Source organism: Kitasatospora sp. NPDC028055 (assembly GCF_040637885.1).
Taxonomy (GTDB): domain Bacteria; phylum Actinomycetota; class Actinomycetes; order Streptomycetales; family Streptomycetaceae; genus Kitasatospora.
This window is the reverse complement of record NZ_JBEZXE010000021.1, coordinates 57,672-115,342: the sequence shown is the minus strand read 5'-3', so window position 1 is coordinate 115,342 and position 57,671 is coordinate 57,672. Positions and strand designations below refer to the sequence as shown.

The following is a 57,671-nucleotide window of genomic DNA, read 5'->3' as shown; positions in this document are numbered from 1 at the left end:
ACCGAGGTCGTCCTGGCCTGGCAGCGCAAGCACACCGTCCGGGTCGGTTCCTGACCCACCCCCACCCCCTCACCGAAGATCGGAACACCCCGCCATGCGCATCCCCCTGATCGCCCGCGCCGCGGCCGCCGCCACCGCCGCCGTCCTGCTCGCCGCAGGGTGCGGCAGCAGCAGTGGCGGCACGGGCACCGCGAACGGCTCGCACGGGCTGAACCCGCCGAAGCTGCCGATGCTCCAGTCCCTGGGCGCCGGGGAGGGCCAGGTGAACCTGGTCGCCTGGGCCGGCTACGCCGAGGACGGCTCGGACGACAAGAGCGTCGACTGGGTCCACCCCTTCGAGCAGCAGACCGGCTGCAAGGTCAACACGAAGATCGCCGGGACCTCCGACGAGATGGTCTCGCTGATGAAGACCGGCCAGTACGACGCCGTCTCGGCCTCCGGCGACGCGACCCTGCGGCTGATCGCGGCCGGCGACGTCGCCCCCGTCAACACCGCCCTGGTGCAGAACTACGCGGACGTCTTCGACGGCCTCAAGAACCAGCCCTGGAACTCGGTCAACGGCCAGATGTACGGCATCCCGCACGGCCGCGGCGCCAACCTGCTGATGTACCGCACCGACAAGGTCACCCCGGCCCCCGACTCCTGGAGCGTGGTCTTCGACGGCGCCGCGCCCTACACCGGCCACGTCACCGCCTACGACTCCCCGATCTACATCGCCGACGCCGCGCTCTACCTGATGAAGACCAGGCCGGAGCTCGGCATCACCAACCCGTACGCCCTGGACGCCGCCCAGCTCAAGGCGGCCGCCGACCTGTTGAAGACCCAGCACAAGGCGATCGGCGAGTACTGGAGCGACTTCCAGAAGTCGGAGAACTCCTTCAAGACCGGGGACACCGTGGTCGGCACCAGCTGGCAGGTGATCGCCAACCTGGCCCAGGCCGACAAGGCGCCGGTCAAGGCCGTTCTGCCGAAGGAGGGCGCCACCGGCTGGTCCGACACCTGGATGGTGTCCGCCAAGGCCGCCCACCCCAACTGCGCCTACCAGTGGATGAACTGGATCGTCTCGCCGACCGCCAACGCCCAGGTCGCCCAGTGGTTCGGCGAGGCGCCGGCCAACTCCAAGGCCTGCGACCTCAACACCGACAAGGGCTTCTGCGCCACCTTCCACGCCGCCGACGAGGCCTACTGGAAGGACGTGTACTACTGGACCACCCCGGTCAGGAGCTGCCTGGACGGCCGCACGGTGGCCTGCACCGACTACGCCGCCTGGACGTCCGCCTGGACCGAGATCAAGGGCTGATGACCGCGACCGGCACGACCGACCCGACCGGCACGACCGGAACGGCCGCCGCGACCGCCCCGGTACGGCAGCCGCGGCGGGGCGGCGTGCGGCGGGCCGCCGCCGTGCTGCACCGGCACGCCGGGCTGCGGCTGGCACTGCTGCTGTCCGCCCCGATGGCCTGGCTGCTGCTCGCCTACCTGGGCTCGCTGGCCGTCCTGCTGCTGTCGGCCTTCTGGGCGGTCGACGACTTCACCTACGACCTCGTCCGGGTCTGGAACACCGCCAACTTCCACACCGTCCTCACCGAGCCGGTCTACCGGACGGTCGCCCTGCGCACGCTCGGCATCGCCGCCGCCGTCACCGTGATCGACGCCGTGGTGGCCTTCCCGATGGCCTTCTACATGGCCCGGATCGCCCGGCCGCGCACCCGCAAGCTGCTGGTGGTGGCCGTCCTGACGCCGCTGTGGGCCAGCTACCTGGTGAAGGCCTACGCCTGGCGGGTCATCCTCAGCCAGGGCGGCGTGCTGGACCGGCTCGGCGCCCCGTTCGGGCTGTCCAGCCCGGGGTACGGCACCACGGCGGTGGTCCTGGTCCTCGCCTACCTGTGGCTGCCGTACATGATCCTGCCGGTCTTCGCCGGGCTGGAGAACCTGCCCGGAAACCTGCTCGACGCCTCCGCCGACCTGGGCGCCTCCGCCTGGCGGACCTTCCGCTCGGTCGTCCTCCCGCTGGTCCTGCCCTCGGTGTTCGCCGGGTCGGTGTTCACCTTCTCGCTCAGCCTGGGCGACTACATCACCGTACGGATCGTCGGCGGCAAGACCCAGGTGCTGGGCACCGCGATCGCCGACAACGTGACGCTCAACCTGCCGCTGGCCGCCGCGCTGTCCTGCGTCCCGGTGGTGATGATTGTCGGCTACCTGCTCGCCGTGCGCCGCACCGGCGCCCTGGACTCCTTCTAGGGCGTGTCTGACAATTCCCGCCGGGCGCGCGACGCCGGGGCACGCACCTCGCCGCGTTGTCGTCAGTCGCCGATGCTCCGCATGGACTCCCTCCTCCGCCTTGCGATGCACGCACCCCAACGCCGCACGCTGATCCGACGCGAATTGTCAGACACGCCCTAGGACACCCCCCTCGGAGGCGTACCCCCGTGATCCTCTCCCGCCGCACCCGGATCGCGCTGCGCGCGGCCACCTTCCTCGGCCTCGCCGTCGTCTACCTGCCGCTGCTGCTGGTGCTGGTCAACTCGCTGAACCGGGACCGCTCCTTCGCCTGGCCGCCGACCGGGCTCACCACCGAGTGGTGGGTCCGGGCCTGGCAGTCCGAGGGCGCCCGCAGCGCCCTGGTCTCCTCGCTCCAGGCCGGGGCGGGGGCCACCCTGGTGGCGCTGGTGCTGGGCACCATGACGGCCTTCGCCGTCCAGCGGTACCGGTTCTTCGGCCGCCAGGCGGTGTCCTTCCTGGTGATCCTGCCGATCGCGCTGCCCGGCATCGTCACCGGCATCGCGCTCAACGCCGCCTTTCGCACCGTGCTGGGCCCGGCCGGCATCGGCTTCGGCCTGCTCACCGTGGTGATCGGGCACGCCACCTTCTGCGTGGTGGTGGTGTTCAACAACGTCCTCGCCCGGCTGCGCCGGCTGGCCCCCTCCGCCGAGGAGGCCTCGGCGGACCTCGGCGCCCACACCTTCCAGACCTTCCGGTACGTCACCTTCCCGGCCGTGCGGTCGGCCCTGCTCGCGGGCGGCCTGCTGGCCTTCGCGCTGTCCTTCGACGAGATCGTGGTGACCACCTTCACGGCCGGCCCGGCCGTCCAGACCCTGCCGGTCTGGATCTACGCCAACCTGGCGCGCCCCAACCAGGCCCCGGTGGTGAACGTGGTGGCGGCGGTGCTGGTGCTGCTCTCGGTCGTCCCGGTGTACCTGGCCCAGCGGTTGTCTGCGGACAGCGCCGGCGGGCGGCTGTGACAGGGGCCGTGAGGGACGGCCTTGAGGGGCGGTCCCGAGGGGTGCTCGTGACGGTGGTCGTGACTGCTGGTCCGGAAAAGCTGCAATGTTGAAACGGCGACGTTTCACCGAATGTCGAAACAGTCTTCCGAGCGATATTCAGTGAATGTCGCAGGCCTCGAATTGACTTCCCGACAGGCTCTTCACCTGCCCGAACACCGTTCTTAATGTTTCCTTACCCGCAGCCGTTGACCACCGTTCATCAACTCTGCTTTCCTTCATGCCCAAGCAGCTGGCCCCACCGAGAGACCGTCAATTCCGGCTGTCCGGAAGATAGAACCGGATTCGGCGCCCGGTGGATTCCGCCTGTTGCTCCTTCCCCACAAAGGGATCGTTCGCGGCCCCCAGCCGCAATGGGCGATCGGCAAGCAGAGAGGCACCCTCACCCCATGGGTCACTCCCCCAGAATGCGGCGCGCGAAGAACGCGGCGCTCACCGGCCTGGCGTCCATAGCGCTCGCCGCCGCCGGTCTCGCCGGCGCGGCCGGACCGGCCGCCGCCCAGGACATCTCCAGCTCCTCGGGCAGCGTCAACAACGAGTTCAACCCCTGGAGCCCTCAGAACGGCCACCCGTACCGCCACGGCGCGGTGATGGGCAAGCAGCAGCAGAAGAAGTACAAGGAGTGGATGGCCGCCCACGCCCAGGCCGCGGCCACCGGCCAGGAGACGCTCTCCTACGGCGGCGGTGTCGACGGCATCGGCGTGCAGAGCGGTCACTCCAAGGTCTACCTGGTCTTCTACGGCAGCCAGTGGGGCACCCAGACCACCGACGCCAACGGCAACGCCAAGTTCTCCGGCGACTCGGCCGGCGCGGCAGGTGCCACCCAGCAGATGTTCAAGGGCATCGGCACCAACGGCGAGACCTGGTCGGCCGACCTGACCCAGTGGTGCGACGGCCCCAACGTCGCCACCGGTGCGGTCAGCTGCCCGTCGAACGCCAACTTCATCCCGTACCAGAGCGGCGGCGTGCTCTCCGGTGTCTGGTACGACAACGCGGCCCCCTCGCCCGCCTCGGCCACCGGCAACCAGCTGGCGCAGGAGTCCGTCAAGGCCGCCGGCCACTTCGGCAACACCACGGCCGCCTCCAACCGTGACGCGTACTACATCATCCTGTCGCCGCACGGCACCAACCCGGACGACTACCAGAACCCCACCACCGGGTACTGCGCCTGGCACGACTGGAACGGTGACACCACCCTCACCGGCGGTGCGGCCAGCTCGCCCTACGGCGACATCGCCTTCTCCAACCAGCCGTACAACATCGACCAGGGCGCCAGCTGCGGCGTCGGCTTCGTCAACTCGCCCGGCACGCTGGACGGCTTCACGATGACCCTCGGCCACGAGTGGCACGAGATGATGTCCGACCAGAACCCGGCCGGCGGCTGGACCAACCACGTCTCCGGCAGCTCGTACAACGGCCAGGAGAACTCGGACGAGTGCGCCTGGATCCAGCCCGGCTCCACCGGCGGCGCCGCCAACGTCTCCTTCGGCTCCTACGGCACCTTCGCCGAGCAGGCCAGCTGGTCGAACGACACCAACTCCTGCGCCATCACGCACGCCATCCTGAACCACGGCAACACCAACACGGTCACCGTCACCAACCCGGGCAACCAGTCCGGCACCGTCGGCACCGCGGCCAGCCTGCAGATCAGCGCGAGCGACTCCGCCTCCGGTCAGACCCTGACCTACTCGGCCACCGGCCTGCCCGCCGGCCTGTCGATCAACTCCTCGACCGGCCTGATCTCCGGCACCCCGACCGCCGCCGGCACCTCCAGCGTGACGGTCACCGCGACCGACACCACCGGCGCCGCGGGCAGCACCACGTTCAGCTGGACCGAGTCCGGCGGCTCCGGCGGCGGCAACGCCGTCACCAACGGCGGCTTCGAGACCGGCAGCCTGAGCGGCTGGACCGCCGCCGGCTCCACCTCCGCCACCACGGGCGCGGCGCACAGCGGCAGCTACGGCGCGATGGTCGGCTCCACCAACCCGACCGGGGACTCCTCCGTCACCCAGACCTTCACCGCGCCGACCGGCTCCAGCAAGCTGTCCTTCTGGTACAGCAACACCTGCGACGACACGGTGACCTACGACTGGGCCACCGCCACGTTGAAGGACAACACCACCGGCACGACCACCACGGTCCTCGCCAAGACCTGCACCACCACCGGCAGCTGGACCAACAAGACGGCCACCGTCACCCCGGGCCACTCGTACACGCTCACCCTGAGCAACCACGACGACAACTACCCGGGTGACCCGACCTACACCTACTACGACGACGTGACCGTCTCCTGACGATCGCCTCGGCTCGACGCACCGGGGTGGGCCTCGCGCCCGCCCCGGTGCGGTATTTCCGCATTCGGGGGGGATCCGATCCGGCGTCCCGTGCGTCCAACCGGTACCGCTGCCAACCCCGTCCCGAAGGAACCCCCGTGAAGCTCAACAGACCCGCCGTCCTCGTCCTCGGCTGCGCCGCCGCCCTGCTGGCCCTGACGGGCTGCGGCTCCACCGGCCCCTCCACGGCGGCCTCCGCCCCGGCACCGACGGTCACGGCCGTGACCACACCGGCCGCCGTGACCGTGACCGCCGACGAGAAGGCCAACCACACCACGGTGAAGGTGTCCGTCGGGGCCACCGTCTCGGTCGAACTCCAGGGGACGTACTGGTCCGGCGCCACCAGCTCCGCCCCCGCGGTGGTCGCCCCGACCGGTTCCCCGACCACCGCGCCGTCCCCCTCCTGCCGCCCCGGCGGCGGCTGCGGCACCGTCACCACCTCCTTCACCGCCCGTACGGCGGGGACGGCCCACCTGACCGCCTTCCGCACCGTCTGCGGCGAGGCCCTCAACTGCACACCGAACCAGCGCAGTTACGACGTGACCGTGGAGGTCGCCGGCTGAGCCGCCGGCTGAGTCCGCGGCGCGGCGCGCGGCGCCGCTGTGAGCCGGGTCACGCTTGAGGCCGCCCCTGGGGCAGGGTGGAGATTCGTCGCAGCAGCCGGACAACGGTCCGGGCACGACGAACACCGGGGAGCACCCATGACCACCGTCCAGTCCCACCACACCGACCGATCCGCCGACTCCGGCCAGGGCCAGGACCGACCGGAGCTGCGGCGGGCGATCGAGGAACTGGCCGGCTCCGGCTTCCTCGGCGTCCAGCTGCGGGTGAGCGACGAACAGGGCAGCTGGGCCGGCAGCGCCGGAGCCCGCGAACTGGACAGCGCCGCCGCGCCGCTGACCGACGGGCACTTCCGGATCGGCAGCAGCACCAAGAGCTTCGTCGCCACCACGGTGCTGCTGCTGGTCGCCGAGGGCCGGATCGGCCTGGACACCCCCGCCGACCACTACCTGCCCGAGTTCGGGCTGGACCAGCGGATCACCGTACGGATGCTGCTCCAGCACACCAGCGGCGTGTTCAGCCACACCGGCGAGCTGCTGGCGGACGGCACGGTCGAGCCCGGCGTCCCCTGGCGCGGCAAGGAGTGGGTGGACCTGCGCTTCCACAGCTACCGCCCCGAGGAGCTGGTCCGGCTGGCGCTGTCCCGGGCGCCGCGGTTCGCGCCGGGGGAGGGCTGGAGCTACTCCAACACCAACTACGTGCTGGCCCGGCTGGTGATCGAGCGGGCCACCGGCCGGACGTTCGCCGAGGAGCTGCGGCGGCTGGTCCTGGCCCCGCTGGGGCTGACCGGCACCGTGGCACCGGGCAGCTCGCCCGAGCTCCCCGAGCCGCACCACCACGGCTACTACCGCTACCAGGACGGCGGGCAGGAGCGGACGCTCGACGTCACCCGGCACGACCCCAGCTGGGTCGCGGCGGGCGGCGACATGATCTCGACCACCCAGGACCTCCACACCTACTTCGCCGCCCTGATGAGCGGGCGACTGCTGCCCGCCGGGCTGCTGGCCGAGATGCGCACCCCGGAGGAGCGGGTCGGCTACGGCCTCGGGCTGTTCGCCCAGGACCTCGGCCCGGCCGGCGGCACGATCTACCACCACAACGGCGCCACCATCGGCTCGGCGGCGCTGATGTACGGCTCCGCCGACGGCCGCCGGATCCTGACCGCCGGTCTGAACTACGTGGACGACCCGGAGATGTCCGTCGCGGCGGCCTTCCAGCAGGCCCAGCAGCGGCTGGTCGCCGCGGTGTTCTCCGGCTGACCGAGATCCCTGAGCGGGGCACCGGCCGGGGGCGCCCGGCCGGGGGCGCCTCGCCGACGGAGCCGATCACAGGAGAAGCTTGGCGGATGATGAGCGGAGTCACGATCGGTCAGGCGGCGGCCTTCCTGGGCGTCTCGGTGAAGACGGTGCGGCACTACCACGAGCACGGGCTGGTGGCGGAGCCGCCGCGGGACGGCTCCGGCTACCGGCGGTACGGCTCGGACCAGCTGCTGCGCCTGGTGCAGGTCCGCACGCTGGCCACCGCCGGGGTCCCGCTGGCCGAGATCGGGCCGCTGCTCGACGCCGGGGCGGAGGAGTTCGCCGCCGCCCTGGCCGACGTCGAACGACGGTTGGCCGAGCGGATCGCCGAACTGGAGCAGCGCCGCGCCACACTGCACCGACTGGCCGAGGGCGACCGGGCCCTGCTGCCCGACCGCGCCTGCGCCGTCCTGGACCGGATGGCCGGACTCGGCTTCGGCCCGGACTACGTGGCCGGGCAGCGCGAGGCGCTGGTGCTCGCCCGGGTGCTGGTGCCCGGCGGCTTCGACGCCTTCCTCGCCCAGCTCGAACGGCAGCTGGACGACCCCGGGTTCGTCGACCTGGCCCAGCAGGCCTGGGAGGCCGAGGGCTGGGAACCGGACGATCCTCGGCTGGAGGAACTCGCCGACGCCATGGCCGAGCGCTACCTCGCCAATCCCGCGCTGCTGGCGGACCAGGCCGGTCTGGAGGCCTGGAGCAGGGCCGCCACCCAGTACCGGCTGATCGACCGGCACCGCGAGGGCGAGCTGCGGAACTCGGCCCGGCTGACGGCGCTGACCGAGGCCAGGTTGCGCGCCGCCGGGGCGCCGGTGCCCCGACTGCCCCGGCGGTGAGGCCCCGGCTGCCCCAGCGGTGAGTCCTCGGCGGTGAGACTCCGGCGGTGAGGCCCCGGCGCGACGCGATGCTCGCCAGGGCGAGGGCCGACGGCCCCGCCACGGCGCCGACCCGCTGTTCCCCCGGAGTTCAACCGCGTGCTCCTGACGCCGCCCCGCCAACCCCCTACCTTCCCTGGGGGACTGCGAGAAGGAGCCATGGAAGACACGCAACCTGCTGTACGGGCACGGGGATTGACGAAGTGCTTCGGTGACGTCGTGGCGCTCGACGGGGTCGGTCTTGAGCTGCTCCCCGGGCGGATCCACGGGCTCGCCGGGCCGAACGGAGCGGGGAAGACCACCCTGCTCGGGCTGCTGCTCGGGCTGGCCGTCGCCGACGGCGGCGAGCTGGAGGTGCTGGGCAGACCGGTCGGCCGGGCGCTCGCGGCACCCGACGGCGTGGCCGGGTTCGTCGACGGCCCCGGCCTCTACCCCTCGCTGACCGCGCGGCGCAACCTCGCCGCGCTGGCGGCCCTGCGCGGGGAGGACGCCGGCGCCGGGCGGATCGACGAGGTGCTGTTCGAGGTCGGGCTGCGGGACGTCGCCGACGACCGGGTGCGCGGCTTCTCCCTGGGCATGCGCCAACGGCTCGGCCTGGCGGCCGCGCTGCTCACCCGGCCGCGGCTGCTGGTGCTCGACGAGCCCTCCAACGGCCTGGACCCGGCGGGCAAGCAGCACGTCCACGGGGCGCTGCGCCGGCTCGCCGAGGACGGCGTCACCGTCGTGCTGTCCAGCCACCGGATGGACGACCTGGAGTCGCTCTGCTCCGAGGTGACGATCCTCGCCACCGGGCGGGTCCGGTTCTCCGGCCCGCTGGGCGAGTTGGCCGCCGAGACCCGCGCGCTGGAGCACCGGCTGCTCACCTCCGACCTGCGCGCCGCGCGGCGGGTGGCCGTCGGGACGGCCGGGGTGGCGGTGCTGGACGGGGCCGGGGCGTGGCGCGGTACGGAGGCGCTGGTGGTGCGTGCCAGCGGCCCGGCCGTCGAGCGGCTGGTGGACGGGCTGGTGCAGGAGGGCGTACGGGTGCGCGAGGTCGCGCCCGTGGTGTCGCCGCTGGAGGCCGCGTACCTCGCCCTGACCGAGGAGCAGCAGGAGGACGGGCGATGAGCACGGTCACGGCGGGGAAGGCGGCGGCCGGTGCGGCCGCAGGCGCCGGAGCGCGCCGGGTGCCGGTGGGCCGGGTGTACCGCTTCGAGCTGGTGAAGCTGGTCTCGCAGTGGCGGATCCGCCTGCTGGTGCTGGCCTGTTGGGCGCTGCCCGGGCTGTTCGTGGCCGCCGTCGCCCAGCAGGGCACGCTGCCCTCCGACACCCTGTTCGGCCGCTGGATGCACGCCACGGGCTGGGCCGGCCCGCTGGTGCTGCTGGGCTTCGCGGGCTCCTGGGCGCTGCCGCTGCTGACCTCGGTGGTCGCGGGCGACGTGTTCGCCGCCGAGGACCGGCTCGGCACCTGGCGGCACCTGCTGGTGGCGGTCCGTTCGCCGCACCGGATCTTCCTCGCCAAGACCCTGGCGAGCTCCACCGTGATCGTTCTGCTGGTGGCCGGACTGGTGGCCTCCAGCACGGTGGGCGGGCTCGCGGCGGTCGGCGACCGGCCGCTGGTCGGCGTCGACGGGCACCTGCTGGCACCGTCCGACGCGGCCGTGGGCGTCCTGCTGGCCTGGACCGCCGCGCTGGCGCCGACGATGGCGCTGGCCTCGCTCGGCCTGCTCGGCTCGGTCGTGCTGGGCCGCTCCCCGATGGGCCTGCTCGTCCCCGCCCTGTCCGCGGTCGCGATGCAGCTCGCCCAGACGCTGCCGCTGCCGGCGCCGCTGCGACTGGCCCTGCCCGGGTACGCCTTCGTCTCCTGGAACGGGCTGTTCGCCGAGCCGAACCGGCTGCCGGAGCTGCTGATCGCGGTCGCGGTCAGCCTGGTCTGGGCCGTGGTGGCGACGGCCGCGGCCCACCGGCTGCTCGTCCGGCGGGACTTCACCAACGGCAGCGAGGACGGCGAGAAGCGCCGCGCGCTCACCCACGGGGTGCTGCCGCTGGCCGCGCTGCTCGCGCTGACCACCGGGGCGGTCGCGGTGGCCGCGCCCTCGACCGGCTCGGGGATCAGCCGGGCGAAGGTGCAGCGGACGGTCTCCACCGTGTTCGCCCACCTGTACCGGCTGCAGACCGAGCAGCTGCACCGCCCCGCCGTCACCGAGGCCGACCTGCGGGTGGCCGCGGACTGCAACCGGGGCGACGGCCAGGTCGAGCCGGAGGGCCCCGGCAACGACTGGCGCTGCGTGGTCACCTGGCACCTGCCCGGCACCGAGGCCCCCGGCACCGCGATCTACCAGCTGGACGTCGCCTCGGACGGCCGGGTGATGGCCGACGGTGACGGGCCGAAGGAGGTCAACGGCTACTTCCTGGTCCACACCGGCACCGGGGACGCGCCGAACCCGCTGTGGCAGTTCGACGGCCAGATCGACCTGCTCGACTCCTCGACGGACTGAGCGCCCCGCCCGTACCGCCCCGCCCCGCCCGTACCACCCCGCAGCACCCGCAGCACCCCGCAGCGAAGACACCGGAATCAACGCAGCGCACTCACACGAAGGGCTGACGCCATGCAGGTAACGCGTCGTCGACGAGTCCAGCGGGAGCACCCCGTGCTCCTCGGCCGCCGGGCAGCACGCCGGACAGGCCGCCGGGCCACCCTGGCCACGGCGTGCATCACGGCGGTGGCCGTGGCCACCGGCACCGCTTTCGCGACCACCCACCAGTTCGGCACCGACCAGGTCGGCCAGGTCACCGCCGACGGCCAGGTGATATCCAGCGACCAGTACATCGCCCCGTACGGCGACCGCCTGGTCATCAACAACGGCAAGCTGATGGGCTCCCGGGTCAGCCCGGACGGCACCCACCTGGCCGCCTCGCTGGCCGACGGCGACGCCTCGCTGGTCGTGGTCGACCTCAGGACCGGCAAGGTGCAGCAGCGCGCCGGCAAGGCCAAGACCGCCGACCCGCACATGGCCGACGGCTCGGTCGGCCAGGAGGCCCCGGTCTACTCACCGGACGGCAAGCAGCTGTGGCTCGGCCAGCTGGACGGCTACACCAGGTTCACCGTGCAGGCCGACGGCTCGCTGGCCGACCCGGTGCGGATCGCCATCCCGGCCGACGGCAGCAGGCACGCGCTGGCCTCCGGCGCGGTGTTCTCGGCCGACGCCTCGACGGTGTACGCGGCCGTCAACGGCCAGAACCGGGTGGTCGAGATCAACGCGGCCACCGGCGCGCTCGGGCAGAGCTGGACGACCGGCAATGCACCGCGCGGCATCGTGCAGGTCGGGCGGAAGCTGTATGTCAGCAACGAGGGCGGCCGGGCCGCCACCGCCGACGACGACACGCTGAACTCCTACGGCACCCAGGTGCCGGCTGACCCGGACACCGGCGCCACCACCACGGGCACCGTCAGCGTGATCGACCTGGCGAACCGCTCCGCCGCCGTCGGGTCCATCGAGGTCGGCCTGCACCCGACGGCCGTGTACGCCAAGGGCGGGACGGTCTTCGTCGCGGACACCTCCTCCGACCAGGTGTCCGTGATCGACACGGCGCGGGGCAAGGTGGTGCAGCGCATCTCCACCAAACCCTGGCCGGAGGCCTCGGTGGGCTACGAGCCCACCGCGATCACGCTCACCGACGACGGGCGCCTGCTGGTCACCCTCGGCCGGGCCAACGCGGTGGCCGTCTACCGCTTCACCAGTGCCCAGGAGCCGGTGAGCTACGTCGGCCTGCTGCCCACCGACTACTTCCCGGCGGAGATCACCACCGTCGGCGCCAAGGTGGTCGTCTCCAACACCCGCGGCATCGACGCGCGCCGCCCCAACTCCACCGGCGCCCACAACACCCACGACACCACCTCCAGCCTGACGCAGTTCACCCTGCCGTCCGACCAGGAGATCCGCTCCCGGACGGACCAGGTCTTCCGGCAGAACGGCTGGACCAAGGGCGCCGTCCGGACGGCGGACGGGCACAAGGCGAAGCCCGTCGCCGTGCCGGCCCGGATCGGCGACCCGTCGACGATCAAGCACGTCTTCCTGATCGTCAAGGAGAACCGGACCTACGACCAGGTCTTCGGCGACATCGGCAAGGGCAACGGCGACCCGAAGCTGGCCCAGTTCGGGGCCAACGTCACGCCCAACCAGCAGGCGCTGGCCAAGCAGTTCGGGCTCTACGACAACACCTACGACATCGGCACCAACTCCGCCGAGGGCCACAACTGGCTGATGCAGGCGGACAATCCGGAGTACACCGAGTCCTCGGCCGGGGAGTACGAGCGCAGTTACGACACCGAGGACGACGCCCTCGGCCACCAGCGCACGGGCTTCCTGTGGACCGGCGCCCAGGCGGCCGGCCAGGACGTGCGCGACTTCGGCGAGTTCCACCAGTTCCTCACCAAGCCCGACGGCGCGACCTGGCAGAACCTGTACTGCGACGCCAAGAACATGGACGCGACGGGTGACGACACCGCCTACCCGCTCAACTCCTCCTCGCCGATCCCCTCGCTCAACGACGTGTCGGTGCCCGGCTTCCCGAAGTTCGACACCGACGTCCCGGACGTCTACCGCTACCAGATCTGGAAGCAGGACTTCGAGCAGAACGGCCCGGCGGCCCTCAACATGCTGTGGCTGTCCAGCGACCACACCGGCGGTCCGGCCGCACCGGCCGCCCAGGTCGCCGACAACGACCTCGCGGTCGGGAAGATCGTCCAGGAGATCTCGCACAGCGAGTACTGGAAGGACACCGCGATCTTCGTGGTCGAGGACGACTCCCAGGCCGGCCTCGACCACGTCGACGGCCACCGCGCCCCGATCCAGATCATCAGCCCCTGGGCGCAGCACGGCGCCGTCGACAGCCGCTACTACTCGCAGATCACCATGGTCCGCACCATCGAGCAGATCCTCGGGATCCACCCGATGAACCAGAAGGACAGCGCGGCCAGCCCGATGACCACCGCGTTCACCGACAAGCCGGACCTCACCCCGTTCGACGCGGTGCCCAACCGCACCTCGCTGACCGACGGCCTCAAGACCCCGCCGTCCTGCGGCCTCGACGTGCCCGGTGCCCCGGACGCGAACGCGGCGGCGGCGCCGGTGACCACCGCCCCGCCGGCGGCCGAGCGGCAGGTCGCGGCCCAGTGGGAGGACTGGAAGTCCAAGCAGCAGCTGACCGGCCCGAACGCGGCGCCGGACCGGGCCAACCCGGCCCAGATGAACCACCTGACCTGGTACCAGACGCACAACTGGCGGACCCCGTACCCGGGCGAGGACACGATCCACGCCCCGAACGACGTCCCCGGCGCCTACCTCCCCTCCGCGGAGAACGACGGCTGACACCCCCGGCCGACACCCCCGGCCACGCCCCCGAGCGGCCCCCGGCCCGGCCCCACCGCCGGCCCGGGGCCCGCGCCGGTGGCCTCGGCGTCGAGGACCGCCGCGAGGGAGAACCTGACCTTGGGGCGGCCCACGGCGCCTGCCCGGTGGTAGAAGCGGATGGCGTCGGTGTTCCAGTCGGGCGTCTGCCACTGCAGCTGCGCTGCGCCCAGTTCTGCCGCCGCCTCCCGTACGGCGTCGAGCAGGGCGCGGCCCCACCCTTCGCCCCGGTGTGCCTCGGCGACGAACAGGCAGTCCAGGTGGACGTACTCGGCGGCCTGCCAGGTGGAGAACTCCCTGGAGTAGCTCGCGTAGCCGGTCAACTCGCCGCCGTGGTCGACCACCAGGCAGCACGCCCGCGGCTGCGCGGTGAACAGTGCGGGCTCCAGCCGGGCGGCGAGGTCCGCGGGCACCGGCTCGGCGCGCTCGTAGGCGGCGTGCTCGGCGCACAGGCGGGCGAGCGCGGGCAGGTCGGCCGGGGTGGCCGGGCGGATGGTGCCGCCCGGCCGTGCGGTGGCGCTCAGCATGCGCAGGAGATGCCCGAGCGCGGGGCGGTCAGGTCGTCGACGGGGCGGCTCTCGGGGCCGGTGGCGGTGTCGTACCCGAAGCCCTCGCGGACCCAGTACTCGAAGCCGCCGAGCATCTCCTTGACGGGGTAGCCGAGGCGGGCGAAGGCCAGCGCGGCCCGGGTGGCGCCGTTGCAGCCGGGGCCCCAGCAGTAGGTGACCACGGTCTGGGTGGCCGGGTCGATCAACCGCGGTGCGAGCTCGGCGATCCGCGCGGTGGGGATGTGCACGGCGCCGGGTATGCGGCCCTGGTTCCAGGCGACCTCGCTGCGGGTGTCGACCACCACCACGCCGGACACTCCGGAGGCCAGGTCGGCGTGGACGTCGGAGACGTCCGCCTCGAAGGCGAGCCGGGCGGCGTAGTGGGCGGCGGCCTCGGCCGGGGTGGCGGCGGGGACGTTCAGGACGGCGCTGGCGGACATGGGAGGACCTCGGTCTCTGCTGGTCGGGCGGGGTTCGGTGGGCCGTTCCGGGCTTCCCCGGTCGGCGTTGGCTCCATCCTCCGGTCCCGGGGCCCATCCCCACGAGTGGCGTGAACGCCGTAGGTCGTCAAGATCCCGCCAGCGGCCGTCGGCCCGCCACGAGAGGATGGCGGCGTGACGATCACACCCGAGCTGGTGGCCAGCTACCCGATCCCGGACCCGGCCGGTACCCGGACCCTCCTCGACCCCAGCGGCCCCGTCCCCCGGCTGCACGTCCGCAGCACCGAGGCGCTGCGCCTCTACGAACTCGGCGAACGGGCCGAACTCGCGGCCGAGTTCCCGGCCCCGTCCCCCGAGCTGTGGTCGCGGACCTGGCCGGCCCCCGACCTCTCCTTCGCCGTCTTCGGCACCCCGGCCGGGTACGTCGCGGTCGCCCGGGACGGCCGGACGCTCTGGCGGCAGCCGTACGGCACCTGGGAGGTGGACCGCTGGGGGTACGTCGCGTTCACGCCGGCCGGGCCCGGCCGGGAACCCCGCACCTGGCTGCGGCTGCCCTCCGGCCTGCCCGACAGCACCCTGCTGCTCACCCTGGACACCGAGGGGGCGGTGCTGGCCCGGAGCATGCTCCGGTGCGGCGGCTACGAGCGGTTCGTCAGCCTGCTGCTGGACGAGTGCGGCGAGGTCACCGGGGTGAAGGTGTCCGGCGGAGGCGAGGCGGACACCCGCTACCGGGCGGGCTGGGAGTCCGGCGCCGTCGTCCTGGGCGGGCGGATGCCGCAGGACGCGGAGGCCGGCCACCTCCCGGCCGAGCGCGAGTACCTGGGCGCGTCCCCGCGGCAGACCCGCTGCATGAGCGTCGACCGGAGGGGACGGGACGTCAGCTGGCACGAGCTGCCCTCCTACCGGGTCATCGCCTCGCTGCGGCTGAGCGACTTCCCGGCCCCCGGAACCGGCGACTGCTCGGTGCACAACGACCCGTCCATCTCCTCCTGGAGCGGGTTCGTGGACGAGGACACGGCGATGGTGACGCTCCACAACACCTACGACGAGGCTGCGGTGTACGTCTTCGGTGAGGAGCGCTGGCGCGAGCACAGCCACTGGCTCGCCGACCCCGCCACCGGCACCCTGCACGGCCGCGTCGAGTACCCGATGCCCGAGGTCGACGAGGTGGTCCCGCTCGGTGACGGCACCTGGATCACCAGGGACTGGAACACCTACCACCGCTGGCGCCGCTGAGCGCCCCTGCCACGGCCCGGGTTACAGGTCGGGCAGGACGGCCAGCAGCCGGTCGATCTCCTCGGGGGAGTTGTAGGCGTGCAGGCTGACCCGGACCGAGGTGTCGCTCTCGCCGGCGCGGCCCTGGCAGTGGCCGTCGGCGCGGACCATCAGGCCGTGGCTGGCGAGGACGAAGCCGAGGTCGTTGGAGGGGATCGCGCGGTGCCGGAAGGTGACGATGGCCTCGCGGCGCTGCACCGGGGAGTCGGCGGCCAGGCTCTGTTCGCAGCCGAGGACCCGGTAGGCGTCGGAGCCGCGCAGGCCGTCGGTGAGGCGGCTTGCCAGGGCGGTGGTCCAGCGCTGGATGCGGTCGGTGCCGGCGGCGTCGAGCCAGTCCAGGGCGGCCTCCAGGCCGGCGATCCCGCAGGTGTTGGGGGTGCCGCTCCAGCCGCCGGGGCGGAACTCCGGACCGCGGGTGTTGCGGGCCCAGATCGCGCCGGTGCCGGGCAGGGCGAGCGCCTTGTGGCCGGAGAAGACCACGAAGTCGACGTCGAGCCGGCCGACGTCCACCGGCAGGTGGCCGACGCTCTGCGCCGCGTCCAGGCAGATCGGTACGTCGGGGCCGACGGCGGCCCGGATCCGGTGGACGTTCATGTCGGCGCCGTACACGTGGTGGACGTGGGTGGCGGCGACGAACGCCGTCCGCTCGGTGACGAGTCCGGGCAGCGCCCGGTGGTCGTAGTCGTGCGAGGCCGGGTCGTACGGGAGTTCACGGACCCGGACGCGCACGCCGCGTTCGGCGAGCAGCTGCTGCGCCTCCAGCCAGGGCAGGGCGTTGGCCTGGTGGTCGGCGAACGGCACGATGATCTCGTCGCCGTCCCGCAGGTGCCGGGGGAGCCAGTCCCGGGCCACCGTGCGCAGGCCCTCGGTGGTGCCGCTGACGAAGTGCACGCCGGAGGGCTGCCCGGGCGCCGGGTCGCCGAGGAAGGTGGCGACCCGGGTGCGGGTGCGTTCGACCAGCGCGGTGGTGGCGTTGGCCCAGGTGTAGGTGCCGCGCCCGGCGTTGGCGTTGGCGGTGGTGAGGTAGTGGTGGACGGCGTCGAGCACTGCCCGCGGCTTCTGGGCGGTGGCCGCGCTGTCCAGGTAGGCCTGCTCGGGGGCGCCGGTGATGATCGGGAACTGCTCCCGCAACTCCCGGTGCCAGCCTGCCAGTTCGTCGAGAGTGCTCATTCGCGGCCTCCGCTCAGTCCCGGACCAGCGGCGCGCCCGCGTCGCGCCAGCCGATGATGCCGCCCGCCAGACTGCGGGCGTCCTGGTGCCCCATCCGGGTGAGCAGCGCGGCGTACCGGACCGACTTCTCGCCGACCGGACAGGCCAGCAGGACGGGCTGGCGGGTGCCGAACGGCAGGCCGCCGTGCAGGAGTTCGTCGAACAGCTCGTCGACGATGTTGACCGAGCCCTCGATGTGCAGCGCGGCGTAGGCGAAGGGGCCGCGCAGGTCGATCACCAACGGGTGCTCCTCGGCGATCCACTTGCGGGCGGCGTCCACGTCGACGGCCCGGGCGGCGGCCAGTTCGGCCTCGGTCAGGGTGCCCACCGAGTTCGGCCGGGCGGGCCGGTCGAACAGTTCGGGGCGGCGGTCGCGGACGTAGCCGAGGTAGCTCTCGACCCGGTCGCAGACGATGAACACGGCCGTCCGGCGCTCCTCGGTGTCCGCCAACTCGGCGTCCAGGGCGCGGAGGTGGCGCAGCGCGCCGTAGTAGGCGCCGCCGCCGGTCGGGCCGGCCAGCAGGCCGCAGCGGCGGACCAGGGTGAGCATCCCTTCGATGGCCTGCTCGGCGGTCACCGAGGCGATGCTGTCGTAGGTGTCGGGGTCGAACAGGCCGACCTCGTGCACCTCGTCGATGGTGCGGATGCCGGGGATGAAGTCGGACTTGTGGGCGACCAGTCCGAGCACCTCGACCGCCGGGTTGTGGGCGCGCAGCACGGTCGCCACGCCGGTGGAGGAGCCGGCGGTGCCGACGCAGGCGATGAAGACGTCCGGGGCGCGGCCGTCGAGGTCGCGGACGATCTCCGGCCCGGTGCCGGTGAGGTGGGCGTCGAGGTTGAGCGGGTTGAAGTACTGGTCGGTGTGCAGATAGCCGGATCCGGCCGTGGAGAGCATCCGGTGGATGCGGGTGAGCGGGTCGTCGGTGTCGGTGGGGTCGAGACACTCGGCCCGGCCGGGCAGCTCCTCGATCTCGGCGCCGAGCAGCAGCAGGAGGTCCTTGATCTCGGGGACCTTCATCCGGTTGGTGACGCTCTTGAACGGCAGTCCGTGCATGCCGGCGATCAGCGCGAGCGCCTTGGCGGTGTTGCCGCTGGAGAGTTCCACGACGGTGTCGCCGCGGGCGACGGCGGCGGGGAGCGCCTCGCGGGTCATGTTCCAGGCGGCGCGGTCCTTGACCGAGCCGAAGGGGTTGAGCAGTTCGAGCTTGGCGTACAGGTCGATGTTCCGCAGACCGGTCACGGCCGGGTCGATCCGGACCAGCGGGGTGTCGCCGATCGCGTCGGTGATGCTGTCGTACCTCATGCCCGTCCGTCCCCCTGGGGTGTCGCGGCCCCCGTGGCGTCGAGGGGCCAGTACTGCTCGTCGAGGCGCCAGTGCCAGGCGCCGTCCTGCCGGTAGGCGGCGACCTTGCGCGCGACGGGCTGCCGGATCGGTCCGCCGGCGTTGAAGTCCATCAGGTAGCCCGCGGTGTTGGCGAAGGCGAGCAGGTCGCCGGGGGCGGGGAGGCGGGGGAGGTGGACCACCCGACGGGTGATCAGGTCCGCCTCCAGGCAGAGGTTGCCGAGCAGGTGGACGCCCACCGGGCTTGCCGAGCCGTCGGACGGAGCGGGCCCGCCGGAGCGGGGGATCAGCACCGGGTCCATCAGCACCCCGTGGTCCTCCAGCCCGGCGTCCCGGGCGTTCATCTCCAGCCGCACCAGCCGGGGGCCGTCCGGGCCGTCCGGCCCCCGCCGCACCTCCAGGACGCGGGCGAGGGTGGCCCCGCACTGGTCGACCAGCGCCCGGCCGGGTTCGACGGCCAGGTCGTACATGTTCTCCAGCAGCAGGGTGGCCAGCGGCCGGCCGAGGGTGGGCGCGGGGTGGGAGAGCAGCTCGTCCAGGTAGGCCTCGGCGGCCACCGGGCGGTGCGCCGGGTACAGGCCCAGGGCGCCGCGCAGGGTGCCGGACTCGTTGCGCAGCCCGTAACCGTGCCCCTGCCAGGTGAGCGCGGGCCGCCGGCCCAGGACGGCGTCGGTCAGTTCGGTGGTGTACCGCTCCCACTGGGCGGCGTCGGCCAGGTAGTTGACGCCGAAGCCGCCGCCGATGTCGATGGTGCGGGGGTGCAGGCCACGGCGGTGGCAGTCGTCCATGATCCGGATGCAGGCTTCCAGGGCGACGGCCTTCTCGGTGATGCCGGTGGTGTCCAAGTGGTAGGCGACACCGGTGAGTTCGACGGTGTCGCGGTGGCGTTCGAGGGCGTCCAGCAGTTCGTCGAGCTCGTCGGCCGGGACGCCGAAGCGGCTCGGCCGGGTGAGGACGGTGACGCCGGGCGAGCGGAAGCCGGAGAGCCGGGGCATCACGGGCACCCGGGGGAGGGCGTGCTTGCGCACCAGGTCGGCCAGCTCGTCGAGTTCGGCCAGCGAGTCCAGGTGGACGGTGGCGCCGGTACGGGCGGCGAGCCAGAGGAACTCGCGGTTCTTGGGGCCGGTGGCCATGATCCGCCCGGGGGCGCAGCCGGCGCCGAGGGCGTGCTGGAGCTCGCCGAGGGAGGCGACGTCGATCCCGGCGTCGAGTCCGGTCTCCGATCTGGTGCCCGGCCCGGTGTCGGTGGCGGCGAGCCGCCGGACCAGGGCGCTGGAGCGGTTGGCCTTGTGGGCGAAGTAGATCCGCCCGGTGAGGCGGTGCTTGCGGTAGACGGACCGGAAGCGGGCCAGGTTGTCGGCGAGCTGTTCGGGCAGCAGCAGGTTGAGCGGTGACCCGAGCGCGTCGACCAGGGTGTGCAGGAGGTCGGTGGTGTCCAGCAGGGATCGGAGCCGGGGCTCCAGCCGTGGTTCCAGGTACAGCGGTGAGGGCCGCATGGCGTTCAGCTTCCCGTCGGTGGTCCGGGGTGAGGGGCACACGGCACGCCGACGGGCTGACCCGGCCGGTCGACGACCGAGGGAAACGGTAACTGTTTTCAGTTTGAATCAACAGCGATTTCTGTCACGCCATAGCAAAGACTGTGCCAATACGAACGCACTCAATCCGTTTGTGACAACAGGAAGTTGGGTCCGCGGTCAACTCCGGTCAGCGCACCGCCACCAGGACGGAGCTGGCGCCGTACTGCCAGACCGATCCGGCCTGGCGGAAGCCCGCCAGCCGTAGCAGTCCGGCGTGCTGGGCGGCGGACAGGCCGTTGCCGTCGCCCTCGCTGGGCGGCAGCTGCCGCTCGCGGGCCGCCAGCAGTTCGGCGAACTCCGGGATCCGGCGGGCGGCGTCCCACCACTGCGACCAGTCCTCGGCCCCGCCGACGCCCCGGCGCTGGGAGCGGCGCCGGCCGATCGCCAGCGCGAGCTCGGCGAGGGAGGGCTCCTCGGGGATCAGGTGGTCGCCGTTGACCAGGACGGCGCCGGGCCGCAGTGCGCCCGCGAGGTCGCGGTAGATCCCGAGCAGCGCCTCCGGCGGCGGGTAGTGCAGCGCGGTGGAGGAGAGCACGGCGTCCAGCGGACGGTCGAGCCCGAGGTCCTCGATCCAGCCGGGGCGCCCGATCAGGGTCTCCACCCAGCGGGTCACCCGGGGGTGTCCGGCCCGGCCGAGCGCGAGCAGCAGCGGGTCGATGTCGACGGCGACGACCTCGGCGTGCGGCAGCCGTTCGGCGACCCGCGCGGAGAGCGAGCCGGGACCGCTGCCGAGGTCCGCGATCAGCGGCCGGGCGCGGTGGCCGACGACCTGCTCCACCACGTCGACCATGACGGTGAACCGCTCCTCGCGCCCCACCGCGTACCGCTCCTGCTGGCGCTCCCAGCGTTCCAGCCAGGCCCCGGCCAGGCTCGCGTCCACCGGCATCCCGACTCCCGCTGTGTCCATGCGCATTCGCGTTCCCCGTTTCGATGCCAATGTGTGTCATGTCCATACGGATTGGCAATGGAATCGACCGGCACGATCCACTGCCCGCGCCATAATGATATCCGTTTTCATCTGGGGCTCGTGCGACCACGGGAATTCACGAAGCGCCCGCCCGAGCGGGGCGGGACCGAGCGGGGAGGGTCGGGGTGGGGCGGGCCAGGGCCGGCGTGGAGCGGGCCGGGGCCGGGCCGGGGCGCAGCAGCGCGCCGACCCGACCCCGGCCCGTCCGGCGGCGCCCCTACCGCCCGGCGGGCTGCTCCGCGGCGGCGCGTACGGCCGCGCCCGCCCAGGCGCGGTTGCCGAGCAGGGTCTTGACGTCCGAGGCGAGCCCGTTGTCGGGGTTCACCCGGAAGCCCAGCTCGTACAGGGTGTTCTTGTCCCAGTTGGTGGTGAGCAGCCGGATCGGGACGTCCCCGGGGTGCGCCTGGAGGGCGAGCTTGAGCTCGGCGACCACCTCGGGCGTGATCCGGGAGGCCGGGACGGTGATCTGGACCGGCGGCTTGGTGCCGAGCTCGGCGGAGGAGACGTCCAGGGTGGTGATCTCCTGGCCGAAGATGCTCAGCGAGCCGTCGCGCTCGTTGAGGCGGCCGCGGACCGAGATGACGTTGTCCTCGATCATCTGCTCGGCCATCAGGTTGTAGGTGGCCGGGAAGAACAGCACCTCCACCGAGCCGTCGCGGTCGGACAGGGTGATGATCGCCCAGGCGTTGCCCGCCTTGTTGATCCGCCGGTCCACGCCGGTGATCAGCCCGGAGAGCCGGACCTCGCCCTCGGAGCGGCCGGAGCCGAGGAGTTCGGCGATCGAGGTGTCGCGGTTCTGGGAGAGGATGTGCTCGGCGCCGTCCAGCGGGTGGCTGGAGACGTACAGGCCGAGCATCTCGCGCTCCAGGGCGAGGAGTTGGCGTCGGGGCCACTCGTTCTCGGTGAGCTGGAAGTCCAGCCCGATGGCGGGCGCGCCGTCACCGCCGTCCAGGGCGCCGAACAGGTCGTCCTGCCCGATGGCCTGCTGCTTCTTCACCCCGGTGACGGCGTCGATGGCGCTCTCGTGCACGCTGCTGAGCGAGAGCCGGGTGTGCCCGAGCGAGTCGAAGGCGCCGGCCTTGATCAGCGAGTCGATGGTGCGCTTGTTGCAGACCACCAGCTCGACCTTGTCCAGGAAGTCGGCGAAGGAGGTGTACTTGCCCTTCTCGTCGCGGGTCCCGACCAGGGACTCGATCACCGGCACGCCGACGTTGCGCACGGCCTTGAGGCCGAAGCGGACGTCGCTGCCGACGGCGGTGAAGTCGACCACCGACTCGTTGACGTCGGGGGAGAGGATCTTGATGCCCATCTGCCGGCACTCGGCCAGGTAGACGGCCATCTTGTCCTTGTCGTCGGCGACCGAGGTGAGCAGCGCCGCCATGTACTCGGCCGGGTAGTTGGCCTTGAGGTAGGCGGTCTGGTACGAGACCAGGCCGTACGCGGCGGAGTGCGATTTGTTGAACGCGTAGCCGGCGAACGGGACCAGGACGTCCCACACCGCCTGGATCGCCTCGTCGGAGTAGCCGCGCTCCTTGCAGCCCGCGTGGAAGGGCACGAACTCCTTCTCCAGCACCTCCTTCTTCTTCTTGCCCATCGCGCGGCGCAGCAGGTCTGCCTGTCCGAGCGAGTAGCCGGCCAGCACCTGGGCGGCTCGCTGCACTTGCTCCTGGTAGACGATCAGGCCGTAGGTGGGGCCGAGGACGTCCTTGAGCGGCTCCTCCAGCTCGGGGTGGATCGGGATGATCTCCTGCTGGGCGTTCTTGCGCAGCGCGTAGTTGGTGTGCGAGTTCATGCCCATCGGGCCGGGCCGGTACAGCGCGGAGACGGCGGAGATGTCGGCGAACTCGGTGGGCTTCATCAGCTTGAGCAGGGCGCGCATGGGGCCGCCGTCGAGCTGGAACACGCCCAGGGTGTCGCCGCGGGCGAGCAGCTGGTACGTGGTGGGGTCGTCGATCGGGATCTTCTCGATGTCGACGTCGATGCCCCGGTTGGCCTTCACGATTTTGATGCAGTGGTCGATGATGCCCAGGTTCCGCAGACCCAGGAAGTCCATCTTGATCAGGCCCATGGCTTCGCACGACGGGTAGTCGAAGCCGGTGATGATCACGCCGTCCTTGTCCCGCATGTGCAGCGGGATCAGGTCGAGCAGCGGAGTCGAGGAGAGGATGACGGCCGCGGCGTGCACGCCGGTGCCGCGGATCAGGCCCTCGATGCCGCGCCCGGTGTCGATGATCTTCTTGACGTCGGGCTCGTTCTGGTACAGCGCCCGGATCTCGGTGCCCTCGTTGTACCGGGGGTGCTTCTCGTCGAACAGGTCGGCCAGCGGCACGCCCTTGCCCATGACGTCCGGCGGCATCGCCTTGGTGATCCGGTCGCCCATCGCGAACGGGTAGCCGAGGATGCGGTTGGCGTCCTTCACGGCCGCCTTGGCCTTGATGGTGCCGAAGGTGTTCACCTGGGCCGTGTACGCGGCGCCGTACTTCTCGGTCACGTAGCGGACCATCTGGTCGCGCTGGCGGTCGTCGAAGTCGATGTCGACGTCCGGGGGGTTGATGCGCTCGGGGTTGAGGAAGCGCTCGAACAGCAGGTCGTGCTCCAGCGGGTCCAGCTGGGTGATGCCGGTGAGGTAGGCGACCATCGAGCCCGCCGCCGAGCCACGGCCGGGGCCGACCGGGATGCCGTTGTCCCGCCCGTACTGGCAGATGTCGGCGACCACGAGGAAGTAGGCGTCGAACCCCATCGGGGTGATGACGCCCATCTCCAGCTCGATCCGGTCCAGCACCTCCTGGCTCGGGCTGTCGCCGTACCGGTGCTTGAGCCCGATCTCGATCTTCTTGCGCAGGTAGGAGGCCTGGGTCTCGCCCTCGGGCACGTCGAACTGGGGCATCCGGTCGACGTAGGTGAAGACCTCCTCGTACGACTCGATCCGCTCGGCGATCGCGAGGGTGTTGTCGCAGGCCTCCGGCAGCTCGCGGAAGAGCTCGCGCATCTCCTCGGCGGTCTTGACGTAGTAGCCGGTGCCCTGGAACTTGAACCGGTTCGGGTCGTCCTTGTTCTTGCCCACGCCGACGCAGAGCAGGCTGTCGTGGGCGTCCGCCTGGTCGGCCGTCACGTAGTGGGAGTCGTTGGTGGCCAGCAGCGGGATGTTCAGGTCCTTGGCCAGGCGCAGCAGGTCCTCGCGGACGTCCTTCTCGATGTCGAGGCCGTGGTCCATCAGCTCCAGGAAGTAGTTCTCCTTGCCGAAGATGTCCTGGTAGGCGCCGGCCGCCTTGACCGCCTCGTCGTACTGGCCGAGCCGCAGCCTGGTCTGCACCTCGCCGGAGGGGCAGCCGGTGGTGGCGATGATGCCGGTGGCGTTGGCGGCGATCAGCTCGCGGTCCATCCGGGGCTTCATGTAGTAGCCCTCCATCGACGCGAGCGAGGAGAGCTTGAAGAGGTTCCGCAGGCCGGTGGCGTTCTGCGCCCACATGGTCATGTGGGTGTAGCGGCCGCCGCCGGAGACGTCCTTGCCGCCCTCGCCGTCGGCGCCGGTGGGGCGCTGGCCGCCGGGCGACCAGAACACCTGCTTCTTGAGGAAGCGGGAGGCCGGGGCGACGTACGCCTCGATGCCGATGATCGGCTTCACCCCGGTCTTGGCGGCGGCGTGGAAGAACTCGTACGCGCCGAACATGTTGCCGTGGTCGCTCATCGCGATGGCGGGCATGCCCTGTCTCTCCGCCTCGGCGAACAGCTTTCCGTTCTTCGCCGCCCCGTCCAGCATCGAGTACTCGGTGTGGACGTGCAGGTGCGCGAAGCTGTCGGACACGGCGCTTTGCTCCTCGGTGGACCGCGGGTACGGAAGCCGTCCACGTTAGCGCCTCGGCGCTGGGGGTGCGGCATTCCGGGGGGCGGGGGCGGCGGACCCTGACGAGATCCTCTCGCCGTCTTGACACCTGCTCCCGCCGCCGGGGCGCGATCCGGTGACGGGAGCAGCGGGAGCGCTGGGGCAGCGGGAGCGGCGGGAGCGCTGGGGCAGGCCGTGGGGTCAGGCCGTGGGGGAGGTCTCGGGCAGGGCGGGGATCTCGGTGACGCTCGCCAGCACGTGGGTGTGCGGGTGCCCGTCGAAGTCGGCCCGGGTGAGCTCCCCGGTCAGCACCCCGACGACCACGCCGGCCCCGGCGTTGCGGCCGGCCTCGACGTCGACCACGGTGTCCCCGGCGGTCAGCACCCGGCGGGTGTCGATCACCCCGGTCTTCTCCATCGCCCGGTGGATCATGTGCGGGGCCGGGCGGCCGCGCGGGACCTCGTCCGAGGTGACGACGGCGTCCAGGTTGCCGCCCTCGCCGGTGGACCAGCCGAGCGACTCCAGCAGCGGGTGGGCGACGTCGTCGCTGAACCCGGTGGTGAGCGCGACCTTGATGCCGCGGCGGCGCAGCTCGGCCAGGGCCTCCTCGACGCCCTCGATGGCCTGCGGGGGGTTGGCGCGGTAGGCCTCGCGCAGGAACTCCGCGAAGGCCGCGTAGCTCTCCTCGACCAGCTCCGGGGTGGGGGTGCCGCCGCCGATGCGGACCAGGGCGGCGATGGCCTCGCGCTTGTCGGTGCCCATCCAGGTCTGGAGGTCGGACTCGGCGACGGCCACCCCGTTGCGTTCGACGGCGGTGCGCAGCGCGCGGTACACGGCGCCGGACTCGTTGATGGTGGTACCGGCCATGTCCAGGGCGGCGAGCTCGATCACGGTGTTCAGTCCTCTTCGGTGCGGTAGCGGCCGATCACGGTCCGGCCTTCGACGGTGTTCTCGATGGTGAAGGTGGCCATCGCGGGCAGGTAGCGGTCGTCGGCGTACTCCAGCGGCACGCCCCGGCCGGAGGTGGTGAGCCGACGCACCCGCAGCAGCGGGTCCCCGATGGCGATCCGCAGGAGCTCGGCGTCGCGCGGCCCGGCGGCGACGGCGTCGATGGTGTGCCGGGCGTGGTGCAGGTCCACCTCGCGGCGCAGCAGCTCCTGGTAGACCGAGCCGGTGTCCGGGTCGAAGTCGAACAGGACCCGGCCGACCTCGTGGACGAAGGTGGAGCGTTCGAGCATGGCCGGAACGCCGTCCAGCAGCCGCAGGCGGACGAGTTCGACCACCGGCTCGCCCTCGGCGAGGCCGAGCCGGGCGGCCGCCTCCGGTGCGGCCCGGCGGCGGGCCACCTCCAGGGTGTGCTGCCCGGGCTCGCGGCCGATGCTGCGGGCCCACTGGGTGAAGGACAGGAAGGTGCCGAAGGGCTGGGAGGGCGTGGTGCGGTGGGCGACGGGCGGTTTGCCGCGTCCGCCGACCAGGCTGCCCGTGCTCCGCAGCATCGCCAGGGCCTGGCGGACCGGGCCGCGGGAGGTGCCGAACTCGGCGCAGAGCTGCGACTCGCTGGGCACCGGCTCGCCCTCCGGCCACTCGCCGGACTCGATGCGGCGCAGGAACTCCGCGCCGAGCCGTTGATGGAGAGGGAGCTCCTCACTTGTCTTCACAAGTCGACTATGACACCCCGGGCCGGAACTTCTCAAGGCCGGTCCACCTGCGGATTCTCCTGTTCATCCAAGTTGCCCCGAAGATCGTCCGGCGGGTGAACAGGGGGTGACTTGTACATACATCTCTTGACTCCGGCGCTCGCCGGCCGCTTGGCTGGGGCCCATGAGCAGCAGCACCGCATCCGCAACCACCTCCGCCGTCTCCCCCTCGCGCGACACCGCCGATGCGCCCGGCCGCAGCGACGTGGTGATCGTCGGCGCCGGCATCGTCGGCCTGGCCCACGCCTTCGAGGCGCTCGGCAACGGACTGTCCGTCACCGTGGTGGAGCGCGACCGGCAGCCGGTCGGTGCCTCGATCCGCAACTTCGGCCACTGCTGCATCACCGCCCAGGACGGCGAACTGCTCGGCCTGGCCCGGCGCTCCCGCTCCGGCTGGCTGCGCGCCGCCGCGGCGGCCGGCTTCTGGGCCGAGGAGGCCGGCGCGCTGGTGGTGGCCCGGTCGGAGACCGAGGCGGCCGTGCTGGCCGAGCTGCGGGCCGACCGCGGCGGGGACGCCGTCCAGTTGCGCACCACCGCGCAGACGGCCGAGGCGCTCGGCCGCGTGGACGGCGCGGCCGACGACCTGGTCGGCGGTGCGCTGCTCCCCGCCGACCTGCGGGTCAACCCGCGCGAGGCCGCGCCCGCGCTGGCCCGCTGGGTCGCCGAGCACCCGCGCGGCCGGGTGCTGTGGGGCACCGCCGTCACCGGCGTCGAGTCCGGCGCCGTGCACACCACCCGCGGCCCGGTGCAGGGCGACCGGATCCTGGTCTGTGTCGGCCACGACCTCGACTACCTGTTCCCCGACGTCGCCGAGGACCACGAGATCGAGCGCTGCCGCCTGAGTATGGCCCGGGCCGAGGCCCCGGCCGGGTTCCGCACCAACGCGGCGGTGCTGACCGCCACCTCGATGCTCCGCTACGACGCCTTCACCGCCCAGCCGTCGGCCGCGCCGCTGCGCGCGGAGGTGCTCGGCCACAGCGCGGAGCTGCTGGGGATCGGCGCCAATGTGATGTTCACCCGGCTGCCGGACGGCACCCTGCTGGTCGGCGACTCGCACCACTACGACGCCACCACCCCGCCGTTCGTCGAGGAGCGCACCTACGAGCTGCTGATCGCCGCCGTCGCCCGGGTGCTCGGCGTGCCGGACCTGCGGATCCTGGAGCGCTGGCAGGGCGTCTACGCCAGCAGTGCGCGCGGCCCGCTGCTGGTGCGCGACCTGGCCCCGGGCGTACGGGCGATCTCGGTCACCTCGGGCGTCGGGATGACCCTCTCCTTCGGCCTGGCGGCCGCGACCTTCGACGGCACCCTGGCCGCGACGGACTGAGCCCTCGTGCCCGGACCGCCGGGCGGGCGGGCGGGCGGACGGGAGGTCGGCCGACCGTGCCAGTGGCCCGCCGGTGGGGTGGAACGACAGCACCGGCCGAGCCCCGAGGGGCCCGGCCGGTGACGTGTCCGGACGAGTGCCCGGCGCGGCTCAGAACGCCGAGTGGGCGAACCAGTGCGCCAGCAGCTCCTCGTCCCCGGCGAGCTCGACCCCGGCGGCGGCGCGGTCCAGGCGCCCGTACAGGAGCAGCAGCAGCTCGGCGGCGCCCGCCCGGACGGTGGCGTCGGCGGCCGGGCCGGAGCCGTCGGGTGCGGAGTCCTCCAGGCCGAAGCCGTCGGGGCGCAGCCGGACGAGCCAGTCGCCCTCGCCGTCGGTGCGGGTGAAGCGGATGGTCCGGTTCTCGGCGCGCAGCTCGGCCGTCCCGGGGGCGAAGAGGGTGGCGAAGGGCAGGTTGGTCAGGAACTCGGCCACGCCGTCGGCGGCGAGGGCCGGGTCGATCTCCGGCTCCAGGCCGAGCGCGGTCTCGGCGTCGACGCGGTGGACCAGGGTCTCGAAGAGCATCCGGCGCACCCAGAACCGGGCGTGCTGGTCGGCGCCCCAGGCCCACATCGGCTCGTCGAGGTCGCCCTCGGCGAACGCGGCGGCGGACTCCCGGGCGGACTCGGCCAGCCAGGCCGGGTACTGCTCGACGCCCTCGGGCAGTCGCAGGTCGACATCCCGGCTGCGCGGCGGCTGCTGGATCCGCTGCCGGAGCAGGACGGTGAACCAGCGGTGCACGCTGCCGGTGTGGCGGACGAGGTCGGCGAGCGTCCAGCCGGGGCAGCCGGGCACCGGCAGGGCCGGGTCGGCGTCCTGGACGGCGGTGACGAAGCGGGCGGTCTCGGCGGTGACGGCGGCGCCGTGGTCCAGCGGGGTCATGAGGGCTGTCTCCAGTGCTTACGAGAGTGGGTGCGCGTGCTCGCGAGCGTGGCTGTGAGGTCTCGCGGCTCCCCGGGGCGGATCGCGCCCGATGGCTTGCACTCTCAATTTTTCATCAGCTGAAACAATCGGGACGACGCTAGGCCTGAAAGGTTGAGCTTGTCAAGTAAATCTGCGCAGTCGCCGCGGTTCGGGTGCCGAGGTCCGGGCGCCGGCGGTGACCGGGCCCGGCGGGGGTCGTTGAGCAGGGGGCCGGACGTCCCCGCGAGAAAGCGTGCAGCCACGTGCCCCAGCCCTTCGAACTCCCCGCCTTCTACGTGCCGTACCCCGCCCGCCTCAACCCCCGACTGGAGGAGGCGCGCGAGCACTCCCGGCAGTGGGCCCGGCGGATGGGCATGCTGGAGGGCTCGGGCATCTGGGAGCAGCGGGACCTCGACGCCCACGACTACCCGCTGCTGTGCGCCTACACCCACCCGGACTGCGACGGGCCCGAGCTCTCGCTGATCACCGACTGGTACGTGTGGGTGTTCTTCTTCGACGACCACTTCCTGGAGACCTTCAAGCGCACCCAGGACCGGGCGGGCGGCAAGGCGTACCTGGACCGGCTGCCCGCCTTCATGCCGCTGAACCTCCCCTTCTCGATGCCCGAGCCGCAGAACCCGGTCGAGGCGGGCCTCGCCGACCTCTGGCTGCGCACCGTCCCCGGCACCTCGCGGGAGTGGCGCGAACGCTTCGCGCTGAGCACCGGGCACCTGCTCGACGAGTCGATCTGGGAGCTGTCGAACATCGGCATCGGCCGGATCCCCAACCCGGTCGAGTACATCGAGATGCGCCGCAAGGTGGGCGGCGCGCCGTGGTCCGCCGGGCTGGTGGAGCACGCGGCGGGTGCCGAGGTCCCGGCGGCGGTCGCCGGCACCCGGCCGCTGCGGGTGCTCCGGGACGCCTTCTCGGACGCGGTGCACCTGCGCAACGACCTGTTCTCCTACCAGCGCGAGACCGAGGAGGAGGGCGAACTGAGCAACGGCGTCCTGGTGTTGGAGACCTTCCTCGGCATCACCACCCAGGAGGCGGCCGACCGGGTCAACGACCTGCTGACCTCCCGGCTCCAGCAGTTCGAGGACACCGCGCTGACCGAACTGCCCCCGCTGTTCGCCGATCACGGCCTCGGCCCGGAGGAGGCGGCCCGGGTGCTCGCGTACGTCAAGGGGCTGCAGGACTGGCAGTCGGGCGGGCACGAGTGGCACCTGCGGTCGAGCCGCTACATGAACGGCGGAGGCGTCAACAGTGCTGTCCCGAAGACGAGTTCGGGACTCCCACTGGGCGGCCTCGGCACCTCGGCGATGGACCTCAAGCGGCTGGGGGCCGCGACCGGCGCGCAGCGCGTACGGAACTTCTCCTTCGTCCCGCACCGGCGCACCGGGCCGTCCCTGGTGCCCGCACTCCGGTCCCCGGCCGAGGTACGGATCAGCCCGCACCTGGCGCAGGCCCGGCAGGGGTCGCTGGAGTGGGCCGAACGGATGGGCATGCTCGCCCCCGAACCGCGCGCCGGCGGCCGGCCGGTGTGGAGCGAACGGACCCTCACCCGCTCCGACTTCGGACTGCTGGGCGCCGTCACTCTGCCGGACCTCGGCGCCGAGCAGCTGGCCGCCGCCGTCAGCTTCATCACCTGGGGCTGCTACGGCGACGACTACTTCGACGCCGCCTACGGGCAGTCGCGCGACCTGGCCGGGGCCAAGGTGGCCGCCGCCCGCCTGCTGGCGCTCACCGCACCGGACCCGGCCGCACCCGTCGCCCCCGCGGACGCGCTGGAGCGCGGCCTTGCCGACCTCTGGTCCCAGCTCGCCGCGCAACTGCCGTCCGCCGCGCAGGACACCGTCCGGCGCGTCCTGACGGACCTGTTCGAGGGCTGGGTGACGGAGGTCGCCAACCTGGCCCACCACCGCATCCCCGACCCGGTCGACTTCCTCGAGGTGCGTCGGCAGACCGTCGGCGGGGAGTTCTTCACCATTGTCCCCGGCCTGCTGCGCGGCGCGGCGCTCCCGCCCGAGGTCCGGGCCAGCGGCACGATGCGGGCCGTGGAACTCGCGGTGATCGACCACTCCGCCCTGGTCAACGACCTGTACTCGTACCAGCGGGAGGTCGAGTTCGAGGGCGACTTCCACAACTCGGCCCTGGTCGCGGAGCACTTCTTCGACTGCGGCTACCGGGAGGCGGCGCACGTCGTCGCCGACCTCGTGGACGCCCGGCTGGACCAGTTCGAGCATCTGGTGGCCGCCGAACTGCCCGTCCTCTGCGAGGACTTCCGGCTCGGTGCGGCCGCCCGGGAGGCCGTCGACGAGCACGTCCGCCACCTGCGGGCCTTCCTGGCCGGCAACCTGGACTGGCACGGTCGCAGCGCCCGCTTCTCGGAGGCCGAACTGCGCCGCCACCACGGCCGCGAGCTCACGGGCCCGACCGGCCTCGGCACCTCCGCCACCCGGCTCCCGCTGCCGGCCCGCTGAGCCGGGGGCCGGGGTCTGGCGACCGGGGCCGGGGGCCGGGCGGCCTCCCCGGCCGGTAGCCGCCCCGGCCCCGGAACCGCACCGGGCGCCGGGCGCGGCTACCCGGCCGGCCCGGGGCGCACGGTGAGGCCGGGCCGGCGGCGGTGGACGGTGAGGTAGACCAGGCCGTCCTCACCCGCGCTGACCGCCCGCCGCGCGCCGTGCGGCAGCCAGGCGGTGCAGCCGGGGGAGAGCAGCTGCCGGCCGTTGGCTGTCTCCAGGTGGCCGCTGCCGTCGAGCACCTGGACCAGCACGTCGAGGTCCGGCTCCACATGGGCCGCGACCTCGGCGTTCGCCGGCAGGCGGACGATGTTGGCGTCGAGCTGGCGGCCCTCCTCCTGCAACCGCCACAGCGCCCCGCCGCGGTCGGCGGGAGCCAGGTGGAGCAGGGACTCCAGGTGGGTGAGCACACCTGGTCCGGGGTGGGACGTCAACGCGGCCTCCTGCGGGCGAGCGGCGGTGCGGGGATCGGCCCGTGGATTCTACGGAGGAGCACCGGGAGCCCCTCAGTCGGCGGCGAGCAGCCGGTCGACGGCCGCGTCGACGTCCAGGTGGTCGGACTCCGCCCCGGCGGGCACCAGCGCGAAGCAGTCCGAGAGGAACGCCGTGACGAGGTCCTCCGGCGCGCTCACCACGGCCCGGCCGACCGGCCCCAGGAGGGTGATCAGCACCTCGCCCACCGCCCCAGGGCGGATCCGCACGTCCCCGCTGCCGACCGGGCCGAGCCGGCCCTCGTTGAGCAGCTCGCGGCTGAAGTACCAACACACCCGGGCGGCGTCGCCGGTGCACCGGCACGGGGTCAGCGGGAACGCCAGGCAGGCCGCGTACGGGAGGCTCGCGTCGAAGCGGAGCTCGGCCTCGACCGGGACGTCGGGCGCCGGGCCGTCGGGGAAGGTGACGGGCACCGGGCGGACGGTGGACAACTGCATCGGTTCGGCCTCCTGCGATCGCGGCACGCCGGACCGGTGCGGCCCGCCGTACCCGGGGCGCCTACCCGGTGTGCCGACCGGCAGCGGGCGGGGGAGGAACCTCCACAATTCCCCCGCATCGCCGGGGCCTCGGGCGCCGGGCGCCGAGCGTCGGTGCGGGGCCGTCGCATTCACTCGCACGGATGAAACGGTGGGCTGTCCGGCGTCCTCGGCGTAGCCGCGACCGGCCCGTGGCGGCGGAGGCTGGGAAGCGCGCCGCTCCCGCCGCCGCACCCCTCCCGAACGGAGCCCGTCCGTGACCAGCCCCCGGCCCCTCCAGACAGCCGCCGCGCTGCTGCTCTCCGCCGCCCTCGCGGCCTGCTCCAGCTCCGGCACCCCGTCCAACGGCACCACCTCGAACGGTGCGCCCTCGAACGGCGCGCCGTCGGGCGCGGTCACCAGCCCCGCGCAGAGCGGCGCCGTCGCCAGCAGCCCCGCGCAGAGCAGCACCGGAGCCCTCCAGGTCGTCATCAAGAACTTCGCCTTCGCCCCCGCGGCCCTGACGGTGAAGGCCGGCCAGACCGTCACCGTGGTGAACCAGGACTCCACCGCCCACACCCTGACGGCCTCCGACAAGTCCTTCGACACCGGGACGATCCAGCCCGGCGCCAGCGCCACCTTCACCGCCCCGCAGCAGACCGGCGACCACCCGTACATCTGCACCATCCACCCGTTCATGCACGGCACCCTCACCGTCGGCTGACCCGCCGTGGCCCCCCGCACCCACGCCCGCCCCCGCGAGGGCCGGCGGCCCGCCGAACTCCTCCTGCGCCTGCTGGCCGTCGCCGGGCTCGCCGTGGACGCGGCCGTCCACGCCCGGCTCGCCGACCGGTACGACGCCATCGGCGACAGCATCAGCCAGGGCACGCTGTTCCGGGCCGAGGCCGCCGCCGCCAGCCTCGCCGCGCTGTTCCTGCTGCTTGGGCGCCGCCGCTCCGCCGTCCTCTTCGGCTGGCTGGTCGCCGCCTCCGGCCTCGGCGCCCTGCTGCTCTACCGCTACGTCGACGTCGGGACCCTCGGACCGCTGCCGAACATGTACGAGCCGATCTGGTTCGCCGACAAGACCCTGGCCGCCTGGGCCGAGGGCGTCGCCACGGCGGCGCTCACCGTCCTGCTGCTGCTCGGCTTCCGCCGCCGACGCCAGGGACCCGAGGAACCCGCCTGAGCGGAGGGACCGCTCGAACGGGTGCTCGCGGTGGGCGCGCCCGGACCGGGCCCCGCCGCTCGGGTGAACGGGCGGCGCGGCGGGGGTGACGGGCCCGGTGGCGGATGGGGCGGAGGCGATGATCGCCGGGTTCCCCGGGCCCTCACCGTCGGAGGCGGACATGCGGATCCTGCTCCTCGCCAGCGCGTTCAACAGCCTGAGCCAGCGGCTGCACGCCGAACTGCGCGACCGCGGTCACCGTGTCGATGTCCAACTGGCGGGTGATGACGAGGAGTTGCTGGCGACGGTGGCCCGGCTGCGACCGGAGCTGGTGCTCGCGCCGATGCTTCGCAGCGCGATCCCGCGCACGCTCTGGGCCGAGCTCACCTGCCTGGTCGTCCACCCCGGCCCGCCGGGCGACCGCGGCCCGTCCTCGCTGGACCGGGCGGTCCAGGAGGGCCGCACCGAATGGGGCGTCACGGTGCTCCAGGCCGAGGCGGAGATGGACGCCGGACCGGTCTGGGCCTGGGCGCCCTGCCGCTTGCCGGAGCGCGGCAAGAGCGACCTCTACCGCAACGAGGTCTCCGACGCGGCCGTCACGGCCGCGCTGCTCGCCGTGGAGCGCTTCGCCTCCGGCACGTACACCCCGCAGCCGCAGTACGGCCCCGGCTGGCACGGGACGGTGTGCACCCGGCCGTCGCTGCGCCAGGAGGAGCGCCGGATCGACTGGACGGCCGACCCCACCGAGGAGGTGCTGCGCCGGCTCCGCGCCGCGGACTCCCGGCCCGGAGTGCTGGACGTGCTGTGCGGCGCCGAGTGGTACCTGCACGGCGGCCACCGGGAGCCGCTGCTGCGCGGACGCCCGGGCGAGCTGCTCGCCACCCGGGCCGGCGCGGTGTGCCGGGCCACCCCGGACGGCGCAGTGTGGCTCCCCGAACTGCGCCGCCGCCGCACGCCGGGCGGGCCCGCGACGGTCAAGCTCCCGGCGGTGATCGCGCTCGGCGCCCTGCTGCCGCCCCTGCCGGAGCACCCGGCACCGCTGACGGCGGACGAGGGCGAGCACCCGGGCTGGTCGGACCTGGGCTACCGCGAGGACGGCCCGGTGGGCTTCCTGCGGTTCTCCTTCCCCGGCGGGGCGATGTCCGCGGAGCACTGCCGCCGGCTCCTGGCCGCGTACCGCTTCGCGCTCGGCCGCCCGACCTCGGTGCTGGTGCTCGGCGGCGGCCGGGACTTCTTCTCCAACGGCATCCACCTCAACGTGATCGAGGCCGCGCCGGACCCGGCCGCCGAGTCCTGGGCGAACATCACCGCGATGGACGACCTGGTCGCCGAGGTGCTCACCACCACCGACCGGCTGGTGGTCGCCGCCGTCGGCGGGAACGCCGCAGCCGGCGGGGTGATGCTGGCGCTGGCCGCCGACGAGGTGTGGTGCCGGGTCGGATCGGTGCTCAACCCGCACTACCGGCTGATGGGGCTGCACGGCTCGGAGTACTGGACGTACACCCTGCCGCGCCGGGTGGGCGCGGCGCAGGCGGAGCGGCTGACCGAGCGGGCCCTGCCGGTGTCCGCGGCGGCCGCCGAGCGGATCGGCCTGGTCGACCGGGTGCTCGACGCCGGGCCGGAGGAGTTCGAGGCGCACGCGGCCCGGCTGGCGGGGCTGTTGGCCGCCTCGCCGTCCGTCCACCGGCGGATCGCCGCGAAGAAGGCGGCGCGCGAGGCCGATGAGCGGGCGAAGCCGCTGGAGGCGTACCGGGCGGAGGAGCTCGCGGTGATGCGCCGGCAGTTCTTCACACCTGAATCGCCGTACCACGCGCTGCGGTCCGCGTTCGTGCGCAAGCAGCCCGTGCCTGCCGGGCTCCGCGCCGAGCCGTGACCCGAACGGCCCGCTCGGCTTGCGCGCTCCGGGCGGTCCCGCCGGGTCGGTGGACCGGCGAAAGGCCCGAAGCGTTGCTATGACTGGGTCCGAGCCATTTTCGTCCGGCTCCCATCCCCGAGGAGGCATCCTCATGGGTGCTGCAACAACCGACACCGACGTGGTGCACATTCTCTGGATCAACGCCGGCCTCAGCTGCGACGGGGACTCCGTCTCGCTGACCGCCGCGATGCAGCCGAGCATCGAGGAGATCGTCACCGGCGCGCTGCCCGGTCTGCCGAAGATCGCGGTGCACTGGCCGCTGATCGACTTCGAGTGCGGACCGGTCCAGGGCGCCGACAACTTCGTCGAGTGGTTCTTCAAGGCCGACCGCGGCGAGCTCGAACCCTTCGTGCTGGTCGTCGAGGGGTCGATCCCCAACGAGAAGATCAAGAAGGAGGGCTACTGGTGCGGCTTCGGCGACGACCCCGCCACCGGCCAGCCCATCACCACCAGTGAGTGGCTGGACCGGCTCGCCTCCAAGGCGACCGCCGTGGTGGCGATCGGGACCTGCGCCACGTACGGCGGCATCCACGCGATGGCCGGCAACCCGACCGGCGCGATGGGCGTGCCGGACTACCTCGGCTGGGACTGGAAGTCCAAGGCCGGGCTGCCGATCGTCTGCGTGCCGGGCTGCCCGATCCAGCCCGACAACTTCGCCGAGACGCTCACCTACCTGCTGTACCAACTGGCGGGCTCGGCGCCGATGATCCCGCTGGACGACAAGCTGCGGCCCGCCTGGCTGTTCGGCGCCACCGTGCACGAGGGCTGCGACCGCGGCGGGTACTACGAGCAGGGCCAGTTCGCCACCGACTACGGCACCCCCGAGTGCCTGGTGCGGCTGGGCTGCTGGGGACCCGTCGTCAAGTGCAACGTCGCCAAGCGCGGCTGGATCAACGGCGTCGGCGGCTGTCCGAACGTGGGCGGCATCTGCATCGCCTGCACCATGCCGGGCTTCCCCGACAAGTTCATGCCCTTCATGGACCCGCCGCCCGGCTCGCACATCTCGACCGGTGCCAGCGCCGCGTACGGCTCGCTGATCCGCCGGCTGCGCGCGATCACCCAGAAGACCGTCGACAAGGAACCGAAGTGGCGCCGCACCGGGCGCCAGCTGACCACGGGCTACCGCCCGCCCTGGTGACCGGTGAGGGCCGCACACCTCCCGGTGTGCGGCCCGCGTCGGCCACCGCCCGGCCCGTCGAACCCGCCCAACCCGTAGACCCCGTAGACAAGGACACCCAGAGACGATGGCAACACCGATGACCAGGGCGGCCGGCGACGGCAGCGGCCTGACCGAGATGTCGTGGGACCCGATCACCAGGATCGTGGGCAGCCTGGGCATCCACACGAAGATCGACTTCAAGCAGAAGCGGGTCGCGGAGTGCTACAGCACCTCGTCGGTCTTCCGCGGCTACAGCGTCTTCATGCGGGGCAAGGACCCGCGGGACGCCCACTTCATCACCAGCCGGATCTGCGGGATCTGCGGCGACAACCACGCCACCTGCTCGGTCTACGCCCAGAACATGGCGTACGGCGTGAAGCCCCCGCACCTGGGGGAGTGGATCATCAACCTCGGCGAGGCGGCCGAGTACATGTTCGACCACAACATCTTCCAGGAGAACCTGGTCGGGGTCGACTACTGCGAGAAGATGGTCCGCGAGACCAACCCCGGCGTCCTGGAACTGGCCGAACGCACCGAGGCCCCGCACGCCGGCGACCACGGCTACAAGACCATCGCCGACATCATGCGCTCGCTCAACCCGATCGAGGGCGAGTTCTACCGCGAGGCGCTCCAGGTCAGCCGCTACACCCGGGAGATGTTCTGCCTGATGGAGGGCCGCCACGTGCACCCCTCCACGCTCTACCCGGGCGGCGTCGGCACCGTCGCCACCGTGCAGCTGTTCACCGACTACCTGACCCGGCTGATGCGCTACGTCGAGTTCATGAAGAAGGTCGTGCCGCTGCACGACGACCTCTTCGACTTCTTCTACCAGGCGCTGCCCGGCTACGAGGAGGTCGGCCGGCGCCGCGTCCTGCTCGGCTGCTGGGGCAGCCTCAACGACCCGGACCACTGCGACTTCACGTACCGGAACATGACGGACTGGGGGCGGCGGATGTTCGTCACCCCCGGCGTCGTGGTCGACGGCAAGCTCGTCACCAACGACCTCACCGAGATCAACCTCGGCATCCGGATCCTGCTCGGCAGCTCCTACTACGAGGACTGGCAGGGCAAGGAACTGTTCGTCACCCACGACCCGCTGGGCAACCCCGTCGACCCCCGGCACCCGTGGAACCAGCACACCATCCCCCAGCCGCAGAAGCGCAACTTCGACGACAAGTACAGCTGGGTGATGTCCCCGCGCTGGTTCGACGGCAAGGAGCACCTCGCCCTCGACACCGGCGGCGGCCCGATCGCCCGGCTGTGGTCCACCGCGCTGTCCGGCCTGGTCGACATCGGCTACATCAAGGCCACCGGCCACAGCGTGAAGATCAACCTGCCCCGCTCGATGACCAAGCCCGAGGTCACCTTCGAGTGGAAGATCCCGCAGTGGAGCAACGCCATCGAGCGCAACCGCGCCCGCACCTACTTCCAGGCCTACGCGGCCGCCGCCGCCCTGCACTTCGCCGAGAAGGCGCTCGACGAGGTCCGCGCCGGGCGCAGCCAGACCTGGGAGCGCTTCGAGGTGCCGGACGAGTCGATCGGCTGCGGCTTCACCGAGGCCGTCCGCGGCGTGCTCTCGCACCACATGGTGATCCGCGACGGCAAGATCGCCAACTACCACCCGTACCCGCCCACCCCGTGGAACGCCAGCGTGCGCGACAGCTACGGCACCCCCGGGCCGTACGAGGACGCGGTGCAGAACACGCCGATCTTCGAGGAGAACTCCCCGGAGAACTTCAAGGGCATCGACATCATGCGCGCCGTGCGCAGCTTCGACCCCTGTCTGCCCTGCGGCGTGCACATGTACGTCGGCAACGGCCGCACCCTCAAGACCATGCACGTGCCCACCGGCCTGAGCGGGCTCACCGCATGACGGCCGAGCAGACCGGGCAGCGGATCCAGCAGGCCCTGGACGCCCTGGCCGGCAGCGGCGCCGAGCAGGCCGGCGAGCAACTCGTCCGCGAGCTCATGGAGTTCTACGGCGAGGGCCTGGCCCGGTTGGTCCCCGCGCTGCCCCCGCCCGCCCTGGAACGGATGCTGGACGACCCGGCGGTGGCCGGACTGCTGCTCCTGCACGACCTCCACCCCGAGGACGTCACCGCCCGGATCGACCGGGCGCTCGCCAACCTGCCCGAGCGGATCGAGGTGCTCGGCTTCACCCCGGAGACCGGCGCCCTGCGGCTGCGCCGGACCGCCTCCGGCTGCGGCTGCGGCGAGCCGGAGGTGGAGGCTGCCCTCGCCTGCCACGCCCCCGAGGTGACGGCCCTGGAACTGGAGCGCGCCCCGCAGCTGCTCCAGATCGGCACCCGTCCGCCCCAGCCCGCGGAGGCGCGATGAACACCCGGAGGGTCTCCCGGGACGGGACCGCCCTGCTGCGCCGGCTGCGCGAGCCGGCACCCCCGCGGCCCGAGCAGTGCGGCCTCTGCGGCCGCGACCTGCCGCCCGGCCACCGCCACCTGGTGGACGTCGAGGAACGCGCCCTGGCCTGCACCTGCACCGCCTGCGGCCTGCTGTTCCAGCAGGAGGGTGCGGCCGGCGGCCGCTACCGCACGGTGCCCGACCGCTTCCTGGTCGACCCGGACGGCGCGCCGGACGAGCGGGTCTGGTCGGTGCTCGGCGTCCCGGTCGGCACCGTCTTCCTGTTCCGCAACGCCGTGCTGGACCGGCTGCTCGCCTTCTACCCCGGCCCGGCCGGCGCCACCGAGAGCGAGGTGGACGAGGAGGCCTGGCAGCGCGCCCTCGGCACCAGCCGACTGGCCGCCGCCCTGGAACCGGACGTGGAGGCGCTGCTGCTGCGCCGCACCGAGGGCCGGGTCGCCTGCTACCTGGTGCCGATCGACGTCTGCTACGAGCTGGTCGGCCGGCTCCGCCGGTGCTGGCACGGCTTCGACGGCGGCGCCGAGGCCCGGGCCGAACTCGACGCCTTCTTCGGCCGGTTGGCCCTCCGGGCCCGCCCGCTCCCCGCGGCGGTGACGGCATGACGACGCTCGGCTTCGCCTGCACCGGGGTGCGCTCCGACCCGTACGCGGCCGGGCCCACCCTGGTGTTCCGGCTGCGGATCACCGGGCCCGCCGACACCCGGGTGCACGCCCTCGCCCTCCAGTGCCAGCTGCGGATCGAACCCGCCCGCCGGCCGTACGGCGAGGCCGAGGGGGAACGGCTGGGTGACCTGTTCGGGGAGCGGGAGCGCTGGGGGAGCACGCTCAACCCGATCCAGTTCGCCACCGTGCCGCTGCTGGTGCCCGGCTTCACCGGCGAGACCGAGGCCGACCTCGTGGTGCCGTGCAGCTACGACCTGGAGGTGGCCTGCGCCCGGTACTTCCGGGCCCTGGAGGGCGGCGAGGTGCCGCTGCTGCTGCTCTTCTCCGGCACCGCCTTCGCCGGGCCCGGCGGGTTCCAGGTCACCCCGGTGCCCTGGAACCAGGAGGCCCGGGTGCGGATGCCGGTCCGGGTCTGGCGCGAGGCCGTCGACCAGCACTTCCCCGGCTGCGGCTGGCTGCGGCTGCCGGAGGACCTGATGGACGCGCTGCTGGCGCACCGCTCCCGGCGGGCGCTGCCCTCCTGGGAGGCGACGGTGCGCGACCTGCTCGCCACCGCGGCGGTGGGGGAGGGGGTCCGGTGAGCGGGCTCACGGTCGAGCTCCCCGAGGGGATCGAGCGCGGCTTCGCGGCCGCCCGGCAGATCGCCGACGCGGTGCTGCTGGAGGGCTACGTGCTCTACCCGTACCGCGCGTCGGCCGCCAAGAACCAACTGCGCTGGCAGTTCGGCGTGCTGGTGCCGCCCGAGTACACCCGGCAGGGCGGCGAGCACTCGCACCAGCGCACCGAGTGCGTCATGGAGGCGCGGCAGGGCGACCGGCTCGCGGTCGAGCTGCGCTTCCTGCGGGTCCAGCGGCGCACCGTCGAACGGGCCACCGCCGGCGGCGGGTTCGAGCCGGTGGAACGGCTGGAGCTGGCCGACCGGGTGCTGGTCGAATGGGACGAGGGCGCTGAGGAGCGGATCGAACTGCTCGTGCCCGTCGAGGAGTTGGCCGGCGCCGGGGTGCAGCGCGACTTCCGGCTGCCGGGCGTCGGCTCCACCGAGCTGGTGCACGAGCACGGCAGCGCCGTCGGCCGGCTGGTACGGCGGCGCGAACAGGTCGACGGGCTGGTCCGGTTGCGGATCGAGGAACTGCCCGGCCCGTACCGGGCGCAGCGGCTGACCGCCGAGGTGGAGAACGTCTCCGGCTGGACACCGCGCCGCAAGACCGGGCGTGAGGAGGCGCTGGCGCGCTCGCTGGTCTCCGCCCACCTGCTGCTCGGGCTGGAGCACGGCCGCTTCGTCTCGGTCACCGACCCGCCCGAGTGGGCCCGCCCGGCCGTCGAACGCTGCCGCAACGACCGCACCTGGCCGGTGCTGGCCGGCCCGGACGGCGGGTACCAGGTGATGCTGTCCTCGCCGATCATCCTGGAGGACCACCCGCGGATCGCCCCGGAGAGCCTCGGCACCCTCTACGACGCCACCGAGATCGACGAGATCCTGGCCCTGCGCACGGCGGCGCTCACCGAGGAGGAGAAGCGCGAGGCGCGGGGCACCGACGACCGGGCCGGGGCGGTGATCGACCTCGCCGAGTCCATGCCGCCCGAGGTGCTGGAGCGGCTGCACGGCGCCGTCCGCGGCCTGCGCGAGATCACCGGCTCCGGGGCGGACTCCGAACAGCCCTGGTGGGATCCGGGCAGTGACCCGGAGGTCGACCCCGAGCGGGACAAGGTGCTGGTCGACGGCCGGGCGGTCGGCGCGGGCAGCCGGGTACTGCTGCGGCCCGGGCGACGGCGCACTGACGCCCAGGACCTCTTCCTGGACGGGCGCGCCGCCGTCGTCGAGGCCGTTCTGCACGACGTGGACGGCTCGGTGCACCTCGCCGTCACGGTCGAGGACGACCCGGGCGCCGACCTGTGGCGGGCCCAGGGGCGCTTCCGCTACTTCCAGCCGGACGAGGTCACCCCGCTGGAGGAGTCGTGACCGGCGGCGCGGTGCTGGTCGCCGGGGTCGGCAACATCTTCCTCGGCGACGATGGCTTCGGGGTGGAGACCGTCCGTCGGCTGGCCGGCGTCGGGCTGCCGGACGGCGTCGAGGCGGTCGACGTCGGGGTGCGCGGCGTCGACCTCGCGTACCGGCTGCTCGACGGCTACCGGACGGCCGTGCTGGTGGACGCCACCTGCCGGGGCGGCCCGCCCGGCACCCTCTACCTCATCGAGGCGGCCGCCGAGCCGCTGGAGGTGCCCGCCCTGGACGGCCACCGGATGGGACCGGACGCCGTGCTCGGCCTGCTGGCCACGCTGGCGGCCGGCACCGGGGCCGAGCCGCCCGGGCGGGTGCTGGTGGTCGGGTGCGAGCCGGCCTCGCTGGAGGAGGGCATCGGGCTGAGCGAGCCGGTGGCCGCCGCCGTGGACGGGGCCGTGCGGATGGTGCTGGAGGCCGTCGAGGAGGCGGTGCGCCCGGTGGCGTCGAGTGCGTCGGGAGTGTCGGGTGCGTCGAGTATGGGGCCCGAGCGGTCGAGTGCGGAGCCCGAGAGGAGGACAACACCATGCTGAGGAAACTGTTCTGCGCCGCCCTGCTGGCGGGCATCGGCGCACTGGTCTGGCAGAGCCTGCCCGACCTCAAGCGGTACCTGAGGATCTCGCGGATGTGAGCCGCGGATTGCTGCGAACGGTGCAGCCCCGGACCGGGTGGCGGCGCGGCTTCGAGCCGTGGCCGCCACCGACCCCTGTAATGGGGCGCGTTGCCGCCCGCCGTGGGAAGGGACCGATGCACGAGATGTCGATCGCCGCCGCCGTCGTCGAGCAGGTGGACACGGCCGCGCGCGAACACCGGGCCCCCGGCGTGTCCCGGGTCCGGCTGCGGGTCGGCGAGTTGGCGGGCGTGGTGCCGGAGGCCCTCGACTTCTGCTTCGAACTCGCCTGCGCCGGAACGCTGGTGGAGGGCGCGGTGCTGGACACCGAGTCCGTCGCGGCACGAGCCCGCTGCTCGCCCTGCGCCGTCGAGTGGGCCGTCGGCATGCCGCCGGACCTCGGGTGCCCGGACTGCCGCTCCGGCGTGGGCGTCGAGCTGCTCGCCGGGCGCGAGCTCCAGATCCTCGACGTCGAGTGGGCCGCGGGCCCCGGCGTCCCGGCCGAACAGAAAGGCTGAAACCGATGTGCCAGTCGGGCCACACGGTCGACCTCCGCCGGGCGGTGCTCGCCCGCAACGACGACAGCGCCCACGAGCTGCGGGCCGCGCTGACCGCCCGCAGGACGGTCGCCGTCAACCTGCTCTCCAGCCCCGGCAGCGGCAAGACCGCCCTGCTGGAAGCCGAGTTGGGGCTGGCCCGGCGGCGCGGGATCCCGGTCGCCGCGCTCACCGCCGACCTCGCCACCGAGAACGACGCGCTGCGGCTCGCCCGTTCGGGCGCACCGGTGAAGCAGGTGCTCACCGACGGGCTCTGCCACCTGGAGGCGCGGATGCTCGCCGGGCACCTGGACGGCTGGCTGCCGCAGGACTGCCGGCTGCTGTTCGTGGAGAACGTCGGCAACCTGGTCTGCCCGGCCTCCTACGACCTCGGCGAATCGCTGCGGGTCGTGCTCGCCTCGGTCACCGAGGGCGAGGACAAGCCGCTCAAGTACCCGACCGCGTTCGGGCTGGCCAACCTGGTCCTGGTGACCAAGGCGGACCTCGCGGCGGCGGCCGAGTTCGACGAGGCGGCGTTCCTGGCGAACGTCCAGCGGGTCAACCCCGGGGTGGAGGTGGTGCCCACCTCGGCCCGGACCGGGGACGGCGTGGGGGCGCTGCTGGACCGGGCGCTCGCGGTGCTGGACGGCGCGGCGCCGCACCGGCCGGTGATGGCGGCCGGGCAGGGCGAGCACGCGCACGGCGGTCACGCGCACGGGGGGCACGCGCACGTCGGGCAGCCGGGGCACTCGGACGCGGAGCACTCGCACGCGGTGCCGGGGACGCCGTGACGGCGCTCGACCGTGAACGGCGGCGGGTCGCCGTCCGGGGGCTGGTGCAGGGCGTCGGCTTCCGGCCCTTCGTCTTCGCACTGGCCGGGGAGCTCGGGCTGGCCGGCAGCGTCACCAACACCGGGGAGGGCGTCCTCGCCGAGGTCGAGGGCAGCCCGGCCGCCCTGGACGCGTTCTGCCGCCGGGTGGCCGCCGACGCGCCGCCGCTCGCCCAGGTCGCCTCCGTCGAGCACGCGCCGCTCGCCGCCACCGGCGCCACCGGGTTCGCCATCACCCCCTCCCGCACCGACGGGCCCCGGGCCACCCTGATCCCGCCCGACGTCGCCGTCTGTGCCGACTGCCTGGCCGAACTCACCGACCCGGCCGACCGGCGCCACCGCCACCCGTTCATCAGCTGCACCAACTGCGGCCCCCGGCACACCATCGTCACCGGCCTGCCCTACGACCGGGCCAACACCACCATGGCGGGCTTCCCGATGTGCGCGGACTGCGCCCGGGAGTACACCGACCCGGCCGACCGCCGCTTCCACGCCCAGCCCGTGGCCTGCCACGCCTGCGGGCCGCAGCTCGCTCTCACGCTGCGCGGACGCGCCGAACCCGGTGAGCTCGGCGGCCTCGGCGGGCTCGGCGGCGAGGATGCCCTGGCGCAGGCCCGGCGGCTGCTCGCCGACGGGGCGGTGCTCGCGGTCAAGGGCATCGGCGGCTACCACCTGGCCTGCGACGCGCGCGACGCCGCGGCCGTCGCCCTGCTGCGGCGGCGCAAGCGACGCGGCGACAAGCCCTTCGCCGTGATGGCCCGCGACCTCGCCACCGTGGAGGCGCTCGTCCCGGTCGGGCCGGTCGAACGGGAACTGCTCACCGGCGCCGTCCGGCCCATCGTCCTGCTGCGCCGCCCCGGGGGCTTCGCCGCGGACCTCCCGGCCGTCGCCCCGGGCAGCCCCGACCTCGGGGTGATGCTCCCGTACACCCCGCTGCACCACCTGCTGCTCGCCGCGCCCGGGCCCGACCTGCTGGTGATGACCAGCGCCAACCTCTCCGGCGAGCCGATCGTCACCGACGACCGGCACGCGCTCGAAGCGCTCGCCCCGCTGGTCGACGGCTGGCTCACCCACGACCGGCCGATCCACGTGCCCTGCGAGGACTCGGTGGTGCGGGTGGTGGACGGCGAGCAGCTGCCGCTGCGCCGCTCGCGCGGGTACGCCCCGCTGCCGCTCCCGCTGCCGGTGCCCGTGCGGCCGGTGCTGGCGGTCGGCGGCGACCTCAAGAACACCTTCGCGCTCGCCCGCGACGGCTACGCCTGGCTGTCCGGCCACATCGGCGACATGGACGACCTGGCCACCCTGCGCGCCTTCGACCGGGCGGTGGACCAGCTCGGCCTGGTCAGCGGGGTGCGGCCCGAACTGCTGGTCGCCGACCGGCACCCCGGCTACCGCTCGCTGCACCACGCCGAGCGCACCGCCGCCGGCCGTCCGGTGCGCCGGGTGCAGCACCACCACGCCCACGTCGCCGCCGTCCTGGCCGAACACGGCCTGGACGGCGGGCGGCCGGTCCTCGGCGTCGCTTTCGACGGCACCGGCTACGGCGAGGACGGCGCGATCTGGGGCGGTGAGCTGCTGCTGGCCGACTACGACGGGTACCGCCGCGTCGCCCACCTCGGCTACGTGCCGCTGCCGGGCGGCGATGCCGCGGTCGAGCGCCCGTACCGGGCGGCGCTCGCCCACCTGCGCGCCGCCGGGCTGCCCTGGGCGGCTGGGCTGCCGCCGGTGCGGACCTGCCCGGAAGACGAACTGCGCTTGCTGGAGCAGCAGTTGGAGCGCGGGTTGAACTGCGTGCCGACCTCCAGCATGGGCCGGCTGTTCGACGCGGTGTCCTCGCTCGCCGGGGTCTGCCACCGGGCCGGGTACGAGGCCCAGGCGGCGATCGAACTGGAGGCGGCCGCGGTGGAGTTCGGCCCGGCGGCGGGCTGCTACGCCTTCGGGCTGGCGGAGCGTGCGGGCGGCTGGACCGTCGAACCCGGGCCGGTGCTGGCCGGGGTGGTGGCGGACCTGGCGGCCGGTGCGCCGACCGGGCTGATCGCCGCCCGCTTCCACGGCGCGGTCGCCGGGGCCGTCCGGCGGGTCTGCGCGAACGCCCGCCGGGAGTACGGGATTTCGACGGTGGCGCTGAGCGGCGGGGTCTTCGCCAACGCGCTGCTCTCCTCGGCCTGCGCGAGCGGCCTCGGGGAGGACGGCTTCACCGTGCTGCGGCACCGCCGGGTGCCGCCCAACGACGGAGGGCTGGCGCTCGGCCAGCTGATGGTGGCCGGCCGGTCGTCGGCCGCCCGGGAGGAGTGACAGCGGATGTGCCTGGCAGTGCCCGGCAGGGTGACGGAGATCGAGGAACGCGACGGGACCAGGATGGCGGTGATGGACTTCGGCGGGGTGGTCAAGGACGTCTGCCTGGAGTACCTGCCCGACCTGGCGGTGGGGGAGTACGCCATCGTCCACGTGGGGTTCGCGTTGCAGCGCCTGGACGAGGAGTCGGCCCGGCGGACCCTGGAGCTGTTCGAGGAACTCGGGCTGCTGCAGGAGGAGTTCGGCGATCCATGGGAGGCGGCGGGGCAGCCCGCGGCGGTCGAGGAGGCGGGGCGGTGAAGTACCTGGAGGAGTTCCGCAACCCCGAGCTGGCCGAGGGGCTGCTCGCCGACATCAGGGCGACGGTCACCCGGCCCTGGGCGCTGATGGAGGTCTGCGGCGGCCAGACGCACAGCATCATCCGGCACGCCATCGACCAACTCCTCCCGGAGGAGGTCGAGTTGATCCACGGTCCGGGGTGCCCGGTGTGCGTCACCCCGCTGGAGGTGATCGACCGGGCGCTCGCCATCGCCGCCCGCCCAGGGGTCATCTTCTGCTCCTTCGGCGACATGCTGCGGGTGCCCGGCACCGACCGCGACCTGTTCCGGGTCCGGGCCGAGGGCGGTGACGTCCGGGTGGTGTACTCGCCGCTCGACGCGCTGCGGATCGCCCGGGAGAACCCGGACCGGGAGGTGGTCTTCTTCGGCATCGGCTTCGAGACCACCGCCCCGCCGAACGCGATGGCCGTCCACCTGGCCCGCAAGCAGCGCCTGGGCAATTTCAGCATGCTGGTCTCGCACGTCCGGGTGCCCCCGGCGATCGATGCGATCATGGAATCGCCGGACTGCCGGGTCCAGGCCTTCCTGGCCGCCGGGCACGTGTGCAGCGTGATGGGCACCGCCGAGTACCCTGCGCTCGCCGAACGCCACCGCGTCCCGATCGTCGTCACCGGCTTCGAGCCGCTCGACATCCTGGAGGGGATCCGGCGCACCGTACGGCAGTTGGAGCGCGGCGAGCACGCCGTCGACAACGCCTACCCGCGGGCCGTCCGCCCGGAGGGCAACCCGGCCGCCCGCGCCATGCTGGAGGACGTCTTCGAGGTGACCGACCGGGCCTGGCGCGGCATCGGGGTCATCCCGCAGAGCGGCTGGCGGCTCTCCCCGCGCTACCGGGACCACGACGCCGAGCACCGCTTCGACGTCGGGGGCATCCGGACCAGCGAACCCGCCCAGTGCCGGGCCGGCGAGGTGCTCCAGGGGCTGCTCAAGCCCCACCAGTGCGAGGCCTTCGGCACCGTCTGCACCCCGCGCACCCCGCTCGGCGCCACGATGGTCTCCAGCGAGGGGGCCTGCGCCGCGTACTACCTCTACCGGCGGCTGAGCACGCCGACCGGGTCGAGCACGCCGAGCCCCGTCCAGGAGGCGAGCCCCGTTGGCTGACACCGAACTGCTCACCGAACAGGCCGACGGCGCCGGTGCGCCTGGCTCGGCCGGTACGCCGGACTTCGCCGGCTGGAGCTGCCCGCTGCCGCTGCGCGACCACCCCCGGGTGGTGATGGGGCACGGCGGCGGCGGGGCGATGTCCGCCGAGCTGGTGGAGAACATCTTCGCGCCCGCCTACGGCAGCCGGGCGCTGGCCGGTCTCGGCGACTCCGCGGTGCTCGACCTGGGCGGCGCCCGGCTGGCCTTCTCCACCGACTCCTACGTGGTGCGGCCGCTGTTCTTCCCCGGCGGCTGCATCGGCGACCTCGCCGTCAACGGCACCGTCAACGACCTGGCCATGAGCGGGGCCCGGGCGGCCTACCTGTCCTGCGGCTTCATCCTGGAGGAGGGGGTGGAGCTGGCCGTGGTGGACCGGGTGGCCCGGGCGCTCGGCGCCGCCGCCCGCACCGCCGGGGTCGAGGTGGTCACCGGCGACACCAAGGTGGTCGAGGCCGGGCACGGCGACGGCGTCTACCTGAACACCGCCGGCATCGGGCTCGTCCCGGCCGGGGTCGACATCCGGCCGCAGCGGGCCCGCCCGGGCGACGTGGTGATCGTCAGCGGGCCGATCGGGCTGCACGGGGTGGCGATCATGAGCGTTCGGGAGGGGCTGGAATTCGGGGTCGAGGTGCGCAGCGACTGCGCGGCGCTTGGCGGACTGGTCGAAGCCATGCTCGGGGCGACCCGTGACCTGCACGTGCTCCGGGACCCCACCCGGGGCGGGCTGGCGGCGGCGCTCAACGAGATCGCGGCGGCGGCCGGGGTGGGCGTGGTGCTGAGCGAACGCGCCGTCCCCGTGCCGGACCCGGTGGCCAACGCCTGCGCCGTCCTGGGCCTGGACCCGATGTACATCGCCAACGAGGGCAAGCTGGTGGCCTTCGTCCCGCGCGTCGAGGCGGACGCCGTGCTCGCCGCCATGCGGGCCCACCCGCTGGGCGCGGAGGCGGTGGTGATCGGCGAGTGCGTCGAGGACCACCCGGGGATGGTCGTCGCCCGCACCGGCTTCGGCGGCACCCGGGTCGTGGACCTGCCGATGGGCGAGCAGCTGCCGCGGATCTGCTGACGGCGTTGATCACCCGTCTACCGACGACTGATCAGCTGTGGGCACCGAATCCCTTCGGGCTCCTACGAGCCCCTCGAACCCCGGAGACGGGAGGGCCGGGGAGCCTGGAAGGGAAGGCCGAGGAGCCCGCCGGGAAACCGATTTCCGTTTTCGCCCGGGGGTGGCCTATGGTTGGGACATCGACGCGGGGTGGAGCAGCTCGGTAGCTCGCTGGGCTCATAACCCAGAGGTCGCAGGTTCAAATCCTGTCCCCGCTACTCAGTAGGAGCCGGGGTCGGCGCACTTGGTGCGTCGGCCCCGGCTCCTTTTTGCGTCCGGCGACGGTGCCGCGCCGCCGCGCTGGTCAACGGCACTGTCTCCGCACCGGATCGGTGCGGAGGCCTCTTTGCCTTCGGGCAGCTGAGTGGTCATCAGGGTGATGCGACGTGAAGTCGGTTGGTGTGCGGTCGAGTTGACGGAATTGATGGGACCCTGACAGCAGATTTGGTTACTTTAGGGTAATTTAAGGGTGTCGTCCGGGTGAACGTCCCCGGCCTCGCATGAAGGACTCGTACGTGCTCTCTCCTCATTCCCGTCGCTCCGGCCGCCGCCGTTCGGCCGGTACCGCGCTGGCCCTCGCCGCCGCCGTCGGTGTGCTGCCCGTTGCTCCCGCCTTCGCCGATTCGGCGCCCGCCCCGGTGTCGACCGCCTCGGCGCCGACCGTGCCCGCCGAGTCCACTCCGTACCTGGACGCGGTGGAGCGGACGCTGCGTCAGGTGTCGCCCGGGCTGGAGGGAACGGTCTGGCAGCGGACGGCGGGCAACCGGCTCGACGCGCCGGCCGGGAACCCGGGCGGGTGGCTGCTGCAGACGCCGGGCTGCTGGGGCGATGCCTCCTGCACCGAGCGGACCGGCACGAAGCAGCTGCTCGACCGGATGCGGGAGACCATCGGGCGGGCCACCCGGACCGTCGACATATCAACCCTCGCCCCCTTCCCGGACGGTGCGTTCCAGGACGCCATCGCCGACGGCCTCAAGGCCTCGGTGGCCGCCGGGAACACCCCGCACGTGCGGGTCCTCGCCGGGGCCGCGCCGCTGCTCAACATCACCGCGCTGCCGTCCAGGTACCGGGACGACCTGGTGGCCCGGCTCGGCGGCGCCGCCGGCCACGTCACCATCGAGGTGGCCTCGATGACCACCGCGAAGACCGCGTTCTCCTGGAACCACTCCAAGCTGCTGGTGGTGGACGGGCAGAGCGTCATCACCGGCGGCATCAACAACTGGAAGGGCGACTACCTCGACACCGCCCACCCGGTCACCGACGTCGACCTCGCGCTCAGCGGCCCGGCCGCCGCCTCCGCCGGTGCGTACCTGGACACCCTGTGGGACTGGAGCTGCCGCAACACCGGGGTGCTCTCGGCCGCCTGGTTCGCCGCCACGAACGGCGCGAGCTGCACCCCCGACCTGGAGAAGCGCCGCAACCCGGCGGTCGGGCAGGTGCCCGCCACCGGCAGCGTCCCGGTGATCGCGATCGGCGGCCTGGGCGTCGGCATCCGCGACGCCGACCCCGCCTCCGCCTACCGCCCGGACCGGACGGCCCGGCCGGAGGACGTCAAGTGCGGCCCGATCGGCCTGCCCGACCGCACCAACGACGACCGCGACTACGAGACGGTCAACCCCGAGGAGAACGCGCTGCGCGCCCTGGTCGCCGGCGCCGCCAGCCGGATCGACATCTCCCAGCAGGACATGACCGGCACCTGCCCGCCGATGCCCCGCTACGACGCCCGGCTCTTCGACCTGCTCGCGGGCAAGCTCGCCGACGGGGTCAAGGTCCGCATCGTGGTCAGCGACCCCGGCAACCGCGGCGCGGTCGGCAGCGGCGGCTACTCGCAGATCAAGTCCCTGAACGAGATCAGCGACACCCTCGCGGCCCGGCTCACCGCCCGCCTCGGCGACCCGGCGCAGGCCCGTACCGCGATGTGCCGCAACCTCCAACTCGCCCCGTTCCGGGCCTCGTCCGCCCCCACCTGGGCCGACGGCCACCCGTACGCGCTGCACCACAAGCTGGTCTCGGTCGACGGCTCCGCCTTCTTCATCGGCTCCAAGAACCTCTACCCGGCCTGGCTCCAGGACTTCGGCTACGTCGTGGAGAACCGCACCGCCGCCGCGCAGCTGGACCAGCAGTTGCTGGCCCCGCAGTGGCAGTACTCCAAGGCCGCCGCGACCTTCGACTACAGCCGCGGCCTCTGCCAGGGCTGAGCCCGCAGCCCCGCAGAGCCGCAGCCCCGCAGCCCCGCAGAGCCGCAGCCCCGCCGACCCGCCGACCCGCCGTCCGGAGCCGAGGCGCCCTGGACGGCGGGTCGGCCGCTGCGCCAGCATGGGGCGCATGCCCGAGACGCCGGAGTCCGCCCGCAGCATCGCCGACCGGTACGTCGCGCAGGTCGCGGCACTCGACCCGGCGACCTCGACCAGACTCGGCCTGCACCCGGAGGACGACCGGCAGCCGGACCTGTCACCGGAGGGCTTCGAGGCGCTCGCCGAACTGGGGCGGCGGACGCTGGCCGCGCTCGACGGTGCCGACCACGGGGCGGCGGACCGCGCCGACCAGGACTGCGCCCGGCTGCTGCGGGAGCGGCTGACCGCCGAGCTCGCCGTGCACGAGGCCGGGGACCACTTCCGCCAGCTGCGCAACGTCAACTCCCCGCTGCACAAGGTGCGCGGCGTCCTCACCATGATGCCCACCGAGACCGAGGAGCACTGGGCGGCCGTCGCCGGCCGGCTGCGCAAGGTCCCCGGAGCGCTGGACGGCTACCGCGCCACCCTGACCGAGGGCATCGCCCGGGGACTGCTGAGCGCACCCCGGCAGGCCCGCGCGACCATCGCCCAACTGGACGCCTGGTCCGGCCGTTCCGGCGGCGGGAGCTGGTTCAACGGCTTCACCGCGGCCGCCCCCGCCCGGCTGCGCCCCGAACTGGACGCCGCCGCCGACCGCGCCACCGCCGCCACCGCGGCCTTCCGCGACTGGCTGCACGACACCTACCTGCCCGCCGCCGACGGCACCCCGGACGCCGTCGGCCGCGAGCGCTACCTGCGCTCCGCCCGCTGGGCCAACGGCGCCGACCTCGACCCGGCCGAGGCGTACGCCTGGGCCTGGGAGGAGTTCCACCGTACGGTCGCCGAGATGCGCACCGAGGCGGACCGCATCCTCCCCGGCGCCGGCCCCCGGGCCGCCATGGACCACCTCAACCGGCACGGCCACGCCGTCGAGGGCGAGGAGAACGTCCGCGCCTGGCTCCAGCAGGTCGTCGACGAGGCGATCGACGCCCTCGACGGCACCCACTTCGACATCTCCGGCCCGCTGCGCCGGGTCGAGACCAGGATCGCGCCGCCCGGCAGCTCGGGCGCGCCGTACTACACCGGCCCCAGCCTCGATTTCAGCCGCCCCGGCCGCACCTACCTGCCCACCCTCGGCCGGCGGTCCTTCCCGACCTGGCAGCTCGTCAGCACCTGGTACCACGAGGGCGTCCCCGGCCACCACCTCCAGACCGCCCGCTGGACGGCCTCCGCCGACCGGCTGAGCAGCTACCAGATCACCCTCGGCGCGGTCAGCGCCGACAAGGAGGGCTGGGCGCTGTACGCCGAGCGCCTGATGGACGAACTCGGCTTCCTCACCGACCCCGCCCGGCGGCTCGGCTACCTGGACAAGCAGATGCTCCGGATCATCCGCGTGATCGTGGACCTGGGCATGCACCTGGAACTCGCCATCCCCGCCGACAGCGGCTTCCACCCCGGCGAGCGCTGGACCCCGGAACTCGCCACCGCGTTCATGGCCGCCCACCACGGCAGCGAACTCCCGCGCCGCAGCAGCGAGATCGACCGCTACCTGGGCTGGCCCGGCCAGGCCATCGGCTACAAGCTGGGCGAACGGGTCTGGCTGCGGGGCCGCGAGGAGGCCCGCCGCCGCCAGGGCGCCGCCTTCGACCTCCGGGCCTGGCACGGCACCGTCCTCGCCCAGGGCTCGCTCGGCCTGGACGCCCTGGCGGCCCGCCTCGCCGAGTCGTAGAGCCCCCGGGGGTCCTCTCTGCTCGTCAGCCCCGGGCGAGTGCGCGGGCGACGGCGCGGGCGATCGGCTGGCCGGTGTGGGACTCGTAGTAGGTGAAGGCCGGGCAGGGGTTGACCTCGAAGCAGTAGACCTCGCCGTCGTCGGCCAGCATCAGGTCGATCCCGGCGAGGGCGAGCCCGAGCCGGTCCGCGAGGCGCAGACAGCGCTCGGCGAGGTCGTCGGGGGGCTGCCAGGCGGAGAGTTCGGCGTGGCCCCCGTCGCTGTGGGCGTAGCGGTAGTCGACCCGGTCGGCCTCGACCCGGGTGGCGAACACCTCGTCACCGACCGTGTGCACCCGGACGTTGGTGCCGGTGAGGCGGCGCTGGAACTGCACCGGGCAGTAGCGGATGAGCGGCAGCCGGTCCAGGGCCTGCCGGTCGAGGGTCCGGACGATCGAGCGCACCCCGCTGATCGACTTGTAGACCAGTTCGCCGTGCTGCTCCCTGAACTCCTGGACGAGGTCCGGGTCGTTGGTCACCAAGGTCTCCGGGACCAGGAATCCGGACCGCTGGATCAGCTGGGCCTGGTGGGGCTTGGACATGTTGGACGCCATCGCGCTCTCCCGGTTCATCACGCAGCCCGGGGCGAGCTCCAGCCAGGTGCTCACGGCCGCGTGCCAGGACGCGCAGCCGCGCACGGTGGACTCGCCCGCGTCGCGGACCTCGGGGAGCCTGCGCCAGTCCATCAGCCGGAGGTAGACGCCGGTGACGTCGGCGCAGTCGACGGATCCGCCGTCGTACCGGATCCGCCCCCGGACGGCGGTGCCGGTGGCCTCCAGCTCCAACGGCTGCTCCTGGAAGCGCCGTTGGTGGAGCATGGCGAACGGCAGGCCGAGTGCGTCGAGTTCGGCGGTGACCCGGGCGACCGGCGACTCGCTGGCGATGCCGCAGACGACGATCACGGCGCACCCGGCGAGAGCGCGGTGAGGTGCTTGAGCAGGCGGTCGAGGAAGGGATCGCCGCCCGGGCGGAGGTCGGGGAGCGGGCTCGCTCCCGCGAAGACCGCCGGTGGCCCGTCGCCCTCCCCGTCGTCGCCCGTCACGTCGTCGTCCTTCCCGTCGTCGCCCGTCCCCTCGCGGTGCAGGTCGATGCCGAGGAGGTCGGCCTCGGCGAGCCGGGCGAGCCGGACGTACGGCTCCTCGTCCTCGGCCGCGGGCACGCCGAAGACGTGCTCGCCGAGCACCAGGACGTCGCCGCGCCCGGGCGGGGCCGTGGGCGGTTGGGCGTCCGGGTCGCTGGAGATCCGGGCCGGCGGGACCGGCAGCCCGGCGGCGGCCGCGAGCGCCGTCCACTCCGCGGTCGAGCGCCAGGCCCCGCACAGCCCGTAGCCGCAGGGGCGGTTGACCGAGACGGGGGCCAGGCAGGTGAGCAGGCTGAGCAGGAGCGCGCTCAGCTCCTGCGCGGCGTACACGGCATCGGTGTGCGTGCTGAACGGCAGGATCCCGAAGGGTGGGGCGGCCACCCGGTTGAGCACGCCGTCGACCTCGCGGCTGTCCAGGACGCGGCCGTCGGGCAGGGTGAGTTCGAAGCGCGCGCCGAGGCGGTCGACCCGGTGGGCCGTTCTCGTGGAGCCGAGCAGGGTCTGCGGGGAGAGCAGTTCCAGCGGCTCCAGGCCGCGTTCGCGCAGCCCCTGGTACGCCCACAGTGCCGGTTGGTCGGCCGGGTCGCAGAGCACCAGCCACATGTGGCGCCTACCCTTCCGTCCGCCCCGGTTCGGGGGGTTCGTCCCGGAGAGCGCTGTCGGCGAGGTCGGGGCGCTGGGTCGGGGGGATGAAGTGCTCGGGCGGGGGGCTGGCTCCGGCGGCCGCGTCGAGGAACTCCCTGGGGCTTTCCTTGCCCGAGTCCTTGCCGTCCTTGTGGTCCTTCCTGTCCTTGCCGTCCTTGTCCTCCTTGTCCTCCTTGTTGACGTCCTTCTGGTCCTTGTCCTCCTTGCCCTTCTCGTCGCGGGACAGTTGCAGGGTGACCTCCCGGGTGACCGGATCGTCGCAGTCCAGGACGAAGGTGGCGGTCACCATGGCGGTGGCGGGCGGGACGGACGCGGCGTCGACCGTGATGTCGAGGTGGTCGCAGCCGTTGGGCGGGATACTCGGTGGGACCGTGTGCAGCCGGTAGCCCGCGCCCATGGCCTGGTCGGCCTTGGAGTTGATGGTCAGCGGCCCGGTGCCGATGTTGGAGATCGGGATCGAGATCGTCGGCTGGGCCTTGCCCACGATCGCGGTCGTCCGGAGCGGGGTGGTGTCCATGACGACCCGGGGCTGTCGGGCCTTGTCCGCGCTCGCCGCGGTGGACCAGACGAAGCCGAGTTCCACCGGGTCGGTGTTGGTGAACCGCACGGCCCAGGGGCGGTCGTCCGGGTTGGTGATGTGGATCGTCACGGCGAAGACGTCGAAGGGGCCCCTGGTCCAGGAGGCGGTCCCGACCGCCGCCAAGGTCTCGTCGACGATCGAGGCGGTGGCGGGTGCCTGCGGGATGTCGGTGAGCGGCCCGTGTCGCACCGGCCCGGGTCCCGCCGGTCTGGTGCCCGTCTGGATCTCGATCTGCGGTGGCCGCGCGCCCAGGGGTGCGCAGTCCGGTCCGATGGCCACCACCAGCAGGGCCCAGGCCGTCGCGACCTGGTCCACCACGAAGGGGGACACCTCGGAGGAGGCGAGGTGCGCCAGCCGGATCTGGCCGGTGTCGGGAAAGATGTCTGCCATGATCGCTTCTCCCGTGGTGGAGGTGCGGCGGCGTCCGTCACCACGTTCCCAGTGGCACGACGTCGAGGAAGACCGGCCGCCCGGTGGGACTGCCGGTGGTGGGCACGGGTTCGAGCTCGAACTCCCGGACCACCAGGCGCTGGGCCCGCTGCCCGGTGTCCGGAAGGTTGATCACGTTGGTCTGCCCGAGCACGGCGGAGGCCGTCAGTACGGTGGACCAGCCGGTGACGCCGTCCGGCGCCGGCATCCCGGGGTCCTGGACCTGGAGTTCGGTCCGGACGGTGTTCCCGGCCCCGCCCGGCCCGAGACCCTCCAGGACGACGCTCGCCCGCCCCGCGCTCCGGGTGACCGTCAGCCGTCGCTGAGGGGCGAGTTGGACGGGTTCGGTCAGCACCACCGGCGAGACGTCGGGGACACGGGCGAGGGTGTACGGCTGGTAGCGGGCCAGGGCGAGCCGGACGAACGGGAAGTAGGAGGAGGCGACCACCGGCGCCAGGTCCAGGTCGGCGAACCAGCGGTCGCCCTCGGCGTCGAACTCGACCGGGTAGAGGGCGGCGTCCAGTTGGCGCTGCAGCTCGGGGAGGGTGACCTGGGCCCGCTGCGCCGCGTTGACCTGGGCAGCGGTGAGGACGGCGGGCGGCGCCCCGGTGTCCCGGATCGGGTCGCGTCCGGCGACCGTGACGTACCGCAGGGCGTCGGGGAGCACCGGCCCGGGCGGGAAGGTGAGGACGGCCAGGGCCTCGTCGTTGCCCGAGACGTACCAGGGCCGGTCGAGCAGGACCCGGAGGCCGCCGCCGTGGCGCAGCCGGGTGAGCGACCGCTGCCCGTCGGTGGTCCTGGTCCAGCCGAACGACGGGACGCAGCGGACCAGTCGGGGGGCGGGCGGGCGTACGGTGCTCGGCACGTCGAGGTCGGCGAGTTGCCCGGTGGAGGTGCAGGCGCCGGGGTCGGAGGCGAGGACGCGGGCGAAGCAGTCCTCGAAGCGGGACACGGCCGTCACGGTGTAGCTCACGTGGTGGTGGCGGGTGTCGCCGAACTCCTGGCGGATCTCCGGGACCGCCTCCAACAGCGCCAGGTGCTGGACCTCGTAGGAGCCGACGTGTGCCGTCCGCCGGGTGGTGGTGGGTGCGGCGGGCGGGTTGTCGTCCTGGTCGGTCCACTCGGCGTGCAAATCGATCCGCCCGGTGCTCGGGATGTCGATCGCGAGGTTGTCCCGGCCGAGGACGGTGTCGCGGTCGCCGGGCCCCCGTTGGGCCGTCAGCTTCCCGCCCGGGTCCCTGAGGGGGCGTTGCACCGCGTGCACCAGGGTGACGGTGCGCGGCGGGGTGATCAGGCGGTTCCGGCCGGCGACGATGTTCTGGAAGGCCGAGTCGTGCGGCACCGACGGGTTGACGCCCTGCCAGAGGGCGATGCCGAACAGGGCGACGTCGTCGTAGCCGGGGCAGGACGGGATGTCGAAGGTCACCTGCTCGGCCGGGCCGAGCGCGACCGTGACGTGGCGCGGGTCGGTCCGGCTGACCGTGCAGCCGCTCGCGGCCGCCTCCAGCCGGACGGACGCGGTCTGCAGGTCGGGCCAGGCGCCCTGCCAGATGGCGATCACTGCCTTGTCGGGCGGGACGATTTCCCCGGGCCGGCCGGTGCGGGGGTCGATCGGCCGGGGCCGGGCGTTCAGTGCGGCGCAGACGCCGCTCCGGTCGGCCAGCCAGGGCAGTGCCGCGTCGGTCTCGGGCACGATGACGTACGGGGACGGCACGGCCGGTCCGGCGGGGACGGTCCGCGCGCCCGGGATGTCGGTGAGCTCGCGGTCGGCCCGGGTGGCGATGTCGAAGAGCCCGGTCACCACGGCGTCGGGCACCGCAGGGCCCAGCGCGGCGTCGAAGGCGCCGTCGTACTGCATCGCCAGGGCGAACGAGCACTTCGCCGGGAGCAGGTGCCGCAGGTCGTAGGGGCGGTAGCCGTGGAGGGTCGCGTAGTCGGCGGCGGAGATGCCGCGGTCGCTGCGGATGACCATCCGGTCCTGGCCGTCGCCGTCGTCCCACTCCCTGGTGGGCGCCAGTTCCGGGGGCGGCAGCGGCTCGAAGCGGTAGTAGGTGATCGGGTCCGACCGGGCCTCGGTGGGGCCGACCTCCTCGACGCGCGGTCCGCCGCCGGCGAGGTCGGCGAGCCGGACCCGGACCCGGTACGTGCGGCCGAACCGCAGCCGCGGCAGGGAGCCGGGGTCGCACTCCACGGTGGTGTCGAGGGCCGAGGCCACCGGGGTGGGCATGGTGTCCCCGGTGCCGGTGACCCGTTCGGGCCGCTGGGCCACCTGGCTCCAGCCGTCCCAGCGGGCCACGATCTCGTGCAGGTACAGCGTGTCGGCGTCGCCGAAGCCGGTGACCACCGCGCCGGGGCGCAGGTAGCCCTCGTCCAGCAGGCCGTCCGGCAGCAGCGGCACTCCGCCGACGGTGTAGTGCACCCG

48 protein-coding genes and 1 tRNA gene (2 of these 49 cut by a window edge) are annotated in these 57,671 nt (G+C 73.2%); 33 read left to right on the top strand and 16 right to left on the bottom strand.

What is annotated here, in order from left to right; translation table 11 throughout:
• The 11 genes from AB0F71_RS21770 to AB0F71_RS21720 form a co-directional block, all read left to right on the top strand.
• Positions 1–54, top strand: the end of a protein-coding gene (locus AB0F71_RS21770) for an ABC transporter ATP-binding protein (RefSeq protein WP_360236940.1). 1,011 nt of this gene lie to the left of the window's left edge; the window shows 54 of its 1,065 coding nt (coding positions 1,012–1,065); its start codon lies beyond the left edge, outside the window; the stop codon is at positions 52–54.
• Positions 55–94: 40 nt separating this feature from the next.
• On the top strand, positions 95–1,300 hold the full coding sequence (locus tag AB0F71_RS21765; protein ID WP_360236937.1) for an ABC transporter substrate-binding protein: 1,206 nt from the start codon (positions 95–97) through the stop codon (positions 1,298–1,300).
• Between the two features lie 155 nt (positions 1,301–1,455).
• Positions 1,456–2,241 carry an ABC transporter permease gene (locus AB0F71_RS21760; protein WP_360236961.1) on the top strand — a complete coding sequence of 262 codons (786 nt, stop codon included), beginning with the start codon at positions 1,456–1,458 and terminating at the stop codon, positions 2,239–2,241.
• 188 nt (positions 2,242–2,429) lie between these two features.
• The gene (locus tag AB0F71_RS21755) at positions 2,430–3,242 is read left to right on the top strand and encodes an ABC transporter permease (protein WP_360236934.1); all 813 of its coding nucleotides are present in this window, start codon (positions 2,430–2,432) and stop codon (positions 3,240–3,242) included.
• 428 nt (positions 3,243–3,670) lie between these two features.
• Entirely contained in the window at positions 3,671–5,575 is a 1,905-nt protein-coding gene (locus AB0F71_RS21750) for a putative Ig domain-containing protein (protein WP_360236931.1), read from the top strand.
• Positions 5,576–5,712: 137 nt separating this feature from the next.
• Positions 5,713–6,177, top strand: a complete 465-nt coding sequence (locus tag AB0F71_RS21745; RefSeq protein ID WP_360236928.1) for a hypothetical protein — start codon at positions 5,713–5,715, stop codon at positions 6,175–6,177.
• A gap of 138 nt (positions 6,178–6,315) precedes the next feature.
• Positions 6,316–7,434 (top strand): serine hydrolase domain-containing protein, encoded by a 1,119-nt coding sequence (locus AB0F71_RS21740; RefSeq protein WP_360236925.1) that lies wholly within the window; start codon positions 6,316–6,318, stop codon positions 7,432–7,434.
• An 86-nt stretch (positions 7,435–7,520) separates the two neighbouring features.
• Entirely contained in the window at positions 7,521–8,306 is a 786-nt protein-coding gene (locus tag AB0F71_RS21735; RefSeq protein WP_360236922.1) for a MerR family transcriptional regulator, read from the top strand.
• Between the two features lie 198 nt (positions 8,307–8,504).
• The gene (locus AB0F71_RS21730) at positions 8,505–9,452 is read left to right on the top strand and encodes an ABC transporter ATP-binding protein (RefSeq protein ID WP_360236919.1); all 948 of its coding nucleotides are present in this window, start codon (positions 8,505–8,507) and stop codon (positions 9,450–9,452) included.
• Entirely contained in the window at positions 9,449–10,822 is a 1,374-nt protein-coding gene (locus AB0F71_RS21725; protein WP_360236917.1) for an ABC transporter permease, read from the top strand. Before AB0F71_RS21730 ends, AB0F71_RS21725 begins: the two co-directional genes overlap by 4 nt.
• 111 nt (positions 10,823–10,933) lie before the next feature.
• Entirely contained in the window at positions 10,934–13,696 is a 2,763-nt protein-coding gene (locus tag AB0F71_RS21720; RefSeq protein WP_360236914.1) for an alkaline phosphatase family protein, read from the top strand.
• On the opposite strand, the gene AB0F71_RS21715 is transcribed toward AB0F71_RS21720, so the two are convergent.
• The gene (locus tag AB0F71_RS21715; protein ID WP_360236911.1) at positions 13,666–14,262 is read right to left on the bottom strand and encodes a GNAT family N-acetyltransferase; all 597 of its coding nucleotides are present in this window, start codon (positions 14,260–14,262) and stop codon (positions 13,666–13,668) included. The two genes, AB0F71_RS21720 and AB0F71_RS21715, sit on opposite strands and share 31 nt — an antisense overlap.
• Positions 14,256–14,723: a rhodanese-like domain-containing protein gene (locus tag AB0F71_RS21710; RefSeq protein WP_360236908.1), complete on the bottom strand. Its 468-nt coding sequence runs from the start codon at positions 14,721–14,723 to the stop codon at positions 14,256–14,258. The genes AB0F71_RS21715 and AB0F71_RS21710 overlap by 7 nt, the downstream gene beginning before the upstream one ends.
• 174 nt (positions 14,724–14,897) lie before the next feature.
• Between AB0F71_RS21710 and AB0F71_RS21705 the strand changes: the two genes are divergently transcribed.
• Positions 14,898–15,959, top strand: coding sequence for a hypothetical protein (locus tag AB0F71_RS21705; protein ID WP_360236905.1), 1,062 nt, complete (start codon positions 14,898–14,900; stop codon positions 15,957–15,959).
• 21 nt (positions 15,960–15,980) lie between these two features.
• On the opposite strand, the gene AB0F71_RS21700 is transcribed toward AB0F71_RS21705, so the two are convergent.
• From AB0F71_RS21700 to AB0F71_RS21670, 7 genes are all read right to left on the bottom strand, one after another.
• Positions 15,981–17,168, bottom strand: coding sequence for an aminotransferase class V-fold PLP-dependent enzyme (locus AB0F71_RS21700; RefSeq protein WP_360236902.1), 1,188 nt, complete (start codon positions 17,166–17,168; stop codon positions 15,981–15,983).
• A gap of 13 nt (positions 17,169–17,181) precedes the next feature.
• Positions 17,182–18,510 carry a pyridoxal-phosphate dependent enzyme gene (locus AB0F71_RS21695; RefSeq protein ID WP_360236899.1) on the bottom strand — a complete coding sequence of 443 codons (1,329 nt, stop codon included), beginning with the start codon at positions 18,508–18,510 and terminating at the stop codon, positions 17,182–17,184.
• Positions 18,507–20,045: a Y4yA family PLP-dependent enzyme gene (locus tag AB0F71_RS21690; protein ID WP_360236896.1), complete on the bottom strand. Its 1,539-nt coding sequence runs from the start codon at positions 20,043–20,045 to the stop codon at positions 18,507–18,509. Before AB0F71_RS21690 ends, AB0F71_RS21695 begins: the two co-directional genes overlap by 4 nt.
• A 208-nt stretch (positions 20,046–20,253) precedes the next feature.
• On the bottom strand, positions 20,254–21,033 hold the full coding sequence (locus AB0F71_RS21685) for a class I SAM-dependent methyltransferase (protein ID WP_360236893.1): 780 nt from the start codon (positions 21,031–21,033) through the stop codon (positions 20,254–20,256).
• A 277-nt stretch (positions 21,034–21,310) separates the two neighbouring features.
• Entirely contained in the window at positions 21,311–24,898 is a 3,588-nt protein-coding gene (dnaE, locus tag AB0F71_RS21680) for a DNA polymerase III subunit alpha (RefSeq protein ID WP_360236890.1), read from the bottom strand.
• A 219-nt stretch (positions 24,899–25,117) separates the two neighbouring features.
• Positions 25,118–25,807: a phosphonatase-like hydrolase gene (locus AB0F71_RS21675; protein ID WP_360236887.1), complete on the bottom strand. Its 690-nt coding sequence runs from the start codon at positions 25,805–25,807 to the stop codon at positions 25,118–25,120.
• A 5-nt stretch (positions 25,808–25,812) separates the two neighbouring features.
• Positions 25,813–26,574: a GntR family transcriptional regulator gene (locus tag AB0F71_RS21670; RefSeq protein WP_360236884.1), complete on the bottom strand. Its 762-nt coding sequence runs from the start codon at positions 26,572–26,574 to the stop codon at positions 25,813–25,815.
• 163 nt (positions 26,575–26,737) lie between these two features.
• On the opposite strand from AB0F71_RS21670, the gene AB0F71_RS21665 reads away from it, so the two are divergent.
• Positions 26,738–27,937, top strand: a complete 1,200-nt coding sequence (locus AB0F71_RS21665; protein ID WP_360236881.1) for a TIGR03364 family FAD-dependent oxidoreductase — start codon at positions 26,738–26,740, stop codon at positions 27,935–27,937.
• Positions 27,938–28,087: 150 nt separating this feature from the next.
• On the opposite strand, the gene AB0F71_RS21660 is transcribed toward AB0F71_RS21665, so the two are convergent.
• Entirely contained in the window at positions 28,088–28,855 is a 768-nt protein-coding gene (locus AB0F71_RS21660; protein ID WP_360236878.1) for a maleylpyruvate isomerase family mycothiol-dependent enzyme, read from the bottom strand.
• Positions 28,856–29,139: 284 nt separating this feature from the next.
• Here AB0F71_RS21660 and AB0F71_RS21655 point away from each other — a divergent pair, with 284 nt between their 5' ends.
• The gene (locus tag AB0F71_RS21655; RefSeq protein WP_360236875.1) at positions 29,140–31,356 is read left to right on the top strand and encodes a terpene synthase family protein; all 2,217 of its coding nucleotides are present in this window, start codon (positions 29,140–29,142) and stop codon (positions 31,354–31,356) included.
• A 98-nt stretch (positions 31,357–31,454) separates the two neighbouring features.
• Here the strand turns inward: AB0F71_RS21655 and AB0F71_RS21650 are convergent, their stop codons facing one another.
• On the bottom strand, positions 31,455–31,829 hold the full coding sequence (locus AB0F71_RS21650) for a hypothetical protein (RefSeq protein WP_360236872.1): 375 nt from the start codon (positions 31,827–31,829) through the stop codon (positions 31,455–31,457).
• Between the two features lie 72 nt (positions 31,830–31,901).
• A complete protein-coding gene (locus tag AB0F71_RS21645) occupies positions 31,902–32,324 on the bottom strand; it encodes an SsgA family sporulation/cell division regulator (protein ID WP_360236869.1) in 423 nt (140 codons plus the stop codon).
• 295 nt (positions 32,325–32,619) lie between these two features.
• Here AB0F71_RS21645 and AB0F71_RS21640 point away from each other — a divergent pair, with 295 nt between their 5' ends.
• The 19 genes from AB0F71_RS21640 to AB0F71_RS21550 all read left to right on the top strand — a co-directional run bounded on the left by AB0F71_RS21640 (position 32,620) and on the right by AB0F71_RS21550 (position 52,476).
• Entirely contained in the window at positions 32,620–33,066 is a 447-nt protein-coding gene (locus tag AB0F71_RS21640) for a cupredoxin family copper-binding protein (RefSeq protein ID WP_360236866.1), read from the top strand.
• 6 nt (positions 33,067–33,072) lie between these two features.
• Complete coding sequence (locus AB0F71_RS21635) at positions 33,073–33,528, top strand: hypothetical protein (protein ID WP_360236863.1); 456 nt, start codon at positions 33,073–33,075, stop codon at positions 33,526–33,528.
• A 160-nt stretch (positions 33,529–33,688) separates the two neighbouring features.
• Entirely contained in the window at positions 33,689–35,380 is a 1,692-nt protein-coding gene (locus AB0F71_RS21630) for an enoyl-CoA hydratase-related protein (protein ID WP_360236860.1), read from the top strand.
• Positions 35,381–35,513: 133 nt separating this feature from the next.
• A complete protein-coding gene (locus tag AB0F71_RS21625) occupies positions 35,514–36,560 on the top strand; it encodes a hydrogenase expression protein HypE (protein ID WP_360236857.1) in 1,047 nt (348 codons plus the stop codon).
• Between the two features lie 106 nt (positions 36,561–36,666).
• Positions 36,667–38,454 carry a nickel-dependent hydrogenase large subunit gene (locus AB0F71_RS21620; protein ID WP_360236854.1) on the top strand — a complete coding sequence of 596 codons (1,788 nt, stop codon included), beginning with the start codon at positions 36,667–36,669 and terminating at the stop codon, positions 38,452–38,454.
• Positions 38,451–38,918 carry a thioredoxin gene (locus tag AB0F71_RS21615; RefSeq protein ID WP_360236851.1) on the top strand — a complete coding sequence of 156 codons (468 nt, stop codon included), beginning with the start codon at positions 38,451–38,453 and terminating at the stop codon, positions 38,916–38,918. Before AB0F71_RS21620 ends, AB0F71_RS21615 begins: the two co-directional genes overlap by 4 nt.
• Complete coding sequence (locus tag AB0F71_RS21610) at positions 38,915–39,562, top strand: DUF5947 family protein (RefSeq protein ID WP_360236848.1); 648 nt, start codon at positions 38,915–38,917, stop codon at positions 39,560–39,562. The genes AB0F71_RS21615 and AB0F71_RS21610 overlap by 4 nt, the downstream gene beginning before the upstream one ends.
• The gene (locus AB0F71_RS21605; RefSeq protein ID WP_360236845.1) at positions 39,559–40,203 is read left to right on the top strand and encodes a DUF6084 family protein; all 645 of its coding nucleotides are present in this window, start codon (positions 39,559–39,561) and stop codon (positions 40,201–40,203) included. The genes AB0F71_RS21610 and AB0F71_RS21605 overlap by 4 nt, the downstream gene beginning before the upstream one ends.
• The gene (locus tag AB0F71_RS21600) at positions 40,200–41,582 is read left to right on the top strand and encodes a hypothetical protein (protein ID WP_360236842.1); all 1,383 of its coding nucleotides are present in this window, start codon (positions 40,200–40,202) and stop codon (positions 41,580–41,582) included. The genes AB0F71_RS21605 and AB0F71_RS21600 overlap by 4 nt, the downstream gene beginning before the upstream one ends.
• Entirely contained in the window at positions 41,579–42,154 is a 576-nt protein-coding gene (locus AB0F71_RS21595; RefSeq protein WP_360236839.1) for a hydrogenase maturation protease, read from the top strand. The genes AB0F71_RS21600 and AB0F71_RS21595 overlap by 4 nt, the downstream gene beginning before the upstream one ends.
• A gap of 214 nt (positions 42,155–42,368) precedes the next feature.
• Positions 42,369–42,749 (top strand): hydrogenase maturation nickel metallochaperone HypA, encoded by a 381-nt coding sequence (gene hypA / locus AB0F71_RS21590; RefSeq protein WP_360236836.1) that lies wholly within the window; start codon positions 42,369–42,371, stop codon positions 42,747–42,749.
• A gap of 5 nt (positions 42,750–42,754) precedes the next feature.
• Positions 42,755–43,558, top strand: a complete 804-nt coding sequence (gene hypB / locus AB0F71_RS21585; protein ID WP_360236833.1) for a hydrogenase nickel incorporation protein HypB — start codon at positions 42,755–42,757, stop codon at positions 43,556–43,558.
• Positions 43,555–45,891, top strand: coding sequence for a carbamoyltransferase HypF (hypF, locus tag AB0F71_RS21580; RefSeq protein ID WP_360236830.1), 2,337 nt, complete (start codon positions 43,555–43,557; stop codon positions 45,889–45,891). Before hypB ends, hypF begins: the two co-directional genes overlap by 4 nt.
• Before the next feature lie 6 nt (positions 45,892–45,897).
• Complete coding sequence (locus AB0F71_RS21575; protein ID WP_360236827.1) at positions 45,898–46,191, top strand: HypC/HybG/HupF family hydrogenase formation chaperone; 294 nt, start codon at positions 45,898–45,900, stop codon at positions 46,189–46,191.
• On the top strand, positions 46,188–47,330 hold the full coding sequence (hypD, locus tag AB0F71_RS21570; RefSeq protein ID WP_360236824.1) for a hydrogenase formation protein HypD: 1,143 nt from the start codon (positions 46,188–46,190) through the stop codon (positions 47,328–47,330). The genes AB0F71_RS21575 and hypD overlap by 4 nt, the downstream gene beginning before the upstream one ends.
• Before the next feature lie 85 nt (positions 47,331–47,415).
• Positions 47,416–48,435 carry a hydrogenase expression/formation protein HypE gene (gene hypE / locus AB0F71_RS21565; RefSeq protein WP_360236958.1) on the top strand — a complete coding sequence of 340 codons (1,020 nt, stop codon included), beginning with the start codon at positions 47,416–47,418 and terminating at the stop codon, positions 48,433–48,435.
• A 183-nt stretch (positions 48,436–48,618) separates the two neighbouring features.
• Positions 48,619–48,692: transfer RNA gene (locus AB0F71_RS21560), tRNA-Met, on the top strand.
• A 297-nt stretch (positions 48,693–48,989) separates the two neighbouring features.
• Positions 48,990–50,672 (top strand): phospholipase, encoded by a 1,683-nt coding sequence (locus AB0F71_RS21555; RefSeq protein WP_360236821.1) that lies wholly within the window; start codon positions 48,990–48,992, stop codon positions 50,670–50,672.
• Positions 50,673–50,799: 127 nt separating this feature from the next.
• Complete coding sequence (locus tag AB0F71_RS21550; RefSeq protein ID WP_360236818.1) at positions 50,800–52,476, top strand: DUF885 domain-containing protein; 1,677 nt, start codon at positions 50,800–50,802, stop codon at positions 52,474–52,476.
• Positions 52,477–52,501: 25 nt separating this feature from the next.
• On the opposite strand, the gene AB0F71_RS21545 is transcribed toward AB0F71_RS21550, so the two are convergent.
• The 4 genes in view from AB0F71_RS21545 to AB0F71_RS21530 are tightly spaced (at most 37 nt apart) and all read right to left on the bottom strand, a layout consistent with a single transcriptional unit that may run on beyond the window.
• Entirely contained in the window at positions 52,502–53,416 is a 915-nt protein-coding gene (locus AB0F71_RS21545; protein ID WP_360236815.1) for a glutathione synthase, read from the bottom strand.
• A complete protein-coding gene (locus tag AB0F71_RS21540; RefSeq protein ID WP_360236812.1) occupies positions 53,413–54,198 on the bottom strand; it encodes a hypothetical protein in 786 nt (261 codons plus the stop codon). Before AB0F71_RS21540 ends, AB0F71_RS21545 begins: the two co-directional genes overlap by 4 nt.
• 7 nt (positions 54,199–54,205) lie before the next feature.
• Positions 54,206–55,210, bottom strand: a complete 1,005-nt coding sequence (locus tag AB0F71_RS21535) for a hypothetical protein (protein WP_360236810.1) — start codon at positions 55,208–55,210, stop codon at positions 54,206–54,208.
• Positions 55,211–55,247: 37 nt separating this feature from the next.
• Positions 55,248–57,671, bottom strand: the 3' portion of a protein-coding gene (locus tag AB0F71_RS21530) for a hypothetical protein (protein WP_360236807.1). 1,365 nt of this gene lie beyond the right edge of the window; 2,424 of the gene's 3,789 nt are visible here — the last part of the coding sequence; its start codon lies beyond the right edge, outside the window; its stop codon occupies positions 55,248–55,250.

Coding starts and splice junctions, on each gene's coding strand:
- AB0F71_RS21660 (WP_360236878.1), bottom strand. CDS start 28,855: ATGACCCCGCTGGACCACGGCGCCGCCGTCACCGCCGAGACCGCCCGC.
- AB0F71_RS21715 (WP_360236911.1), bottom strand. CDS start 14,262: ATGCTGAGCGCCACCGCACGGCCGGGCGGCACCATCCGCCCGGCCACC.
- AB0F71_RS21615 (WP_360236851.1), top strand. CDS start 38,451: ATGACGGCCGAGCAGACCGGGCAGCGGATCCAGCAGGCCCTGGACGCC.
- AB0F71_RS21735 (WP_360236922.1), top strand. CDS start 7,521: ATGATGAGCGGAGTCACGATCGGTCAGGCGGCGGCCTTCCTGGGCGTC.
- AB0F71_RS21540 (WP_360236812.1), bottom strand. CDS start 54,198: ATGTGGCTGGTGCTCTGCGACCCGGCCGACCAACCGGCACTGTGGGCG.
- AB0F71_RS21665 (WP_360236881.1), top strand. CDS start 26,738: ATGAGCAGCAGCACCGCATCCGCAACCACCTCCGCCGTCTCCCCCTCG.
- AB0F71_RS21750 (WP_360236931.1), top strand. CDS start 3,671: ATGGGTCACTCCCCCAGAATGCGGCGCGCGAAGAACGCGGCGCTCACC.
- AB0F71_RS21620 (WP_360236854.1), top strand. CDS start 36,667: ATGGCAACACCGATGACCAGGGCGGCCGGCGACGGCAGCGGCCTGACC.
- AB0F71_RS21685 (WP_360236893.1), bottom strand. CDS start 21,033: ATGGACACAGCGGGAGTCGGGATGCCGGTGGACGCGAGCCTGGCCGGG.
- AB0F71_RS21625 (WP_360236857.1), top strand. CDS start 35,514: ATGGGTGCTGCAACAACCGACACCGACGTGGTGCACATTCTCTGGATC.
- AB0F71_RS21575 (WP_360236827.1), top strand. CDS start 45,898: ATGTGCCTGGCAGTGCCCGGCAGGGTGACGGAGATCGAGGAACGCGAC.
- AB0F71_RS21695 (WP_360236899.1), bottom strand. CDS start 18,510: ATGAGGTACGACAGCATCACCGACGCGATCGGCGACACCCCGCTGGTC.
- hypB (WP_360236833.1), top strand. CDS start 42,755: ATGTGCCAGTCGGGCCACACGGTCGACCTCCGCCGGGCGGTGCTCGCC.
- AB0F71_RS21630 (WP_360236860.1), top strand. CDS start 33,689: ATGCGGATCCTGCTCCTCGCCAGCGCGTTCAACAGCCTGAGCCAGCGG.
- AB0F71_RS21645 (WP_360236869.1), bottom strand. CDS start 32,324: ATGCAGTTGTCCACCGTCCGCCCGGTGCCCGTCACCTTCCCCGACGGC.
- AB0F71_RS21550 (WP_360236818.1), top strand. CDS start 50,800: ATGCCCGAGACGCCGGAGTCCGCCCGCAGCATCGCCGACCGGTACGTC.
- AB0F71_RS21730 (WP_360236919.1), top strand. CDS start 8,505: ATGGAAGACACGCAACCTGCTGTACGGGCACGGGGATTGACGAAGTGC.
- AB0F71_RS21605 (WP_360236845.1), top strand. CDS start 39,559: ATGACGACGCTCGGCTTCGCCTGCACCGGGGTGCGCTCCGACCCGTAC.
- AB0F71_RS21535 (WP_360236810.1), bottom strand. CDS start 55,210: ATGGCAGACATCTTTCCCGACACCGGCCAGATCCGGCTGGCGCACCTC.
- hypA (WP_360236836.1), top strand. CDS start 42,369: ATGCACGAGATGTCGATCGCCGCCGCCGTCGTCGAGCAGGTGGACACG.
- AB0F71_RS21710 (WP_360236908.1), bottom strand. CDS start 14,723: ATGTCCGCCAGCGCCGTCCTGAACGTCCCCGCCGCCACCCCGGCCGAG.
- AB0F71_RS21760 (WP_360236961.1), top strand. CDS start 1,456: ATGGCCTGGCTGCTGCTCGCCTACCTGGGCTCGCTGGCCGTCCTGCTG.
- AB0F71_RS21740 (WP_360236925.1), top strand. CDS start 6,316: ATGACCACCGTCCAGTCCCACCACACCGACCGATCCGCCGACTCCGGC.
- AB0F71_RS21690 (WP_360236896.1), bottom strand. CDS start 20,045: ATGCGGCCCTCACCGCTGTACCTGGAACCACGGCTGGAGCCCCGGCTC.
- AB0F71_RS21765 (WP_360236937.1), top strand. CDS start 95: ATGCGCATCCCCCTGATCGCCCGCGCCGCGGCCGCCGCCACCGCCGCC.
- AB0F71_RS21725 (WP_360236917.1), top strand. CDS start 9,449: ATGAGCACGGTCACGGCGGGGAAGGCGGCGGCCGGTGCGGCCGCAGGC.
- AB0F71_RS21720 (WP_360236914.1), top strand. CDS start 10,934: ATGCAGGTAACGCGTCGTCGACGAGTCCAGCGGGAGCACCCCGTGCTC.
- AB0F71_RS21700 (WP_360236902.1), bottom strand. CDS start 17,168: ATGAGCACTCTCGACGAACTGGCAGGCTGGCACCGGGAGTTGCGGGAG.
- AB0F71_RS21610 (WP_360236848.1), top strand. CDS start 38,915: ATGAACACCCGGAGGGTCTCCCGGGACGGGACCGCCCTGCTGCGCCGG.